Source organism: Stieleria sp. JC731, from assembly GCF_020966635.1.
Lineage (GTDB): Bacteria > Planctomycetota > Planctomycetia > Pirellulales > Pirellulaceae > Stieleria.
Map to the genome: position 1 here is coordinate 173014 of NZ_JAJKFQ010000005.1, position 57671 is coordinate 230684.

Here is a 57671-nt window from a genome sequence, read left to right on the forward strand (position 1 = left end):
CCAGGTATGGCTTCCGATCTGAATCGTTCCCAAGCCATTTTCGTGATCGCCAAACGACAACACGCTGCCTTCACCAATTGAAACCGCATCGCCTAGACGAAGTCCGTCGGGACGAAATTGATTGAGGATGATGTCGCTTGAGATGCGAGACCTCGGAGACACTGCAGCGATTTGGCTGACGAGCTGGAGATGTTGGTAGCGATTGCCTAAGTCCTTTATCAGCTCAGGATGGCGAAGCAATCGGAGTCCGCGAAGGATGTTCGAGATGGCGCCCATCATGTGGAAACCACTTGTGGTGACCTTTCCGGGCGAAGCCGAATTCGCGGCGCTCGACCGCAGAGGAACCATCGTTCGACTCCGAAATGAAACAGGCAGCCACCAACAATGCTAATGCCTGAAAATAAGACGATTCGAATCGGCCAACCCGCCCCAGTCGGAGGTAATTCGATCCGTGCAGTCAGCAAGTAGATCAGCGGGATATGGACGAGATAGACCGAATAGGACATTCGCCCAAGGGATGCGATCGGCTTAAAAATTTGATGGATTGAAGTTGGCTGCGACTCTCGCTGCAACATCCAGTTGACGGTGCAAAACAAGCCTAGTGCGACACACAGTTCACCCAGCAAGTGCAAAATACTTTGGTGGATAGGTTGGTGAACTAGTGGTAGCAAATTCGATTGATTGGAACGTTCGATTAATGACAACAGGTTGGCGTTTAGAAGCATGCCAACAGCCATTGTGATCGTTGCGATTTTGATGGATCGGGTCCATCCTGGCAGAGGCCGGATCCCGATGTGGTTCTCGAGGGCGAGAGCACCCAGCGTCCAATGCAACAGGAAAAACATCGGCCAGAAGTGCCAGTTGCAAAGTGAAAACGGTCCGAGGTCGATGGGCTGCAGATCCATGGTCAGAAGTCGCCAGGTGACTGAAATCGACAATACGGTTGCGATGATCGTTGTCGTTGACATCCGCTTGAGTAAAAACAACAGCGGGATATAGGCCAAATACAGTTGCTCTTCCATTCCCAGTGACCAAAACGCCCCATTGCCCATGGATGTGCCGAAGTTGGTCAGGTGATGCGTCAAGGTTAGATGGAGGGCTAAATCCCAGGAGAACGACTCGTTTGATAGCTCATAGTTTCGCCACGTTGAGGCGACAACGATGCTGAAGATGATCGCGATGATGTACGGTGGATACAGGCGCCAAAAACGCCGCTTCCAGAATTGTGTCCAAGTACGTTTGGAATCGCCCGAACGCTGAACGGAAACAGCAAAGCTGCGATGGATACAAAAGCCTGACAAAATGACGAACAAGTGGACGCCAAGGTATCCATAGTCACAGATCAGACTCGGGAAAAACCATGGGTTCTCACGAAAGCCGCCGGGCGCATCGTGTGGGCTGTGAATTGCCAACACGCCGAGGATGGCGATTCCTCGCAGGAAATCAATACTTTGAAGCCGTTCGTTCACCGAATCGGGTTTGCAAGTTGGTATAGCTCGTTCTTTTCAGCTTCCGTCAACAACCCGCTGTCGGTCGGCCATTCGCTGCCGGCACACCGATGTTTGATGGGCCGACGCAATGCATACCGAATTCCATATTCGATCGCAGGTGGTAGGCGAAGACTTGAAAGTCGTCCTGGAACGCGATCGAGGATTTCAGGAATACGTCCGGTGCGTTTGGGCATTTTTAGGGTCGCAGACAATGCAGAATTCCATAGCCCAATCGCGCCTTCGAAGGAATAGTCACCGTGTTGCGATTCAGCAGCATTGCGCGACAGACGCTGGAACAGAGCTGGATCGGTGCAGACGGTCTCCAGCGAATCAACTGCTCGATCAATGTGCCCTATTGGAAACGTCATTGAATTGAGTTGGTCAACAAACTGTCCTTCTTCAACCAAGCCATCGAAGCGTGAAATGATTGGGACAACGCCGTGAGCCATGGCTTCGCGAGGTGCGATCGTGACTCCTTCCCAAGCTGCAAAGTGGACAAAAACGTCTGCCGCCGGATAGAACTCTCGATAAAGTCTTTCTCGATCAACCCACCCGTGAAACGCTATTTTCCCCTTTTCGGTCAAAGACCGAAGTTCGCTGCGTAGTTCAGGCTCGTATTCGCCAGTACCGACGATGTCAAAGTGGAATGAGATGCCTCGCGAAACGAGACGATTGACGAACGGGACAATGTCGTGACAACGTTTTTGGTTGCGTTCAATTCGTCCGGCATAAAGCAATCGAATCGGCGTGGACGGCTGCACGCGAATTGCAGGCGATTGAATTGGTGGGCGGACACCACCTGCGATACTATGCACGCGAGACGGATCCATCCCGGCCCAATGCACACATGCTTTCGCAATCAATTTGCCGGATGTGATGCAGCAATCGATCGCTTCGCGATATCGTCGAACATCGCTCATGTATCCGGCCTCGAAGCTGCGCACGCCAAGTGCGAGGCGCGGCTGAGTTTTTGATTTCACGATGGCACGCATCGCGTCGAAGACACGCATGACCAATACGATATCTGGCTGTTCCTGGTCGATCGTTTCGACCAATGCGTTCACACGTGCACGTCGAATTCCCAATGACCCATCAACTGTGATGATCGGAAGGTCCTTGTGAACTTCTCGATAGAGCAACGGGTTGTTGTAGGTCTTCCCCTGTGTGAGCGCCAGCTGCACATCCCAATCAAAGCTCGGTAGGTGTCGACACAAATCGGCGATGATTTGGTCGGCGCCTCCGCGAGGATTACTGCATCTAGATACGATTAGCAATCTTGGCATTGCGATCGCTCATCGACCTGTTGGGTGCGGACATGAATTTTTGCAAGACGTTGTTGCGGGTGGTCACGACGAAACAGTGGCCATTCTTGGCCGACAGAAGCTTGAACTCTATGAAACTTGCGTCGAATTCGACGTAATTGATCGGACACCACGGTCGGAACTCCCATTCGATCAAGTCGTCCGTTATTGATCTGGCGTGGACGGCAGAGACTGACTGAAGGTCGAATCGCATCTGTTTGATGGATTTCTGAAATCAATGACATCCAGTCGTCCATACACGCAGGCCATCGGTACTTCTGAATTGCGTGTTGCTGTGCTCGCGAGGCGAGTTGATTTCGCTTGGCCGGTTCCTTTGCCAAATCGATGATGATTTTCGCGGCTTGATCCATGTCTCCGATTTCAAAAGAGCGACCATGGATGTTGTCGACGACGAGTCCTTCGCTGTGGTAGCCGACATATCTTGCCGTTACAGGCACGACCCGGTTTATCATCGCCTCTGCTAGAACGATGCCGAAACTTTCCGAAGATGAAAACAGCAGCAGCAAGTCAAGGTTGGGGAACACATCGCGATAGACTTGATCGGAAGTCATCGGCCCATGCATCGTGACGCTGTTTCCGAAGCGTTTGACTTGAGACCTGAGTTCCGCTTCGGCCGGTCCGCTACCAACGATGCTTAGGTGATATCGTGCGCCAAGATCTTGTAGTCGGTCGCATAGGACAGGGATGTCGAGAACACGCTTGTCGCCTTTTGTCAGCCGACCGATATAGCCTAGGCGTATTGGCGAATCGATCGATGTTGGCATCCAAGGCACGATCGGTTCACGGGAGCCGTTGGGAATATGTGAAACGCGCTGCGGCAAAAAATTACCATGTTCGATGAGGTAACGACGCGTCAATGCGCCGACGCATACAACATGGTCAATGGCATCACGTAGGTCTTCCAGGTCGGCTAGCATCGGGGGGAGATTTCCGTGTGCACAGCTGACCAAATGCAGCGCCCGTCGCCGTTTTTCGCGAACCGTCGCAGCGTTGGCATCCATCACACCCAGTGGCAATACCATCGTAGGGTTTGTTTTGCGAATGATGCGTTGGCATGCTCGGATTCGCGATTCTTCAGTCAAGCCACGACCGTCAACGATGATGCTGTTAAGGTTCGGATGATATTCGCGAAATTGATCCGGATCATGTTCAAAATCTCCTTTGACCAACGCGACCGTCATCGGGATTTGGCAAGTCTCGCAAGCGTCGGAAAAATGATCCAGCCAGGTCGAGACGCCTCCGACTGGGGAGGATGTCCCCATGAAGGCTAGGATTCGCATTGAAGCCATTATGAAGCTGCTTCTGAGCCCAGCATCCTGCGAACTGACTGTTTAAACGCTTGATGGGTCAACACGTTGTTTGCAATTCGTGAGCTCGCATGTGCTTGTGCACGGTAGTAGTCACGACTGATCGCCAGCTTCATCAGGCAGGAGATCAGATCATCGGGGGCCAGAGTTGCGCAGAAGGTTCCCAATGCGTGCTCTTTACAGAAGCGGTGGACCGAACCATAGGTAGGCGAATGCACCAGAATCGGGCGTCCTGTAGAGACGTAGGAGCTCAACTTTGTAGGAAACGATAGCCGGGTCAGGTTTGCATCGCTCGAAGCGAAAGACTGTGGTAAATAAAGGCAGTCGCAATTCGATAGTAGCCGCTGCAATTCAATAGGCTCCCGCCAACCGTAGAAAATTGTGTTTGCTTGGCTATTGGACTCTAAGTTCACACGAGAACCGGCAACGGCAAGCACAACTTGACGACCATCGATTCTCCACTCGACCGAGTCCAATGCTTGTTGAAGCGAGTTCCATGCATCGGTAGCGTAAACGGATCCAGCGAAGCCGATACGAAACTCATCCGTTCTTGCTGTATCGAGCTTGGGAAGCGTGGGTTCACAACATAACCCGTGGCGGACGATCTCGATGGAGGCGTCGGTGTGCATGCTGTAGGCTTGGGCCGCCTCCTCGCAGATGACACCCAACCGCTCCGAGCGTCGAAGCAATGCCGCAAATCGTTGCTGTGTTCGTTGTCGGTGGAAACGATCCAGTTTCCGTTGATTGCAGAGATGCACAACGTCATCCCAAACCTGGGTCACGATCGGGCCTGGGTACAGTTTAGAAATTTCGGTGGCGGCGTCGATCATCGCGATGCTGTTTAGGATGATCCACAACTGTTCCGGTTGTTCTGATTTCAGTAAAGCTTTCGCTTTTTCAACACAACGGTTGACTTGTTTCGCATAGGGCCAGCGGTGTCTCGCAAAGCGTTTTGGGAATGAGTATGGTGAATGTGGTTGGTCGGTGTACCATTCGTTCGGCGGCGAGATGGAGATGGCAGACTTGAATGTCTCAAGTTTGGCAGCGGAGAATCGACGTTCATTGACTACCGCGGCAAGGACGATTGAATCGAGACCTGCCGCACGGAGCATTTCGTCTAACAATATCGCATCGACGCCATCGCTTCCCGGGACGGATGCAGCGAAAAGACACGTGGTATTGGTTTTGGCGACGGCCGCAGGGATTTCTACGCAGTAGTTCATTTCAATCTTCTGCTTTTTGAAAACAGACCAGCATGTGATCGCATAGCGAAACCGCCATCGGTGGCCGATCACGATGAATAAGATGACGCTGTCTGGGGATCCTCTGGATAAGCCCCGCAATTCGGCGGCGATTTCCAGTGGCAATTCGCCCGTGCCAGTGAAGTGTTTCCAACACATGTCGAAGTCGTGTTCGACGGCTACGGTTTTGGTGTGGATGACGAGTCATCGACCGCAACACCAATCCAGTTTGGTTCGCTAGCCAACGAATGCTTTTCGGCGTCGCAAAACAGAGGTGCTGCGCAGTATGGAGGTACCAGTGGTGTCCACCTAGCAGTTTCCATGTCCAATGGGATGCGTCGCCTGTCGAGAGAATCAAAAATCCACCGGGACGAAGTAGCGAAACGATGTTTCGGACTGTTGTGGTCGGGTCGGCGAGGTGTTCAAAGACATCGAACATCGTAGCGACGTCGTACTGCAGGTGATGATCTGCCGACACGTTCTCGGCATAGTCTGCCAACCATTCAATTTGGCGATTTAAAAGTGATTGACGAACGTTGGCACAAGGTTCAATAGCCGCCTTCCGCCAGTGTTTTGGTAGCGTTTCAAGGAACCTTCCGTCAAAAGCCCCGATATCAACGATGCTGAATTGGCGATCGAAATCAAACTTTGATCGCAGTAGAGTCTTGGCGGAGTTCCACGAGCCGACTTGGTCAGCGTTGTAGTCCCATGAACTCGCGGGCACGCTCGCGTAGAATTCTTCCAACAATCTCGGGGCTATTTGCGAAACTCTGTACAGGAGTCCGCAGCAATCGCATTCAAAAAGGGAGTCGCTCGAGCTACCATCCGCGTCGATCGCAAGTTTTTGATGACCCTCTCGGTGCTCGATCGGCACCGTGCATGTTCCGACCAAGGAATTCAAATTCGAACCACATTGGTTGCATCGTACTGATGCGTCGATTGAGTTGGCAGTCGCAGTAAGATTTTGCGGAGCAATCATCATCGCGATCGTTTCGCCAGATTCAGGCAAGCGAAGCGAAATCCAAGAATCGTCTAGTAAAAATGGACGTCACGCTGATGGTGCGATCCATTTCGGGTTTGCAATTGTCAGTTCGGGAAGTCGAATAGAGCCCCAGCCAAGTTGCCAGCCTTGGGAATCTGACAGTGGAAGCTCAACGGTAAAGGGCAATGTATTCGACAAGGAATCATGAATTCTGCTTCGGTGCGTATCGAAATCCATAATCGAAATCGAACAATGGTATTGCCCTGGTGCCAGGCTTAACGGCATTGACCAGCGATAAGTTGCGGTTTCGTTCGCAGCCGCTGCAGGTGTTTTGGCTGAGAACGTGCTTCCGACGGCTGAGTCGTTCCGATCGTAGATGGTTAATCCAATGACAAACTGCTGCACTGACTTGTTCGAGCGAATGGTAGCTTCGAATTCCCAAGGAGCCCCCAACGCGATTGACTCTGAAGATTCGGTGGGATGTATCCTCAGTCGGACAAACTCCAAATCTTTGGTCAAGTTGGGATAGTCTCTTCTGGTCGTTTTCACGTCGTTCGATTCGACCAAGGAATCCTTGAAGTAAACTTCGACGGCGTCGCTTGTCTTGCCATCGAAAAGCACACTTCCTTCCGATAGGACAATACAACGTTTGGTCAACGATCGAATCGAGGCAAGGTTGTGGCTCACGAACAATACCGTTCGGCCAGAGTCGGCAACACGACGCATCTTCGAAAGACACTGCTTTTGGAAAGCGATATCACCGACCGCAAGGACTTCATCGACGATCAATATTTCGGGATCCAAATGTGCCGCGACCGCAAAGCCCAGACGAACTTTCATGCCGCTGCTGTATCGTTTGACCGGCGTGTCAAGAAATTTGGCTACACCAGCAAAGTCGACGATGTCGTCCAACTGCGTTTGGATCTCTCGCCGAGTCATGCCCAGAATGGTTCCGTTGAGAAAAATGTTCTCTCGGCCGGTCAATTCTGGGTGGAACCCTGTCCCGACTTCCAGCAAGCTCGCAACCCGTCCTGTCAGTTCAGCCTGTCCTGAAGTGGGATAGGTAATCCGACTGAGGATTTTCAGTAGTGTGCTTTTACCTGCTCCGTTCTTTCCGATCAGCCCGACGACTTCGCCCTGGTCAATGCGAAGATTGATGTTGCGCAAAGCCCAGAACTTTTTCGGATCTGTCTGTTGATGTTTCGTTCTTGAACGCCACCGGAGCATCCGTTCCAAGCTGGTGTTGGCTAGGTCACGCAGGCTGTTTGCGTGCGTTAGTCCTAGGTCGTACCGTTTGGACAAGTCGTCGATCTTGATCGAAATTGTCATGGTGATAACTTCGTCGCTAGATGACGTCGGCGAACGTGCATTCGACGCGGCGAAAGTAATACAGGCCTGAGACCAAGATAACCACGGTCGAGCAAAGCGACGTTGCAATCATCGTCCAGTCTGGTGTTCCCATTGCGAATAGACTCCAACGGAATCCCTCAACCACACCAACCATTGGGTTCAACGCGTAGAGCGTTCGGTAATCTTGTGGGACCGTCGAGATCGGATACACAATTGGGCAAAGGTACATCCAAACCTGCAAAAGAAATGGAACTGCCATCGACGCATCGCGAAAGCGTACGTTGATCGCGGCCAGCCAGATTCCAAAGGCCAATGCGGTCAACACGGTGATCGCGACAAATAATGGAACCGTGGTGATCGTCCATGCGGGCTGATGGTTGTAGATTGCCATCAGCGCAAGCAGGACGATGAATTGAATGCCGAATTCAACAAGTCCTACACCGACTTTTGCCAAGGGCAGAACCAGTCTGGGAAAGTAAACTTTGGTAATCAGTGACGATCCGCCGACAACGCTTTGCGTGATTCCCGACAGCGAAGTCGAAAAGTACAGCCAGGGCATCAGTCCGGCAAATGCGAATAGTGGGTAAGGAATGTCGGTGTTGATTTTGACGAAGACACTGAAAACGAGTGTGAAAATCGCTGCGGTCAGAGCGGGGCGCAAGATGGCCCATCCATATCCAATGACACTTTGGCGGAATCGGGTTGAGATGTCTCGCCGAATCAAAAGCCAAAGCAAGTCACGGTAACGCCAAAGTTCCTTAGAATCGAACGCTTGCCATCGGCTGGGCGGGCAAATCGTTACGGTTTCCAGTTGCCGTGACAAAACTGACACTTCAGACTGACGCGTCGCAGGGTTTCCGATACTCATCGAGACGTCTTAATCCAGTCGCTTTGCGTCTCTGCAAAGTCACCGATTTCGTCGAGAATTTGGTCGGCAGTGATTTCGGGTTGCCAATCCCATGTGGTGCTAGCCAAGCTGTGGTCGAGCACCATCCAGGGCAGATCGAACTGTCGTGGAACGGGATCAACTGCGACCAGGTGCACGCCCCAGCGGTCTTCACACCAGTGGCTTAATTGCCGTAGCGACCGAGCCGATTGCACGCCGCCGGAGACATTGATGATTCGCGGTTGTTTGTTCGGCAACGTTTTGATCTGTTTAAACAACAATCGAGATAAGTCGCGCGGGTGCAGGCAGTCGCGTACTTGGTGTCCACGGCCATCAAAGCCTATGTATCGAAGCGGCTGGTTCTCTTTCCAGCTGTGAAGCCAAAATGCAAAGATGCCTTGATCCGCCTTTCCAAATTGTCCCGCTCCCGCCATGACTCCACAGCGATTGATCCAAACAGGAAATCCAAAGGCATAGCCGTATTCCAACGCGAGCTGTTCCGATGCCAGTTTCGTTGCCCCGTACAGCGAGATCGGTGCAGCGGTTGAATATTGTTCTGAGATGCCGTTTTCGGTTACACCGGCCGGACAGCTATCGTTGGTCGGACGGAAAGCATCCGATTCGACTTCGACAGATAGATCGGCAAGCGCGGGAATCGAATAGACGCGGCTCGTGCTCAGGTGGATAAAGCCAGCCCGATGACGTTTGCAGTGTTCCAGCAGGTTGACGGTCCCTGTCAAATTCGATTCAAGGAGTTGGCGACTGCCGTGTTCGGTCCCGATACCAGCGACGACACTTGGGTTGGCTGCCGCGTCGATGATCCAATCCACTTGCCCAATCGCGGCGACATCACTTTGGCAGCGGATGTCCGCATGTTGGACGTCGATGTCTAGCTCGGCTAGGCGTTCGCAATTGAGCCAGCTCCCACGCCGCGAAAGGTTATCAACACCGCGAATGCTAAACTCGTTAGCGGAATAGTGCTGCCGGAACGCTGTCGCGATTTGGCTTCCGACGAAACCGCAGATCCCGGTGATAAGTATCGTTTTCGTCACTTTCTTTTACTAGCTCGCGAGTGACTCGATCTGCAACAGCGGCTGGACGCATCGATCCCAAGTCAGTTCCGATGCCCGAGTCCTAGCGGCCGTGCTGAGGTGGTTCCACAAGTGTCGATCGACCAGCAGTTGTTCGATCGCGTCGGCTGTCCAATTGGGGTTTTCAGCTGGGCCGAATTTGCCTGCAGATTCACAGATCTCTGAAATCGCACAACAATCAGTGCTGACAACCGGAGTCCCAAACACCATCGCTTCCGCTGCGGGGATACCGAACGATTCACATTGGCTCGGTAGTGCGAACACTTGCGATGTCGCATATTCGCGGTGCAGATCCTCGTCGCTGATTCGACCCAGGATTTTAACTGCGTCGTTCAGATGCAACCTTGCGATCTGGCTTCGGATTCGGTTTTCGTAGGCCGGATCCGGCCATGGCCCGACCAAGCGAAGCGTTGCCGGAATGTTGCGTCCACGTACGAGCGAAATCGCATCGACGAGTGTATGGATGCCTTTCCAGTTGGCCATCGCGGAAACCGCAAGAACCGAATACGGCTTTCGCTGAAGCGACTGGTACGTTGAAGCGATCTTGAAGGTGTCGCTGTCCAGACCCACGTAGGCGACTGCTTGGTTGCGTTCGTGGGCAGAACGGTTATCACTCTGGTAAAGGCTTCGCAGATGATTGGAGATATAGATCATTAGGTCTGCGTGTTTAAACGCTCGGCCATATCCAAGTCGCTGCAGTTTCGCCTTGATTCGATCCTGAATGCTTTGATGGGCATTGGGGCGGTAGCACCAAGGGTTTTGGCAGAGAACCGCTTGTGGGACAGGACATCGCGGCATTAGGTGTCCCGACACCGTGAGTGCGACATCGATACCAAGATCGCGAATCAGCTTTGGTATCCGAAGCGTCTCCCATGCCGTGCGTTTGGCCCAGTGCCTAAAACGCTCTGCGACAGGCACCAGCACCATTCCGGTCTGTCGCAGAGACTTTGGTGGCGGATCCGACTGGTAGTGCAACAAAACGAGTTCGTGTGATGGCAAAATCGATTCGCAGAATGGTTGAAGGAAACCATAGACCACGTGTCTGCCGCTCATCGAGCCGATCGATAGTGTGTTGACTAACAATCGCATTTGCGTATCAACGATTTAGCAAGCAATCCGCAATTCTTTCAGCAGCTTTGCCGTCCCAAAGTTTTGGGCAACGTGGCTGGGGCGGATTCGCTTGGATGTCGTTCCATGCCTCCAACAATGTTTCTTTGCCGGGTTGGACCAATCGATTGGTGCCTTCATCGATTGTGATCGGGCGTTCGGTGTTTGGCCGCACAGTCAGGCAGGTCACGCCAAGGTAGGTCGTTTCCTCTTGTACGCCGCCGCTGTCCGTCATGACAACCTTGGCTGATTTCATCAGTCCCATGAAGTCAAAGTATCCGAGCGGATCGACCATCCGGATCCCTTCAGCGACTTCGATGTTGTTGTCTTTTAGTCGCGCTCGCGTCCGCGGATGCACAGGGAAGATGACAGGCAGTGTTTCCGATACGATGTTCAATGCCGCGATCAGCTCAGCCAGCATCTTAGGTTCATCAACATTACTTGGGCGGTGGAGCGTTGCTAGGACGTATTCGCCCTTTGGCAAGTCCATCCGTGTGAGGATGTCACTTTGTTCGATCTTTGGCAGAGCGCGGACTAACGAATCGATCATTACGTTTCCGACACAAGCGATCTTCTCTGCCGGGACACCTTCGGAAAGCAGGTTTTCATCACCATCAGGAGAAGGCGTCAAAAGCAAGTCGGCGATCGCATCGGTAACCAATCGGTTGATCTCTTCAGGCATCCCGCGGTCGCGTGAACGCAAGCCGGCTTCAACGTGTGCAATCGGAATTCCGAGCTTGGACGCAACCAGGGCGCATGCGACAGTTGAATTCACGTCACCGACGACGACAAGCCAGTCCGGATTGTGTCGCAACAGCACCGGTTCAAACTCCATCATGATCTTTGCGGTTTGTGCCGCATGAGATCCTCCGGAGATTCCAAGATGTTCGTCCGGTTTGGGGAGTTCTAGTTCGCGGAAAAACACATCCGACATCTTCTCGTCGAAGTGCTGTCCGGTATGGACAAGGATCTGTTCAACGTCGGGGTTCTTGGCTGAAATCGCACGAATGATCGGAGCGATTTTCATGAAGTTGGGGCGGGCGCCGACGACGGAAAGTATTTTCACGACTATGAAATTTTGAGCGAGGGGGAGGATACGTTGGACCTAATTCAGGTCATGTTGATTCAAATATGTTTCAGCTGCCAGTTTGGCTCGCGAGTCTTCCGGGATGATTTGATCCAGGTGAATTCCTGCATAGCGTTTAGCTTTGCCGAAAACTAACGCAATCTTCTCCGGCGATAGTGCTGCGGCTCGACGAAAGGCTGCTGTTGCGCGATCGAAATCGGCGTGGTCAGCAAACGAAGTCCCCACCCTTAATTGAACGTCAGGAGAGCGGTGAAACAGCTGTGCCGACTGCCGCAAGGCAAGGACTGTGCGGTCCGAGTCTTGATGCGCGAATTCGAGTGCGACCAGATTGAATCGTGACTTAATCGATAGCGGTCGAACCGCTAGTGATTCATCAGTCAAACGCAATGACTTCGTATAGGACGATACTGAACAGCAGTCAGAGTGTCCGACTTGTAGCGGTTCCACGAACAAGCCACCACGAGTCACCACAGCATCGGAGCTGTTTCTACGCCACGCCAATCGCCGGACCAATTTTGATGTCTGAGCATAAAGGGCATCGCGATGTAGTTTCGGCAACCGCGAATCGCTATGGGTTTGAAGCTCTTGAAGCCTTGCGATTTCGTAATTCAGGTCGACAAATGCATCGATTAGGTCCGCAGTGGGGTGTTGGCTTTTTAAAGGAGCGTATCGTTGTTCCAGACTCAATAAATCTGCCAGTCCGGTCTGTTGATCGCACAGCCGGTTGCGGATCAGCCCGGTCGCATATTCCGCCCGTCCATCGAATCGGAGGTGACCAACGGCGATCCCAGCGATAGTCATCGAAAGCGTCGCTGGTATAACATGACGGACAAATAAAGGAGTGGTTCGCTGTATGTGGCCGAGTCTACGCCTGCACCGGTTTGCGAGCGTTATCGGTCGCAAAACGGCCGGAACCAATCGAGCAAGTGAACGCCCAACAGTACTTCGCGGTGTCTCCGCTTCTTGAGTCGCCGCAGGATTGGCGGCAAAAGTTAGTTGCGTCGCCCAAGACCAGAATGCCGCGAATAGTATCGCGGCGAAAAGCAAGTTGGAGGGGATCATCAATCCAAAATCGAAGCATTGGCTGATCGCAATGTTCCAGCCAATGAACATGCAGCCGAACTTTAGACCGCTATCGATGGGGCTTTTCGAACGACCTAGCTTGCATCTGCAATTCCGAAACATTGCAAAGATTGTGACGGCAACGACTAGTCCAACAACCGAGGTTTCGACCAGCAATTCCAGCCAGAGGTTGTCCGCATGCGTGAACCATCGCCATGGACTGGACTGTTGCCATGGCAGGTAGGCAAATGCATAGGATCCTAAGCCACTTCCGAAGGGAAAGAAATGCAGACTGGCCCGTAATGCGTCAGGCCAGTGTTGAAGGCGATAGTCGTCAGAAATCCGCGTTATCGTTTGTTGGACCAAGCCATTGTGTAGAAGACTTGGGTACCGGTAGACAATCAACGGGATGCTCACTGCGACCAAGATCAACAAGAATGTCGATGCAACGAGCAACCGTCGTCGTCCTATTCGATCAGCCGTTGCAGCGATCGAAATCACCATGGCAGCGAGCATTGCGAGGATGCCGCCACGTGAACCGTTCGCTATCAGACCCACGATACAAACGACAAGCATCAAAGTTGCGGTGACCAACATCGGATCGAACGCTATTGTCGCGAGTCGCCGAGCGTGCGATGTCCGTTTCCTCGCAACCTGCCGTCGCGTTTTCCAACGATACAGGATGATCGCCAACGATGTGCCGATCGCTAGGTTGATCGCGAACGCCGCGTTATTGCGATTGAGGAAGGTCCCGAATGGGGTGCCTTCACCGCCTTCTTTGAAACTCCAAAGTGACCATTGGGGGATCGTTTGTCGTGAAATCCCGACGATCGAAACGACACAACCGTAGATTCCTGCGGCAACCAGCAGCCAGAGCATTTGAGCTCTTGTTTGAAACACCAACGGAACGACTGCCATCGCTGCGGCGGAGAGGACGACCAGCCAGATGTGGTGCTTGGAATCGAGCGGTGAAATTGAAATTGGCGACGACTGTTGTCCAATCGTGTCCGATAATGGTGCCGCCCAATCGTAATACGCTTGATAACTTGCCGGACTGATCAAGCCAAGCATAGTCTTGGGAACCGGAATGGTTTGCAGGGTGCAAAAGGCTGCAAAAAGACAGATCGACAAAGCCGGGAGATAGGCATCGAGCCGGAACGGTTCTAAACGTGTCTTATCTCGTCGGACCGCCGTGCTGGCAAAAGCGGCTGCAATTGCAACCAGCACAGCGAGCGACGCAACATACTGTGTCCAGTGCAGCACACCGCCAAAGTCCAATGACATGACGATGGGCGTCACCGCTAGGATAAATGCTGCGAACCACCGCAGGCAGCTAGACACTGGTGCTTCGTTCCATATGAAAATACGGGTTCGGGTCATCAGGCGACGGGCGTTAACCCCGGTTATTGCACTGAAACCGTGGCTAACGCCATACTGCGAATCCTAGAATCGAGTTGGAACGAAGCACTAGTCCGTTCGCTCCAAGTCCGCTTGCACCATCAATTCGGCAAGCTTCGGAAGGGTCGTTTTCGCCTTCCATCCCAGCTCGCGTTCCGCTTTGCTGGCGTCGCCAACAAGTCGTGTCCCTTCCGAAGGCCGCATGTAACGCGGGTCTTGCGTCACATGGTCTTCCCAATTGAGGCCAACCGCGTTGAACGATGCCGCTAAGAAATCTTTAACGCTGTTGTCGGTTCCGGTAGCGATAACGAAATCGTCCGCGGTGTCATGCTGGAGCATCCGCCACATCGCTTCGACGTATTCGGCTGCGTAACCCCAGTCGCGTCGACCGTCGAGAGAACCGAGTGACACGGTTTCTTGCTGCTTGCGTGAAATCGCTGCCGCAGCACGTGTGATCTTTCGTGTAACAAACGACTCACCACGCAGTGGCGATTCATGGTTGTAGCAGATCGCGTTGCACGCAAACAAACCGAACGACTCACGATACAGCGTGACCATCTGCGTCGCGAATGCTTTCGCAATGCCGTACGGGGTGACCGGACGCATCGGTGTCAGTTCATTCTGTGGGGCTTCGTCAGGTCGACCAAAGATTTCGCTACTACTGATGTGCAGGAACTTTGGCTTGCGTTCGAGATCGCGAATGATCTCCAACAGTCGCAAGGTTCCCATCGCGGTGAATTCGCAGGTCGTTTCGGGGATCTCGAAACTCGCACCGACGTGGCTTTGGCCAGCTAAGTGGTAGACCTCATCGGGAACACACTTGAGCATGATTCGCCGAATGGTCGTCGTGTCAGCCAAGTCGGCGTAGTGCAAAAACAGCTGTTTGTTGTAAATGTCGTCGCGATGAAAGAGGTGATCCAGGCGGGCTCGCGCGGTCGTACTGCTGCGACGGACGATGCCGTGTACGGAATAGCCTTTGGAAATCAGTAATTCCGTCAAATACGATCCGTCTTGTCCAGTGATCCCGGTAAGCAGTGCTGTTTTCATTTCGTCGTGGGGAGCGTATTGGTGGTGGGGATCGCGGCGGTCGTTTTAAACTTCGATCCCAATGGGGCCGGAACTGTAGTGCTTGGGGAATGGACTTCGTCGCTCGTCTTGTCGATCAGGATGTTTCCGAGCAGTTGAGCAAAGCGTTCAATGATCACGGGCCGATCGAATTCTGTCCGAGCGATCTTGCGAAGTCGACTTTGTTGTTCAAGCGAAATCGAAATTTGTTCAACGCTGCCATTGGCTTGGGCTTCCGCCATCGCGACGGCTTGTGCGAGCAACTTCGGCGATCCTGGTTGGACGCACCAGCCCAAATCTCGTTCGATCACCGTTTGGCACAGGTCGGTTTCGCTGTCGGCCACTGCGATAATAGGTCGGCCGACGGACATGATCCCGTAAAGTTTGCTTGGGCAAAGGCAGCCCGCAACTTTTTCATGCATCGAAACAATGTGCACATCCGCCGCAGAAAGACTTTCGCGCAACTTTTCGCGGGGCTGATAGGCGGCAAACCGAATCCGATACCCACCCGGATCCACCTGTTTGGCACGTTCCAGCAGGCGGTCACGCGAGGCGCCATTTCCAACCAACAATAGTTTTGCGTGGGAGGGCCATGACGGGTCCTGTGTCGCCTCGATCAGAACATCCAGTCGTTGTGTCAGTCCCATATTCCCGGAGTGCATCACAATAAAGTCATCGGCCAGATTGTGCCGTCGACGAAATGGGTTGTTAATATGCTCGACCGGTTGCAGGCTGGTGCAATCCGCCCAGTTGGAAAGCAGTTCAATTTTCTCGGTCGGAACGTTCCAAGTCGGACCAATCAGGCGCCGACGCATACATCGTCCGAGCACGATGATTTTTGACGCTTGGACGTACGACTGCCTTAATCGATTGCGAATCAGTTCTGCCGAGTACGGTAATCGCAACTTTCCAATCGCGACCGCCACATCGGGATAGATGTCCTGAAGGTAGACACAATGTTGTGCGCCGATCCGTTGTGCATGGCGAGCACCGGCGAGTGGCAACATGAACGGGTCGGTTTCGCTGATGACGATGTCCGCAGCCAAACGACTTTGTTTCAGGTATCGATCGACCGCACGATAGAATGAAATCATGCTGGCGATACGTGAAAACGGGTTCTTCTTATTCGCTTGGCGATGATTCAACCGGTGTAAAGTGACACCCGAACGGACCTCCACGCCAGAACGCATGAATCGGCTGTTTGGCTCCGGGAAGTTCGGTTGACCACAAACAACGTGCACGTCGTATTGGCTGGCGAGTCCTTTGCAAAGGTCTGTCAACAGTTGGCCGGTGGCTTCGATATCCGGCCAGTATGACCTGTTGAGAAAGACGATGCGGCGGCGATGCTGAGTAGGTTTTTCCACGACGGTCTTGCTATCGAAGCAATACCATGGTTGATGCAGTGACAAAGACTGCGGCGCACCAAGTCAGCTAATTATTCGGTTCGCTTCTGTTGAAGCAAAACACGAAGCAGCTGGCCTAGCGTTAAGGAAGCGGGATTTGTTGCGACCAGGGACGGTTTTCTAAGTACCACTGGACCGATGCATCTAGGCCTTCTTCCAAGCTAACTTTTGGAGTCCAACCCAGCAGGTCGCCTGCTTTCGTGATGTCGGCACTGGTGGTCATCATGTCGGCTTGATGGAATGGCTTGTAGTTCACTTTGGCCTTCTTGCCCAAGCGGTCTTCAAGCATTGCGATGATTTGGTTGATCGAAACCGGGGTGCCGCCGCCACCGAGGTTGATGATTTCGTACCCCACGGGCTTCGATGCGAGGATCGTTCCACGTGCGATATCATCAACAAATGTGAAATCGCGTGATTGTTCACCGTCACCGAAAAGTTCGATCTCTTTTCCTTCGTCGATCCAGCGAATGAATCGGAACACCGACATGTCTGGGCGTCCCGCCGGTCCGTACACAGTGAAGTAGCGGCAGACCGAGACATCGATTTTGTATAAGTGGTGATAGCTGAATGACATCACCTCAGCAGCTTTCTTGCTAGCCGCGTAAGGTGAAATGGGCGTGTTGACGGGCAATGATTCCTTAAACGGCATGGGCTGCCCGGCGTACAACGATGATGTTGAAGCCAGAACCAATTTGGGAACACCGGTACGGTGCATCTGATCAATCAGATTCAAGTTCCCGAATGAATTCGTTTTCAGGTAGATGTGCGGGTTTTCCATGCTGTATCGCACGCCCGCACGCGCTGCCAAGTTAAACACCGCATCGAATTGGTGTTGGGCAAAAACGTCCGCAACTTGCGAAGTGTTCTCGATATCAATCTGGTGAAACGTAAAGCCATCGGATTCGAGCGTTTCAAGGCGATGTCGTTTTAAACCCGGGTCATAGTAGTCATTCAGATTATCGATCCCGACAACTTGGTTGCCGGCGTCGAGCAGAAGACGGCAAACGCGCGAGGCAATGAAACCGGCGCTGCCGGTGACCAGGTACGTCGAACCTTGATTTGACTTGTCGCTCATCTTGAAGTTGGTTTCTGTGGGGCGTTTTCGATTCGGCGATTTGGGCGGCGGGGCACGCGTCTGATTGGGCGTCCACTCGCGAAGTACCGGTGCGTGGATTCTAACGATGTAGGGCTATCGGTGTAGAGCCATCAGGGTAAGGTCGATTCGGCGTGCTTTACCCGGCAAGCAATGTTGCTTCCTGTGCGTTACTTCCTACGCCCGCCTCGTTTAACGCAGGCCTCGTTAACCTACTAATTTTCTATTGTCGCCCTTCGCTCCGTGAAGGTAGCGTTCTTTTCCCGTCGTCGGTGGCGCGGACTTCGTCCACTTGGGTGACACATGGGCGTTGCATGCCGTCACCGGTGGAGCCTGCCAGAATCGATCAATTGAATTAGGAAACTTTTTTTCATAGCCATTGGGGATGCCAGGTGTGGGGCCGAAGTGCGGCTGGCACGTTGTGTCGTGGATATCGCCAAAGCACGCAGTCAACGGCCAAGTTGATCACTCGGATGTTCGATCAAAGCGGATAAAAGGTAGCGGTTGTAGCGAAGTTGCGCACTGAAACTTTGCCTACACTATCAGGCTCGAAGTTCGCCTTCGTGGCTCGACATCGCGTGCTGAAAATCAAGTCAAATTGGGGAAACGGACATCGCAGCGAAGGCGTTCGGTGGAGCCGCTATGTGCATGCGATGTGCTAGATATTGACGGAAGCTGAGACTGTGCTGTCGATCCAGTGGAGCTGAAACGTAGTCGGTCGGACGCAGACTAATGCCTCGTTCCAAATCGATTTTGGATTAGCCGTATGGCGTTAGCCACGGTTTGAGTGCAATAACCGAGGCCAACACCCCTCGGCTGATGACCCGAACCCGCCCGTAATTTCATATGGAACGAAGCTCTAGACGTACGGCGAATAAATCGAGCTATGTTAAAAGATCTTGCCAGCGCGTTTGAAGGGACGGATTCAGATGAGGTGATTTGGGGAATTGGTCTCTGCATCGTATCTGAGCCGGAATTTGTCCGCGCCGGACACTTGCTTCTGTCAGTTGTCCCCGGAAGATTGGCCAAAGGCTACAGTATTGGGGAGGCTGCCCCCCAATGATTTATCGAAACCCTTCGCGACTGGATGTTGCCCCATGAGCGACCTGGAAGACCTAACTCGACTGCCAGACGATTTTGACGGGGATGTGCGTCTATTCCCTTTACCGTCTCTCGTGTTGTTTCCCCACGCGGTCCAGCCTCTGCACATTTTTGAACCCCGCTACTGCGAAATGCTTTCCGAGGCTTTGGCGACGGATGGGCTGATTGCAATGGCGACACTTATCGATGGCGTTCCGGATTCAGTGGGGCAGCCGCCGATCGCATCGACCGTTTGCATTGGACGAATCGTTTCGCATGTGCCGTGCGAAGACGAGCGACACAACATTCTGCTCGTCGGGATCAAGCGTGCGGAAATTGCAGCCGAAGTAGACGCGAAGCGTTGTTTTCGTATCGCAAGATCAAATGTGCTCGACGACCTTTATCCTCCGACAGGCAAGCAAGGTCGATCCCAACTGCGGTCAGATTTGCTGGACGCGTTCGGTCAAGTTATCCCGGCCACCAAATCAGCAAAACGCGAGATAAGTGAGTTGCTGACTGGTTCGATGGGGTTGGGACCGATCACCGATATCATCTCACACACGTTGCCGCTTTCTGTCGCAATGAAGTTGGAGCTGTTGGGCGAGTACAATGTCGACCGTCGCGCTGAAAAGTTGATGGGTTTCTTGAAATCCGGTGCCGTGGAATTGCCTCCGCAGGTCGAATCTTCTGAAGAGACCAAGTCCGATTCCGAGGAGACTCGCGCGATCAAGTTCCCTCCACCTTTCAGCGTCAACTAGCCAGCGAATTTGCCTGTGTGGGTTCGCGGCCTTGTGCCCGTCTGTTCACAAGGCCGGTGTTCTTTTCACCAATAAGCTCGGCTTTTAACGGGATGAAACTGCGTCCGACCAATTCGGGCGACTGTGCCCGGCGTCCTTGATCGATTCAAGTTTCTCGAGAAGCTCCTTCAGTTTTTCGGGATGCGACTCTGCCAAGTTGTCCTTTTCCGATGGGTCATTCGCCAAGTTGTATAGCTCGTATTTGCCGGGACCCTTTTCGTATGTCAGGTGCTTCTTGGCTTGAGCAGTCGCGTAGGACAGGACCTTCCAGTCGCCCACGCGAAGTGCCAAAGTTGGGCCCTTGTTAGGCTGTTGTAAAAGGTGGTCGCGGCCTTCGGCGTTTGGTTTGCCTAGCAATGCGTCGATCACGTTGAAGCTGTCGGGGCAAGCGTTTGCTGGCAACGGTTGGTCAACAAGTGCGGCAAGGCTGGCCGGCAGGTCGACCGTGCACACGATCTTGTCCGATTCGCCGGGTTTGATTGTGCCCGGCCAGTAGGTGATCAGCGGAGTTCTGGTTCCGCCCTCATAGATGCTGTACTTGCCACCACGATAGATCCCGGACGGTTGGTGTTCGTGTAGCTGTTCGATCGCGCCGTCTTGGTATCCGTCGTCAAGCACGGGACCATTGTCACTGCAAAAGACGATCATCGTGTTCTGATCGATGCCAAGTTTTTCGAGTGTTTTGGTCAGTTCCCCGACGCACCAATCGAGCTGGACAATCGAGTCGCCTCGGAAACCAAGCTTGGTCTTGCCTTGGAACCTTTCGTGCGGCATTCGAGGGACGTGCAGGTCATGCGATGCAAAGAATAGGAAGAACGGTTCCGCTTGGTGCTTTTCAATAAAGGCGACCGACTTTTCGACCCAAGCATCCGCCAAGTCTTCGTCTCTCCATCGGGCCTGGTGACCTCCTGTGTAGAAACCGATGCGGCCGATGCCGTTGTGGACAGTTTGGTTGTGCCCGTGGCTCCAATCCATTTTCAGCGTTTTTCGGACTTCGGGATCACTGCCGAGCGGGTGGTCGTCGCTGGGACTTTTATTGCCAACCCAAAGTGGGTCGGCCGGATCCAGGTTTACGACATGGTGATTTTCCACATAGACGCTGGGGACACGGTCGTTTGTCGTTGGCAGCAGGTAGCAGTAGTCAAAGCCGATTTCCAAGGGGCCCGGTTTTAGTGCTCCGTTCCAATCGGGCGCGTCACCTTCACCGAGCCCGAGGTGCCATTTTCCGACGACACCCGTTTTGTAGCCGGCGTTCTTTAGCAGCGAGGCGACCGTGTCGGTGCCGGGTTGGATCAGGCTAGTCGCATTCGGTGGCGCGATCCCAGCGCCAGGCTGACGGAAAGCGTACTTGCCAGTCAGGAAGGAAAATCGAGTCGGGGTGCAGGTCGACGCATTGCAATACCCTTGAGTGAATCGCATTCCTCCATTGGCGAGTTTGTCGATATTGGGTGTTTCCAGTTCTGTCGCGCCGTAGCAGCTGACGTCGCCATATCCCAGGTCGTCCGCCATGATCACGATGATATTCGGGTCTCGCTCTTGGGCGTGCAGTATCCGAGCGTCGTTAAAGCAGGTCAGGACGGCTAGGATTGCCAGTGCGGGCAGACTGGCTGACCGATGAAAGCCCGATGGAAGAAAACGCAGCGACATGGAACCTATCATTGGGGCTGGTTGAGAAGACGGAACGCGGATGGTGCCTCTGGGGCGGAGTGGAGCACCAGTTATACCAGGGCCGTGATCACAGTTCTCAATTTCGCTAGCGAATATTGCGGAGCCACCGATCAACTAGCTGTGCTGCTCCGTCTGGATGCGCTGGTCTTTTAAGGGGGCGGTTGTCCGCTGTGACTGGGGGTGCCGCGGATGCGCGGAGATGGCACAGAGGGCGAAAGTTGCCGATAAATTCCCGAAAATTTGTCGTCGCGGGCATGCCGCCGGCGAGTGGGAATGGCCTAGAAGGCTTGGGATTGCCGTTAAGTTCTTTATCAGAAGTGGTTTAAGACGCCGGATCTGCGTACAGCACAATTCGGGCCAGTTTTTTTCGTTGGGGTTTTCCAAGGCACCGGAGTTTGATATTCTCCCTATTGAGCCGAGGTTCCAGCCGTACCGATTTGCCGCGACGATCCCGAGAATCTTCATCGCCCATGATAACCGGGCAACACTTGCAGGTGTGAAGATCGCTCGGACATGACCGGCGAAGAGGACATGTATTTGGTCACGTTAGTTTTGACGATTACGTCTTTCACATCCTTGTGTGCACATTCCCGCGACGGATTCAATGGTCGCGTTGTGAATGCTGCTGCCGTTGCAAGTCGCCGAGCTATGCTGCGCGCGCTGTCTGGCACCTCGCTGATCAAATCAATCGACAAGATTGCTTTCCGCACATGGAGTCTCTTGAAACAAGGTAGGTCATGTCAATTGGAAAGTTGTCGAGTCTTTGCCTCCGTTGCATCCGCCCGAATCCACGATTGGGTTGAATCTGATCTGTCGGCGAGTCGTTGCCGTCGTTCAGCAGTCCTTTCCTAATAGCCGTCCGAGATCACGCATCTCAAGTCCAGCAGGAGCTTTCTCTACCGATGGCAGTTACGTCCAAGCGTCGTCTAATTCCAACTAGCATCCGTTACTTTGGAAGCGATCAAGGTGAATTTGAACTTCCCGATTTGACCGCTTTGCAAACGGCTTCCTACAAAGAATTTTTGCAGGAAGGCGTCGGCCAAGGAGAGCGTGTCGACAAGGGTTTGGAGAGCGTGCTGCGCGAGATCTTCCCGATCTCAAGCTATGACGGAAACATTACGCTCGATTACCTTCGGTACGAGCTCGGTAAGCCACGTTACACCAGCCAAGAATGCCGTCAGTTGCGTCTGACCTACGGCATGCCACTGCGTATCTGGCTGCGTTTGAATCGTGAAGAGCCACACGAGGAAGAAGTCTATCTCGGCGACATGCCGATCATGATGGGCGGTGGTGAATTCATCATCAACGGTGCCGAGCGTGTTGTCGTTAGCCAGCTTCACCGTTCGCCCGGTGTCGACTTTGTTTGGGACACTGACACCACAACCGACCGAAAGCTCCCCTCGTGCCGGGTGATTCCCGAGCGTGGTAGCTGGGTCGAGTTTAACGTGACCAAGAAGGACTCGTTGACCGTCCGGATTGACCAGAGTGGTAAGTTTGCAGCAACGACTCTGCTGCGTGCGATGGACCCCAAGTATTCCACCGATGCGGATATCTTGCAGGCGTTCTACCCAACCCGAACCGAAACGCTCAGCGGTATCGAAAGCGCCGTCGCCCTTGAGGGTAAGATCGCCGTCGATGACGTCGTTTACCCATCCGAAAGCGAGCGAGCTGGCGAAATCATCATCGAAGCGGCTCACCGGATTTCCAAAGAAGTCGCGGAGACGATTTGCACCGCAGGTGTGACCAGTGCCGAAATCATGGATGCGCCAAAGGTGCCCGTGATCTTCAATACCCTGATGGAAGACAACACTGCCAGCCACGAAGAAGCGTTGCTGCGTATCTACCAGCGTTTGCGTCCGGGTAACCCGCCGCAATTGGAAAAAGCGCGTGTGTTGTTCGAAGAAAAGTTCTACGACGACAACCGCTACCGTTTGGGTAAGGTCGGTCGTTTCCGCTTGAACCGTAAACTGGATTTGGGCGTCAGCGAAGAAGTCATGACGCTGCGTCCGGAAGACATCATCGAATCGATCCGCTACCTGATTGACCTGTTCGATCCAGACAGCAACGCCGAGATCGACGACATCGACCACTTGGGTAACCGACGTCTACGCACGATCGACGAACTTGCTTGTGAAGAACTACGCAAAGGTTTCTTGAAGCTGCGTCGTACCGTTCAAGAACGGATGAGCGTCAAAGATGCTCAAGACATGACCCCTCGTTCGCTGATCAATCCAAAGAGCGTTTCGGCGGCGATCGATTTCTTCTTCGGTCGTGGCGAACTTTCACAGGTTGTCGACCAGACAAACCCGCTTAGCCAGTTGACCCACGAACGTCGACTTTCGGCTCTCGGTCCTGGTGGTCTGAACCGTAAACGTGCGGGCTTCGAAGTTCGTGACGTTCACATTTCTCACTACGGCCGTATTTGCCCGATTGAGACTCCTGAAGGTACGAACATTGGTCTGATCAGTTCGTTGGCGATCTACGCCGGCGTCGATGATTACGGCTTCTTGATCACGCCATACCGCTGCGTGAAAGAAGGTATCGTGACCGACGAAGTCGTTTGGTTACGTGCCGACGAAGAAAACGAAGCGTACATCGCACCGGCCGATACCGAGCTGAGTGACCGGGCGCTCGTTTCTGGTCCGAACATGATCGCTCGTTTCCGCAGTGACTTCCAGATCGTTCTGCCGACTCAGGTGAACTACATGGACGTCGCGCCGAGCCAGATGGTCGGCGTCTCCGCGGGCTTGATCCCCTTCTTGGAGCACGACGATGCGAACCGTGCGTTGATGGGGTCGAACATGCAGCGGCAAGCCGTGCCGCTATTGGTTGCCGAGCCTCCAATCGTCGGAACCGGGATGGAACGCGAAGTTGCGCGAAACAGCGCGATGGTCGTTCGAGCACGTCGTGCCGGCAAAGTCACCTATGTTGACTCCTGCCGAATCGAAATCGGTAGCGACCACTACGAGCTGAAAAAGTACCAGGGACTTAACGAGCGTACTTGCCAAAACCAAAAGCCACTGGTCCGACTTGGCGAAGAAGTTCAAGAAGGTCAGATCATCGCTGACGGTGCGGCAACACGCGATGGTGAATTGGCACTGGGCCGAAACGTCTTGGTCGGATTCATGTCATTCGACGGATTTAACTACGAAGACGCGATCATCATCAGCGAAGAGTTGGTGCGGAACGACACCTATACCTCGATTCACATCGAGGACTTTGATGTCGAAATCCGTGAAACCAAGCTCGGCCGCGAAGAGTTCACTCGTGACATTCCGAACGTTAGCGAAAAAGCACTTCGCAACTTGGATGAAAGCGGGATCGTCCGAGTCGGTACTTACGTCAAGCCAGGCGACATCTTGGTCGGTAAGGTCAGCCCCAAGAGCAAGACCGAACTGACACCAGAAGAAAAACTGTTGCACGCGATCTTCGGTCGTGCCGGTGAAGACGTCAAAAACGATTCGCTAGAAGTCCCATCGGGCATCGAAGGCATCGTCATCGATACCCACAAATTCTCTCGTCGTATGAGCTTGAGCGAAGACGAGCGAAAGGAATTCGAACGCGAACTGAAAGAGGTCGAAGCGGTTGGCAATGGCGAAATCGCTAGCACCTTCGAATCTTTGGTCCGTGACTTGGAAGAAGCTGCCGGCACAAAACTGAAGGATTCGACCGGAACGCCTTTGGCGGACGGGCAAGATCCGAAGTTCGTCGCCGAACGCGCGATCGCTTTCCGATTGGATCACGTCCTCGGTCAAGTGAAGGGTGAAGACAACATCGCGGCTGTCGAGAAGGTCTTTAAGGCCCAATGGCGAAACGTTGAATCGGCGATCGATCAGCGCGATCGTAAGCTCAATAGCATGAAACGCGGTGATGAGCTTCGCAGTGGCGTTCTGCAAATGGCCAAGGTCTACATCGCGACGAAGCGAGTCATCAGTGTCGGTGACAAGATGGCTGGCCGTCACGGTAACAAGGGTGTGATCTCCAAGATCCTCCCGATTGCGGATATGCCTTTCCTTCCCGACGGAACGCCTCTGCAAATCCTGTTGAACCCGCTAGGGGTACCTAGCCGGATGAACGTGGGGCAGATTTTGGAAACTCACCTCGGTTGGGCCGGTGCGAAGCTTGGCTTCCAGTCGATCACGCCTGTCTTCAACGGTGCAAACGAAGAAGACATCAATGAAGCACTCGACGAAGCGGGACTGCCACGCCACGGTAAGGTTCGTCTGATCGATGGACGAACCGGTGAACCGATGGAGCAGGAAACGACCGTCGGATACATCTACATGCTGAAACTACACCACTTGGTTGACGACAAGGTACACGCCCGAAGCACCGGGCCGTACTCGTTGATCACGCAGCAACCGCTTGGCGGAAAGGCTCGATTCGGTGGTCAGCGTTTCGGGGAAATGGAAGTTTGGGCTCTGGAGGCCTACGGTGCCGCGTACATCTTGCAAGAGCTTTTGACCGTCAAGAGCGACGACGTCGAAGGCCGTACCAAGATCTACGAATCGATGGTCAAGGGAGAAAACACCCTCGAGGCAGGCACGCCAGCCAGCTTCGACGTTTTGACCAACGAGATCCGAGGACTCGCGTTGAACATGCAACTGGAGAAGCGGCCGATCTAGTCGCACCACGTCGATGATCGCCGCCGGTAATCGGCCATAGGCGATCAAAAAATAGCGGTCGCAATCGATCACGATTGCGACCCGGGACCCCAGAACGGTTCCACGACAAACCCGATGCCCGCAAGCCGATTACGGAACTGACTTGCGAGCTTCATTTCAACCGAAAACCAATAGCTAAACCGCTTACTGCTAAAGGCTCACATATCATGTCGATTGGCGAAACCAGCAACTACGATCGCATCAACGACTACGCTTCGGTACGGATTTCGTTGGCGCGGCCGCAGGACATCAAGAGTTGGTCGTTCGGCGAAGTCAAGAAGCCCGAAACCATTAACTACCGGACCTACCGTCCTGAAAAAGACGGTCTGTTCTGTGAACGTATCTTTGGCCCAGAAAAAGACTGGGAATGTGCCTGCGGTAAATATCGCGGCATGAAATACAAAGGCATGATCTGTGACCGCTGTGGTGTGAAAGTCACTCACAGCCGCGTTCGTCGTAAACGCATGGGGCACATCGATCTGGCCGCACCGGTCGTTCACATCTGGTTCTTCAAGGCCATGCCATCACGGCTTGGTAACCTGCTGAACATGAAGACCAGTTCGCTAGAAAAGGTCATCTACTTCCAAGACTACGTCGTGATCGATCCAGGTCAGACGGATCTGGAACACCAGCAACTGCTGACCGAAGAAGAATTCCGCGCCGCACGTGCGCAGTACGGTGTTGGCTCCTTTGAAGCCGACATGGGTGCTGAAGCCGTTCGCAAGCTGCTCAACCAATTGGACCTGGTCCAGTTGTCTGAACAGTTGCGTGTCGAACTGGATGAAACCGGTAGCAAGCAGAAAAAGAAAGACCTGACGAACCGTCTGAAAATCGTCGAGTCGATCCGTGACAGCGACAATCGTCCCGAGTGGATGGTTCTTGACGTCATCCCTGTCATTCCTCCCGACTTGCGTCCTCTGGTTCTGCTCGACAGCGGAAACTTCGCGACCAGCGATCTGAATGACCTTTATCGCCGGATCATCAACCGGAACAACCGACTGCGTAAGCTAGTCGACTTGAACGCTCCCGAAGTCATCATCCGAAACGAAAAGCGGATGTTGCAACAGTCGGTCGACGCTCTGTTTGACAACAACCGTTGTAAACGTCCTGTCCTTGGATCCTCCAACCGTCCGCTGAAATCGCTGACGGACATGATCAAAGGTAAGCAGGGTCGATTCCGTGAAAACCTACTCGGTAAACGCGTCGATTACTCGGCACGTTCGGTCATCGTTGTCGGTCCACGTTTGAAGCTGCACCAATGTGGTCTGCCAAAGAAGATCGCTTTGGAACTGTATCAGCCCTTCATCATTCGTCGGCTCAAAGAGCTCGGCCACGCTGACACGATCAAGTCGGCCAAGAAGATGCTGGAGCGAAAGGACGAGGAAGTCTGGGATATCCTGGAACAGGTTATCACCAATCACCCAGTTCTGTTGAACCGTGCTCCGACGTTGCACCGGATGGGGATTCAAGCTTTCGAACCGACCTTGGTCGAAGGCAACGCGATCAACCTGCACCCGCTGGTTTGTAAAGGTTTCAACGCTGACTTCGACGGCGACCAGATGGCGGTTCACTTGCCGCTTTCGATCGAAGCTCAGGTCGAAGCTCACACGTTGATGATGAGTACCAACAACGTCTTCGCGCCGTCCAATGGTAAGCCGATTATGAGTCCTTCGCAGGACATCGTGATGGGTTGCTACTATATGACGTGCGATTTACCTGGCCGAAAGGGTGAAGGCATGACCTTCAGTGGATACGACGAAGTCGAGTTCGCGTATGCACAAGGCACCGTCGATTTGCACGCACGCATCAAGATGCGTTTGCCACGTCACCAGCGTCTCAAGACGGAAAACGGCGACGGCAAATACGGCGAAGTCATCGAAACAACGCCCGGTCGCGTTCGCTTCAACGAAATGCTTCCCGACGGGATGGATTTCTACAACCGAGCGATGCGAAGTGGTGACTTGGCAAGTGTGATTAGTGACTGCTACCAGCGATTGGGACGCCGTCAAACGATTCACTTGCTTGACGACATGATGCAGATGGGCTTCCGCGAATCGACTCGCAGTGGTCTGTCGTTCGGTACCGATGACTTGGTGACGCCGGACTCGAAAACCGGCTTCATCAAGGATGCCGAAAAAGAAGTCATGCGTCTGAAGAAAGACTATGACCGTGGTCTGATGGGTAACGACGAACGTTACCAAATGGTTCTTGACGAATGGACCAAGGCTCGTGAATTGATCACGACCGACATGATGGCCGCGATGGAAAGCGATACCCGTAAAGGCGACTGGTATATCAACCCCGTCTTCTTGATGAGTCACTCTGGTGCTCGGGGTGGTATCGCTCAGATTCGTCAGTTGGCCGGGATGCGTGGTCTGATGGCGAAGCCAACCGGTGAAATCATTGAGACCCCGATTAAGGCGAACTTCCGAGAAGGCCTCTCGGTACTGGAATACTTCAGTTCGACGCACGGTGCTCGTAAGGGTCTGGCCGATACCGCATTGAAGACGGCGGACAGTGGCTACCTAACACGTAAGCTTGCCGACGTTGCGCAGAACGTTGTGATCACGATGGACGACTGTAACACCACGCAGGGCATCACCAAGGGTGTTGTTTATCGCGGTGAAAAGGTCGAAGTCCGCTTGGCCGATTCGATCAATGGTCGTGTCAGTCGTAAGTCGATCGTTAACCCGGTCACCGACGAAGTCATCGTCAGCGAAAACGAGATGATCACTCCAGAGATCGCTCGTAAGATTGAACAAATGGGCTTGGAAAAACTGCAAGTCCGTTCGCCGATGACCTGCGACGCTCCGCTTGGTGTTTGCCGACGTTGCTACGGGATGGACATGTCGACCGGTGCAATGGTCGAAGAAGGCATGGCTGTCGGTATCATCGCGGCACAGTCGATCGGTGAACCCGGTACTCAGCTAACCATGCGTACCTTCCACATCGGTGGTTCGGTAAGTAAGGAAATGCAGCAGTCCGACATCAAGAGTAAGAAGTCGGGTGAGGTTCGTCTGACGCGGATCCGTGCGGTTGAGAATAAAGACGGACGCTTGGTCGTTCTTACCCGTAACGGCGAAATTGCGTTGGTCGATGATCGCGGCCGTGAATTCGAAAGCTATCCAATTCCGACCGGTTCGATCCTATTGGTCTCCGACGGCCAAAAGGTGAATCCAGGCGAAACCCTTTGCGAGTGGAACCCCTACTCGGTGCCGATCCTTTCGGAAGTTTCCGGTAAGGTGCGCTTCGAAGACATCGTCGAAGGCGAAACCGTTCGAAGTGAGCGTGAAGCGTCCGGTAAAAACCGCTTGGTCGTTGTCGATCACAAGGGTGATTTGCACCCACAGATCGTTGTCGAAGACAACACCGGAAAGGCTCTGAACGTCCAGTTCCTACCAGAGCGTGCGACCATTTCGGTTACCGACGGCCAAGAGATTGTTCCTGGTACCGTCCTCGCTGAAATCCCACGTGACAGCGGTGGTGTTTCGGATATCACCGGTGGTCTGCCTCGGGTGACCGAGATCTTTGAAGCTCGTAAGCCAAAGGATCCTGCGATCATCGCGGAGATCGACGGTGAAGTCGAAATCCTGCCTGAGAAGAAACGTGGTAAGACCACCTTGTTGGTCCGCAGCGAATCGGGCATCGAGCGTGAGCACATGATTCCAACCGGTAAGCACTTCTTGGTGCACACCGGCGACATCGTCCGTGCAGGTCAGTCGTTGGTTGACGGACCGCTGGTTCCTCACGATATCTTGCGTGTTTCGGGTGAAGAAGCCGTACAGCAGTACCTCTTGCACGAAATCCAGCAGGTCTATCAAGCTCAGAAGGTAGAGATCAACGATAAGCACTGCGAAATCATCATCGCCCGCATGTTGCGTAAGGTGAAAGTTGAATCGCCCGGCGATACCAACTTGCTTCCAGGCTTGGTGATCGACCGGTTCCAGTTCCGTCATGCCAACCAGGAATTGACCAAGTGCATGAAGGTGGCTGATGCTGGTGACAGTGATTACACCGAAGGCGTCATCATTCCGAAGGAATTGTTCGAAGAGACGAATGCCAAGATCGAAGCCCAAGGCGGCTCACCGATGAAGGGCAAACGTCCGAAGAAGGCAACCGCAAGTACTCAGTTGCTGGGTATTACCAAGGCGGCCGTTCAGTCGAACTCGTTCATCTCGGCCGCGTCGTTCCAAGAAACCACCAAGGTTCTTACCGAGGCTGCATTGGCCGGAAAGGTCGACAAGTTGGTCGGTCTGAAAGAGAACGTGATCCTTGGTCACTTGATTCCTGCGGGTACCGGTTTCCGTGTCTTCCAGGAGTCGGAAGTCAACTATCGCCCTGACGTCATTCCCGAGGACTTCGGTGCCGGAGCAACCAACTTGGTTGAGGACTTCCCGCTGCTGAACGACGGTGACGCGGCACTGGGAGCGAGCCCAATGGATAGTCCAAGTCAAATGGATCAGGACGCGACACGCTTGATGGGTGGAGCGAATCCGACCTTGGCCGACACCGGTGAGCAACCGCCAACGATCGGCGGAAGCGATTTCCCACCAATCGGCGAATAGTTCTTCTGAACTAGTCTTGCCGATCAACATACAATCCCGTTCGTGTCATCGATGCGAGCGGGATTTTTTTTGGGCGGTACTGTTGGGCAGTTCGGGTGTGAAAATCAGTTCCCCTACCGCGTCTGGGCGACGCATGCTTGGCCCAACCGAAAGCAAGTCAATTCGCGAACCAGCCTACCGTAGGGCGGTTCTTGATTATTGATGCCAGGCGGTACAATGTGCGTCACAAACCACCCCTTCTTTAGGACACCTCCGTGAATTTGTCATCTCTGCCGACCGCGACAAAGGATCCCAACGAGCACGCGAAGCATGCGTTGGCTGATTACAAATCCATGACCAGTGACGAGCTGGTCGCGCGGATCACGGCGGTACGGGAATCGTATGGCGATTCTTTATTGATTCTTGGCCATCACTACCAGCAAGACGAAGTCGTTGAGCACACGGACTTACGTGGTGACAGCTATCAACTGTCGCAGATGGCTGCCGAAAGTGATGCGTGTCGCACGATCGTTTTCTGCGGCGTTCACTTCATGGCCGAGACCGCAGATATCCTGGCGAATCGTCCCGAGAAACTGACCGAGCGAGGCGAGCGAGTCCGAGTGATCCTGCCGGACATGGCAGCGGGATGTTCGATGGCGGATATGGCAGCGATCAACCAAGTCGAAGCGGCTTGGCAAGACATGTCCGAGATCATTGATACAGAACGTGTCATCCCCGTCACATACATCAACAGTGCCGCAAGCTTGAAGGCGTTCTGTGGACGCAATGGCGGAATCGTTTGTACCAGCAGCAATGCACAGGCCGTTTTGGAATGGGCATTTGAGCGTGGCGATCGAGTGTTCTTCTTTCCCGATCAGCATTTGGGACGGAACACATCCTTGAAGATGGGTATCACCGAAGATCAAATGCCCGTTTGGGATCCATACGAACTAGAACTTGGCGGGAACGACGAGGCGGCGATTGAGAACAGCCGTGTGATCCTCTGGAAAGGACACTGCAGCGTTCACCAGATGTTCCGCCCCGAGCACGTCGAGATGTTCCGAAAGCAACATCCCGGAATCAAGATCTTGGTGCACCCCGAATGTCCTCGCAACGTCAATGACATTGCGGACCTGTCAGGAAGCACTGGCTACATCATCAAGGCTGTCCGTGAAGCAGCACCCGGAACCAAGTGGGCAATCGGTACCGAATTGCACTTGGTCAATCGATTGAAAGCGGAACATCCCGAGCAGGAAATCCACTTCTTGAGTCCCGTCGTTTGTATGTGTGCGACGATGTATCGAATCGACTTGCCACACCTGTGCTGGTCCTTAGAAAACCTTCGCGATGGAACTCCGGTCAACACGATCGAAGTTGACGAAGAGGTTTCCAAATGGAGCTTGGTTGCGCTCGAACGTATGCTGGCGGTCAAATAGACGGGCAAAGCTATCGAAGATTGGCTGAACAGCAAGGTCAGAAGCAGTCTGACCGCGTCCGATAGGCTCGATGAAACTCGCAAGCTCGATTTCGACTCTCCAACGCCTAGGAGAGCAATGTAAATGCAATCTCAAACACGTCCGAAAACAAAACGCAAATCGACAAAAGCTGATTCGAGTATCTCGCTTCGTGGCTGCCGAGTTCACAACCTAAAAGATATCGATCTAGATCTACCGCGAGGAAAGCTGATTGCCTTTTGTGGTTTATCGGGAAGCGGCAAGACATCTTTGGCCCTCGATACTTTGTACGCCGAAGGGCAACGTTGCTACATCGAAAGCTTTTCGGCCTACACGCGTCAGTTCTTACAGCGGCTTGATAAACCCGACTGCGATTTAATCAGCGGTATACCACCGGCGGTAGCTGTCACGCGGGCGAGCGGATCAAAAAACAATCGAAGTACCGTCGCAACGGCCACTGAAATTGCTGACCATCTACGGCTGTTATTTGCCAAATGTGCAACCCTGCATTGCGTTGGCTGTGGCAAGCCGGTTACCGCGGACGATCCCACCAGCACGGCCGAATCGCTTCATACCAGTGGCAAGCGAGCGATGATCGGATTTCCGATTTGGTTGCCGGATCGCCAGTCAGGCGGTGAAATCCTGTTGGGTTTACAACAGGACGGTTTCGTGCGGATCATTGTCGGCGGTGAGTCGTTCCATCTCTCCGACTCCGATCGGGCTCAGCTCGCCAAGAAGATTCCCAAAAAAGGCATCGAGATCATCGTGGTCGTCGATCGCGTTTCCGCTGATAGCGATCTCAGTCGCCTGACTGAATCTGTTGAAACGGCGATGAATGAAGGCCATGGCAAGGCCGTGATCTTGACTGAGCTCGAAATCGACGGCGATGTCGTGCGTGAGAATCCAGTCGCCGCCGGCAAGTTCGTAAGTGTCGACGCACGTTCTTTTGAAAAGTCAATCGTCAGCGATAGTCGTCGTTGCGATGACTGCGACTTGGACTATCCCGATCCTGTACCACGATTGTTCAACTTCAACAATCCGCTGGGCGCTTGTGAAAAGTGCGAAGGCTTTGGCGAGTTGGTTGACTTCGATATGGATTTGGTCGTTCCGGACAAGTCCGTTTCAATTGCTGATGGTGCGATAGCCCCGTGGAATACACCGGCTTACGAACACGAACTTCACGAGTTGCTTGCACTCGCTGGCGACTACGATTTGCCAACGGATGTGCCGTTTTCGCTGTTAACGAAGAAGCAGTTGCGGTTGATCACCGAAGGAGTGCCTGAACGCAAGTTTGGTGGATTGAATGGCTTCTTCGCGTGGCTTGAACGGAAGAAGTACAAGATGCACGTGCGAGTGTTTGCATCACGCTATCGAAGTTATCGCACATGCGATCAGTGTGATGGGAAACGCTTTAAGCCAGCGGCTTTGGCATATCGGATCGGCGATAAATCGGTCGCGGATATGTTGGCGATGTGTGCGTCTGATGTGGCGGCCTATTTCCACGAAACTCCTTTGCCGAAGAAGCAACAGGAGATTGCTAAGGAACCGATGCGGCAAATCGATGATCGCATCGGCTATCTTCGTTCGGTCGGATTGGGATACTTGGAATTGGACCGACCGCTGCGAACACTTTCTGGTGGGGAAACACAACGAATCGCGTTGACGAGTGCTCTCGGTGGCGACCTCGTCAACATGTTGTATGTATTGGATGAGCCAACAGCAGGGCTGCATCCGGTCGATGTGCAAGCTTTGGTGAACTGTGTGCGGCAGCTCTGTGACCGAGGCAACACAGTGATCGTTGTTGAGCACAACGAGATCATGATTCAGAAAGCGGACCACGTGGTCGAGATTGGGCCCGGCGCCGGTGCACAAGGCGGGAACGTGGTATTTCAGGGTTCGGCAAAGCAGCTTTTAAAGAGCAAAGACAGTCTGACTGGACTGTACTTGCGTGGTGAACGCGGAGCGACGCTTCGGTCTCACAAGCCTCGAGAACCGAAGGGTACGATCGCTCTTCGCGGTGCATCGGGGCACAACTTGCAAGACGTCACTGTCGAATTCCCGTTGGGAATTCTGTGTGTAGTCACCGGCGTCTCTGGAAGCGGCAAAAGTTCATTGGTTCAGGACACATTGCTCGCCGCGATCCAGCAACGCAAGCTGGGGCAAGCGGCAAAGCCTTTGCCACTGGGGTCGATCACCGGAATGGGCCAGATCCAGGACTGCGTTGCGGTTGATCAATCACCGATCAGCCGATCGCCACGAAGCTGTCCGGTGACGTTCTTAAAAGCGTTCGATCCGATCCGGAAGGTTTTCGCCGACTGTCCCGAAGCCAAGGCACGTGGTTTGACGGCCAGTCACTTCACATTCAACAGCAGCAAAGGGCAATGCCCAACATGTGAAGGAGCCGGTGTCCAGCAAATTGACATGCAGTTCCTTGCTGACGTTGCAATGCAGTGTCAAGAATGCCGTGGGACTCGGTTCCGCGACGATATATTGAAAGTCCGGTACCGCGATCGCACGATTGCAGACGTATTGGCGATGACCGCACAGGAGGCCTACGAGTTCTTCCGCGGTGCCGCAAAAGTGCAGGCAAAGCTGAAACGGATGATCGATGTCGGGATCGGCTACCTGCCGCTGGGACAATCCGCGACGACTTTATCCAGTGGCGAAGGCCAGCGGTTAAAGCTGGCCGCGTTCTTGGCCTCCGCAAGTCGCAAGCGAACGCTGTTCATCATGGATGAACCGACCACCGGATTGCACTTTGACGACCTTGTGCGTCTGGTGGATTGTTTCGACGCGTTGATCGCCGATGGTCACTCGCTGTTGGTTGTCGAGCATAACCCGTTGCTGATGTTGTCGGCTGACTACATCATCGATATGGGGCCCGGGGCGGGACGGGACGGTGGTCAAATCGTCGCCCAGGGAACACCGGACCAGCTAAAGCAAAATCCAGACAGTCGCACTGGAAAGGTGCTCGCTGACTTTTGCGAAGCTTGACTGTTGCCAAGCTTCTGCCAACGCGGATAGCGAAAACGCTGTTTTATCGAAGCTTCGATTCGGCAGCTTGCAGTGCCGCGATGGTGTTATCCATTCGCTTGGACCGGTAGACGATCACCGTTTCATTCTCGTTGGTCGCGATCGGCTCTGAGATAGGAGTCCAGTTGCGATCCAAAATCGCTTGACGAAGTTTGACTTGATGCCGGTTGATGACGTTGTGAGCAAAAGTCTCTGCAATGTATCCCGCTGTTTTGTCATCCGGCAGGATAAGGTAGTCGATATCTTCGTCGCCTTTGGCCAACAGGTTTCCTAGTTTCTCATCGTCCGTTTCACCTTCGACCTCGCTCCAGGTTGCTTCGGCAGCGATATCGAACGTATTGCTAGACTCGAATCGGATACCATCACAAACGAGGTAGTCCAGAGTACTTTGCACATTGTCTCGGTCAAACATTGCCGTGGAATACACGCAGCCGGTACACATGGACGTCAGCTGAGCGACGCCATATCGCATTTCCTTGACACCGTGATTGCGACTGTCGGTCAACATGACATCAACAATTCGCTGAAGCGATGTCATTTCGTTGAAGCCCGATGGCTGATGGTTTTCCCAGCCCTGTTTCGACATCCACCCCAGTGCGACGACCAGACAGATCGACGCATAGGCGATCGATTGCCGACTTTTGACCGAATCCAAAAGATGGGCCAGCGGAAGCATCAGTGCCAAAACCAATCCGACAACAGCTGGCAAGCTGACGAACGGGTTCAAGCCGGCACCTCGGAGCACCAACATAAGCACTGGGCTAACTCCAATCCAAATTAGAACTGGCACAACGCCTCGGAGGCTAGTGATCGTTGCCAATGCCTTGCGGAAGGCTTGTTCTCGAAACGCAAAGTATAGCCATCCGATCGCCCAGGCGGCTGCGAGATAACCGATTGTGACACCAATCCCGCGACCAGCAAATTCAAAGTGCTTCGCCGATTCCATCAGTGTCAGGCTGGCGTTGGCGTCGGTATTCCAAACGAAATAGTAGTAGTACAACGTGTCAAACTGAAGCACGAAGAACCAGCCAGCGAGAACACTCGCAGCGACAACTGCGATGGCTTGACCTTTAAGGTGTTCAAATCGATTGGGTTTCGTTAGCAGCGCAAGTCCAGCAATCGGCGACAAGGCAAACACTAGATAAACAGGCGCGGTTGCCCGTGACAGACAGGCAATCGCGGCGGCGATTCCCACCAACGCATAATTTTTGACTGAAGGCTGCTCGTATGCGCCGAGCATTAGCACCGAGGTGCAACCGAATGAGAGGCACAACAAAAGGTCAACGCGGAAGTCTGACACTCCTCCGTTGGACGCGTATAAGCAAGCTGCCGTCAGAAAGCTTAAGCATGCGGTCAGCGAAACGCCGTCGGAGATTTTTCGGATTCGCGATAGATACCAAAAGACACAGCTCAGAAATCCAAAAAGATAGATCGCTTGGATCCAAACTCCGATCATCCGTGATGGCTCAGCAAATAACCCGATGACAATCCCGAAGACATAAGGCATCAGTACCGTCGCGCCGCTGTTCCATACTTTGGAGAATCCCGCCGTGATTCCGTCCTGCTGAGTTGCAATGACAGCATCATGCATCTGCTGGTTGTAACTGAGCGAGTCGTAGAAAGGGTTCGTGTGCTTGTAGAGCTCCAGATTTAATTGGCAACAATAGATTGCCAAGATGGAACAAGCGATCGCTATCGGTAAGAGACACATCCACAAAGGGCGCGGGCGTGAATCATCGTTGCTGGAGGGGGTGGTTGTGTTCATCTTGTTCTGGTTTGTTGTTGACTACGCAGAAGCCTTTCGCGCCATTGTGAGTGCCGAGCTAGGCTCCAATGGACTTTGATTGCTTTGCCTTGGGAATGATCGCAAGACTGCGTCAGATTGGTTGTCGCTCGATAGGTCCATGGCCAAGACATAAGCAGGTCGTTTGCGACACTCGTCGTAGATCCGACCGATGTATTCACCCAAGACGCCAGCGGCGACGAGCTGAAACCCACCCAGTCCTAAGATGGAGCACAACAGAGTCGTGAAGCCGAGTTCTGCAGTTTCAAGTCCGGCAACTCGTTTGACGACGAACCACCCGGCCGCCGCGATCGACAGCATGCAGAGCGTCACACCCGTTGCTGTCAACAGACGCAGTGGCTTCAGAGAGTTTCCGAAGATTGCGTCAAGTGCATAGCGGAGCAGGCGTGTAAATGTCTGCTTGGGTTCACCACCGGCACGTTCTTGCCTTTCGAATCGCACGATCGCCATCTTGAAGCCGACCCAGGCTCGTAGAGCTGGGAAGAATCGATGGGCTTCATCAAGCTGGCAAACCGCTTCCACGGCGTGGCGATTCATCAAGCAGAACGTCCCAGTGTTTTCGGGGACATTCGACTCCGATAGAATCTGAAACAATCGGTGAAACGCCGCGAAACAGAAGCCTCGAAACGCTGTTTCTTTTCGGGACGAACGCTGGGCGATAACGATGCCCGCGCCATCGTTGTATTTTTCGATCAGCTGTGGAATCAGCTCGGGCGGGTCTTGTAGATCGCCGTCCATTAAGACGACACATTCGGCGTCGGTCGCCTGCAATCCGGCTGTGATTGCGGCGGGTTGTCCAAAGTTCCGCGACAGAGACAAAAGGCGAACGGCGCCCAAAGAGGCTTCGTCATTGGAGTGGATCGCGTTTTCGACAATCCAATCCGCTGTACCATCACGGCTGCCGTCGTCCACGTAGATGATCTGGTAGGTCAGTCCTGTCGACTGACAAGCCGCGTCCACACGAGTGTGTAGCAGCTCAATAATCTCGATTTCGTTGTAGACCGGAATGACAATTTCCAATTGTCGTGTTGCCATTGTTTCGTCCGTGAAAGGCAGCTGATTCGCGAGCAAGAACAGTGATCGCGTACTTCATCCGGGGGAAGTTAGAAAAGATAGTCCCGGTGTGTCAACATCGCACCGCCGGTGACATCCGCCGACTTGGATCATCTGGTCGCGTTTTTCATGTTGCTAAATCTATCGCTGGCGAGCAGATAAGGAAACGACGCGGTAAAAACCACGTGCGGGTTTTCATTCACCAGATCAACCACACCCTCAAGCGGGAATAGGAGGTCTTGGCGAGGTAGGTGGTTTGTCAAAAGTCGCCTCTGACAGGCTAAGTTCGGCAGCGGTCGCCGGACGAACAATCTGCTGGACAAATACTTCGTGCGGTTTTAGGGCGATGCTGGTCACCGCGGGAGGATGATAGTGGCTTCGTGGATGACAGAGGTTTGCAGTCGATTCATAGGACGTTAGTTTTCTCGAACAATCAACATTCAACCACAGGCTTCGACGATGAACCCGCGGCTTCTCGACTATTTACAACGCATCCTTAACGCTCGGGTCTATGACATCGCGATTGAATCAGCTCTCGATCGCGCCACGAAGTTATCTGCCCGCCTGGGCAATCATGTTTGGCTAAAACGAGAGGACACTCAGCCGGTTCACAGTTTCAAATTGCGTGGTGCCTATAACAAGATGGCACATCTCACTCCGCAGCAGCTCGCCAATGGGGTGATCTGTTCGTCCGCCGGGAACCACGCCCAAGGGGTCGCGATGAGTGCCCAGCGGCTTGGGTGTGAGGCCCACATTGTGATGCCGGTGACGACACCGAAGCTGAAGTCAGATGCCGTCCGCGACCTCGGTGGGCAAGTCGTTTTGTTTGGCGATAGCTACAGCGAGGCATTCGCCCATGCCATCGAGCTACAAAAAGAGCATGGCTATTTGTTTGTCCACCCGTTCGATGATCCTGATGTTATCGCGGGGCAAGGGACCATCGGGATGGAGATCCTTCGCCAGCACCAGCACCCGATTCACGCGGTGTTCGTTGCAATTGGTGGTGGCGGTCTGATATCCGGAGTCGCCGCCTACATCAAAGCCGTGCGGCCCGAAATTAAAGTCATTGGGGTGCAGATGTCAGACTCCGATGCGATGGTTCAATCTGTCAAAGCGGGCCAAAAAGTCGTGCTAACCGATGTCGGATTGTTTTCCGATGGGACGGCGGTCAAAGCGGTCGGTGAAGAGACTTTGCAAATGGCTTCCGAGCTGGTCGATGACTATGTCGTGGTCGATACCGATGCCGTTTGCGCGGCGATCAAAGACGCATTCGAGGACACACGCAGCATTTTAGAGCCTGCCGGCGCGATGGGGATCGCAGGATTGAAGCAGTACGCCGCACGGCATGAACTACACGACGAAACGCTGATCGCGATCACCTGTGGCGCGAACATGAATTTCGATCGTCTACGCTTCGTGGCCGACCGCGCCGAAGCGGGGGAAGAACGCGAAGCATTGTTCGCCGTCACCATTCCCGAGCAACGCGGTAGCCTGAAACGGCTTTGCAAGACGATCAGCGAAAGGAATGTGACGGAGTTTAGCTATCGTATCTCCGATGAATCCGAAGCTCATGTGCTGGTCGGATTGTCGATCAAGAATCGTGCTGAAGTCGATACGATCTGTCAGGCTCTCGCCGAGCAAGATTTCGCCACGCTCAGCCTCGCAGATGATGACCTATCGAAAGAGCACTTGCGCTACATGGTCGGCGGGCGAAGCCACCGGGGTGGGGCCGAACGGTTGTATCGATTCGAATTTCCCGAACGTCCCGGTGCTCTGATGTTGTTTCTATCGCGCATGCATTCGGATTGGAACATCAGCCTGTTTCACTACCGAAATCATGGCGCCGACTATGGCCGTATTTTGGTTGGCATCCAGATCCCCGACGATGACCTGAAACCGTTTCAAGAGTTCTTGGATCAGTTGGGTTATCGATACACGGATGAAACGGCAAATCCGGTTTATCATTTGTTCCTGCGATAGATCCACCGCATGATGAAAGTCCGCATTTCACGTAAGGCAGACGTTTTTGATCTGTGTGTTTTCAGGTTTCTGATCATTCCTTTTTAGAACCGTTGGATAACAAACGATGACGCTACGCTCAACAACCATCGTCCATCCATGGCACGGCGTTTCACCGGGCGACGAAGCTCCTGAAATTGTCAACGTGATTGTTGAAATTCCGCTGGGCGGAAACATCAAATATGAATTGGACAAAGCATCGGGTTTGCTGAAAGTTGACCGAGTGTTGTTTTCGGCAGTTCATTATCCGGCGAACTACGGATTCATCCCAGGAACTTTTGCTGACGATGATGATCCGCTTGATGTGATGGTGCTGTGCCAGGAACCCGTGGTTCCGCTGGCTTTGATGCAAGTGCGGCCGATCGGGCTGATGACGATGATCGATGAAGGTAGGCGTGACCACAAGGTGATCGCGGTTGCGACAAAGGACGCGGAGTATTGCGACTTTCGCGAACTTGATGACCTCCCGCATCATCGGTTGGATATGGTCCGCCGTTTTTTTATGGACTACAAGACGCTTGAAAACAAAGATGTCGAAGTCGAAGGTTTCTCACCAGCCAGCGTTGCCCATCAAGTGATCAACGAGTCGATTCAAGGCTATCGCGACAAGTTCTTGAACAAATAAACTGTTTCCTGAGACAACGGTTTCTCGGACACAGGCAATCGCAGTACAGACATCAAATTAGTTTTGCGTCGATCGGCGTTTGGCGTCGTGGTCGGATACAATGGGGCGATCGAATTCTGAGGCGTTGCATTGGACGCCTCGTGCAATCAGCCAAATTGCAAAGCGATCTATTCTCCTCCCAATTTTACGCCACTGATGTCTGCAACGCGATTCTTGCTTTGTACGTTTACGCTCTATCTGTCCCTGGGGTCCTATTTGCCTGCGGCGGATCCGTTCGAGGTTGATGTCCTCGTCGATGCCGGAGAGTCCACAGGACAATTGAAGCCGATCTGGCGGTTTTTTGGTGCTGACGAACCGAACTATGCGACAATGAAAGACGGTCAAAAGCTGCTTTCAGACATCGGTTTGCTTCGTCCCCAAGAAGTATTCTTTCGTGCTCATAACTTGTTGACATCAGGTGACGGGACCCCAGCTTTGAAATGGGGATCGACGGATGTGTACAGCGAAACCGAAGACGGGCAGCCGCAATACAACTGGAAAATCGTCGACGGCATTTTTGACTCGTATCTGCAGCGTGGTGTTCGTCCCTATGCGCAGATTGGCTTTATGCCACGAGAGCTTTCTTCGAAACCAGAACCCTATCGACACGAATGGCGTCCAGGGATGCCATACGAACAGGTTTTTACCGGGTGGAGTTACCCGCCGAAAGACTATGACAAATGGAGCGAGCTAGTTTACCAGTGGGTGAAACACTGCGTCGAACGCTATGGTCGCGAAGAAGTCGAATCATGGTATTGGCAGACTTGGAACGAAGCCAACATTGGGGCTCCGAATCGGCCAGGGTATTTCACCGGCAGTAACGAAGAGTTCCACAAACTGCACGACTATGCGATCGCGGGAGTACGACGCGCTCTTCCAACCGCGCGCGTGGGAGGTCCGGATTCTGCTGGAAGCGGTGGGCGATGGACTCGAGAATTCTTTGAGCACTGTTTGAGCGGCACCAACTACGCGAGCGGTGAAGTCGGGACGCCACTCGATTTCGTCTCGTTTCACGCCAAGGGGGCGCCCCAGTTTGTCGACGGTCACATTCGTATGGGGATTTCGAATCAATTGAGGACGATTGACGATGGTTTTCAGATCGTCGCATCATTCCCACAATTGCGTTCGACGCCGATTGTGATTGGTGAGTCCGACCCGGAAGGCTGCGCCGCATGCCAAGGACCGATGTTTTCCTATCGCAATGGAACGGTCTATTCCAGCTATACCGCCGCCAGTTTTGCGCGGAAGCATGACCTAGCGGATCGGCACGGTGTCAATTTGGAAGGCGCCCTGTCGTGGTCTTTCACCTTTGAAGACCAGCCATATTTTGCAGGCTTTCGCCAGATGGCTAGCAACGGATTGGCATTGCCGGTTTTCAATGTCATGCGAATGTTTAGCCAGATGGGAGAGCAGCGGGTGAAGGCGACCAGCAACCATCAGTTATCGCTGGACGAGATCATGTCATCAGGCGTCCGTGGAAAGGCGGATGTTGGAACCATCGCCAGTCTCGACCAGCAGCGGCAACAACTATCGATCATGGTATGGCATTACCACGACGATGACATTGACGGTGCAGACGCGGCTGTAACCCTCCAAGTTTCTGGACTTCCGATGTCGATCGAGAACGCGGCGCTTTCACATTACCGCGTCGATGAAGATCACAGCAATTCCTATGCGGAGTGGAGGAAGATGGGATCGCCCGTTGCACCCAATAGCCGTCAGTACAACCAACTGCAGACTGCTTCAATGCTAACTCGCCTTCAGGGATCACCTGCCGATGTTGACGTCCAGCAAGGCAATGCAAGTCTCTCCTTTGTTTTACCAAGACAAGGCGTCTCGCTGGTTGTCTTGAAATGGTAGTGTGACCGGCTACGGTCTGGGTGTTAGCTTTTCAAGTTCTTCGAGTCGTTTTAGCACGAAGGGTGTGTCACCGGCGATGATTTTTGTAACCAGCTCATCCAGAGCTGGCTGCAAAGAATCACGCGAAGTGGAACGTCTTAGCTCGTACAGACGTAGCGGGATTCGCAGCAGTTCCAATTCATCCGGAGGCGAACTGTTCGGACTTGGAACACAGACTGATCGGATAAAGTTCAAGTCCCGGTAACCAAATTCGACACTCGGCTCGATCTGCGTTCCTTCTCCCCAATCATTCCATGTCGCGATTTGAACGATTGCAGCTTTGGAACCAATCGCCTTCGTGAAGGTCGATTTGAAAGTCTGACCTTTGTTATCGGGTAAGACAGGATATCCCTCGTTGATTCCAGCCTTTTTATAGATGTCATTGAATCGCGGAAAGGCCACCGGGATCGATCGCTCCCACGACTTCGATTCAGAAATGAAACGGTCAACCTGAGATAGGCCGACTTTTGGTGCAGGCCAACCGAACGCACCCGCGGCACCATCTCGACGATAGTCTTGGCTGAAGTAAAGGACAGGACTTTTTAGCCGATCCAGGCACGCTTTCCATTGGTCATCTGTCAATCCAGAATGGCCGAATGATAGGAGGACCGGCTTACCGTCTAACTTGACGTAGGCTCCCGATTTGAACCAATACTGTGAAAGCCAATTGATTTCTTCACTGGCATGATCAACGGCTCCGTCGGGAGGAATCTTTTTCGCATCGACCAAGGCTGGGATCGTTTGATCTTCATAGCAGATCACGAACTTCATCTTCAGACGTTCACATTGCTGAAGAAGTCGTGTCGTATTTCGGTGTAGGATTGCATAGTCTCGATAGTTGCTTAGGCCATACCAATCGACGATGACTCCGTCGATGCCGGCTAGCTTCATTGTCAACAAATGGAATTCCAGCACATCCTCATCGCCCGAATCATAGGGCCCGATCAATGGATAATGATTCGCAGCAATTTGACGCCGCTCTTGAACAGTAACGTTCGGGTCAAAGTGGTTCATCGTCCAGTGCCATCCCCACCGGCCGTCCTCTGGTTCCGCTTTGAACCACGGCATGTAGTGGACCAGCACTGACGTCGAGGGGCTTTTTCGCAGCTGATGATCAGACTGCGCACAACTGACATTTGGGGCGATGAACAGCCAACAAAAAACGACGATGGTCAGTCGTCGAAGGAATGTGCGTAAAGCACCAGTTGGGAAAGGCATGATCCTGCTCGTGAGAACTCAGATACTTCTTGAGCTCGATTGTAGTCTCCGTCTTGTGCGAAGTCTGTAAAGGTTTCGATCAAGCCCTCGGGGACCTCGCAAACCGTATTTTCTGTTCGGATGGATCTTTGGAAACGCACAATGGAATGTGGTGCCTGCGCCGAGTCTTGATTCGACGTCGATGTGACCGGAATGCTGAGAAATGATTCTTTGGCAAGTCGCCAGACCAAGTCCTGTTCCCTCGAACTCTGATTGCGAATGAAGCCGGTGAAAGGGCCTAAAGATAGTGTCGACGTCTTCCTCTGCGATTCCGATTCCATTGTCGACGACTGAGACACGCCAACAGGTGCCGCGATCGCTGGCGACAATGTTGACGACTGGCTGGCGGTTGCGACAGAATTTCAGTGCATTGGCGACTAGGTTTTGAAAAAGCTGACGTATCGCGATCGGATCACCAAGGACGGTGGGCAACGGCGATCGTTCGATCAATGCTTGTTTTTCTTTGATTGTCGAGTCAAGGCTGTCAATTACCTCGTCAACAATATCGCCAAGGTTGACTTGTTTGAAAGCAGTCTTTGTCCGGCCAGTTTGTGCGTAGGCCAACAGCGAATCCAGTAGCTCACTCATCTGCATCGTGTTCGAATTCACTTTGTGCAGTAGCGAACGGGCTTCTTCGTCGACTTGTCCGATGACGCCATCAGCCAAGATTTCGATCCAGGTTTGAATTGTTGTTAGCGGTCCTTTTAAATCATGCGCTGCGACTTGCGCAAATTCTTCTAGCTCTCGATTTCGAGCTTCCTTTTTTTGTTCCCTTTTGACCGCGGCGATGGCCGATTCGATTGCAGTCCGCAATTGTTGACTCGATGTTTTTCCGAGCACCAAGTAGTCATGGGCGCCTCTTTTGATTGACTGCGCCACTTCGCGTTCGCAACCTCGATCGGACATCGCAATGACTGGCAGGTCAACGACGCGGCTTCTTACCTGATCCAGTAGACGCCAGCCACTGCCATCTGAAATCTTTGGATCAAGGATGACGCAATCGATCTTTTGTGTCCGTAGCTGGTCGACAGCAATCGAATCGCCCCCGTCACAGAAGAGATGAACATTTCGAGGAAACGACTCCGGCAATAGGTCGCGTATTGATTCTGCATCCGAAGTACAACGCTGAACAATAAGTATGGTTGGCCGCTTGGTAGCCATCGCGTTCTCCTTATCGATCGCGAAAAACGTCGGAAAGATCTTTGTGGGACCCTTGGGGGTTTGGCTTGTGGGTGAAATTCCCACAAACCTACTGTGCTTCATCGCCAGTTCCGATGAGGCTTTCATTCATTGAGGGATGACCATCGCGGTGAATCGCAAATTGGATTCTTGTTCCACATCGCGTATTCAGGAACCAAGTTTTGTCGAACGGTTGACCCAGCATCCGTGCAGGTCTTTCTGTCGCGGTGGGGCAGTTCGGCTTTGTCATCGCAGCGTTTGTGCCTCGTTCCATATGAAAATACGGGTTCGGGGCATTAGCCGACGGGCGTTGGCAGCCCCGGTGATTGCACTGAAACCGTGGCAAACGCCATACGGCAAATCCTAATATCGAGTTTGGAACGAAGCACTAGCTTGGGGCGATGTGGAATCGCGATGGGTTGAATCCGAGACCAGATATTCGATTCGCTGTAAACGAGCAAAACCGCATGTTCAACCCATTCGCACCAGACGAGTCAATGCAGGCGGTTGGACGTCGGTTGTCGTTCCACGACTGAGAAGTGCACAGAATCAGAAAAGTTATCCCATGTGCCCGTCGATGGAGTTTGCATGAAAACTCATACCCTCAACTGTCGTGGGCTGAATTGCCCAATGCCGATCGTGGAACTGACCAAGGCCGCGCGCGCGGCCGAGTCGGGAGACAAAATCGAAGTGACCGCGACGGATCTAGCTTTCAAGCCCGATGTCGAAGCATGGGCCAGGCGGATGGGACATACCATCGAGAGCTTTGAACAGAATGATGATGAGCAACTGGCCGTAATCATCTTGGCGTAATCAACCACCTTCAGGCAAGGATCTGCAATTCCTAAACGATCCGATGTTGCCTTACTGAAAGCAGATGCCGTATGTCAAAAACGAATGAACGGGTCGTCATTGTTCTGACTTCAGGAAAGTCAGACAACGGAAAGAATGCCACGATGGCATTTTCTTGCGGGCTGGCTTCGATCGCCATCGGTCGGCCGACAACAGTTTTTTTAACCAGCGACGGTGCCGTCTGGGGCTACCAAGGCAGTTCGTCGGGGATCGCCGTTCAAGGATTCCCGCCGCTTTCTGAGCTGATCGAGCAATACGTCGATGCCGGTGGTGAGATCATGCTTTGTTCGGTCTGCCATACCACTTGCAGCGTCGGACCACCGGGGGGCAAACTCGAGATCGAAAAGCTTCCAGGCATCGAGATCGGAGGATTCACTGCGGTGCTCGATCTTGCGATCGGCGGAACCACGATGTCGTTCTAGAGCATCGCGATTCATTTTTACATCACCAATCGAAACAACGCACCGGTGTCGCGGCGTTATCTTCGGCTTTCATTGGAGTGTACTTACTACGCCATATCTCAAATTCTTGGGCCGGCATCGGTCGTCCGAAGTAGTATCCCTGCAACTCGTCGCAACGAAGTTTCGCTAGGTACTCCACCTGTTCGATGACTTCGACCCCTTCGGCAACGACCGTCAATCCCAAACCTCGTCCGAGCGAGATGATGGACTGAACGATAGAACGCGAAAATCGGTCGTGGATGACGTCGCGTATGAAGGACAAATCGATCTTTAGCGTGTGAACATTAAATGTCTTCAGATAGCTAAGCGAGGAATGTCCGGTGCCGAAATCATCGATCGCTATCCGAAAGCCAGCTTCGGAGAGCTTCTCGATCACCATCGTCGAATACTCGACATTGCTCATGATCGCATTCTCGGTAATTTCCAATTCCAGCCATTCAGCCTTCGCACCGGTTCGTTCTAAGATTCGCACCAGTGATTGGGCGTAGTCGGCGCTACGGAGTTGAATTGGTGAAACATTTACCGCAATCCTTAGCGGGTTTCCTTGATCATGCCAAATGCGAGCTTGCTTTGCGGCAGTTTCGAAGACGTATTCGCCCAGTGCGTTGATCAACCCAGAGTTTTCGGCGATTGGGATGAATGTATTTGGTGGGACGAACTGCCCTTCACTATCTCGCCATCGGATCAAAGCCTCGCAAGATACCAGTTCTCTGGTCGAAGCCCTGACCTTCGGCTGAAAATACAATTCAACGTCACCGTTATTGATCGCTCCACGCAGTTTCGTTTGAACCTGCTGCCGCATGTCGACTTGGTACTGCATCGACGGTTCAAAAAACGCGACCGCGTTCTTGCCTGATTGTTTGGCCGCGTACATCGCGGTGTCCGCATAGCTCATCAGCGTTTCGGTATCGCTAGAATCTTTTGGGAACCGAGTCACGCCGATGCTTAATCCGACATGAGCTTCGGATTCGGTCAAGGCAAATGGGCGATTGAATTCATCGATCAATGCGGACAGCAAGTTTTGCTGAGTTGCCAAATCATAGTGGGCATCACGAAAGAGGATCGCGAATTCATCACCGCCAAAACGAGCGACAAATGCGTCGCCTCCAACCACTTCGATGATTCGGTCGGCGACGAATTGCAAAAGCTGATCGCCACCGGCATGACCGACGGAATCATTTACATGCTTGAAGTCATCCAAGTCCAAGAAGCAAATCGAAAAGGCATTCGACTGTGACGCATTGGATGCCTTGCGATTGACCAGATTGACGATCATTTCGCGAAAGAAAGCTCGGTTTGGACATCCCGTCAAGCTGTCGTGCATCGCCCGGTGATGCAACTGGGCCTGGCTGTTTTCAAGCTCCGTGATATCGGACGTCAACGCGATGATCTGTCGATCGACATTTCCATCGCTGGGACTAAGTGAGACCCAGAAGGTTCGTTGCATGTGCTCGGAAACTTCTGATTCACTCGCCAAGCGGATTTTTCCTGACCACGATTGACCATTGGCGGCTTCGGCAACATGTCGCAGCACACTGTCCGCCTCGACATGGATCAAATCCGCGAATCGTTGTCCGATCACGGCGTTTCCTGTGCCGATGTTGGTCATCCTTGCGAATGCGGGATTGGCTTCGAGAATTTTCCCGGCGGTGTCCAAAATCGCGACGCCTTCGGCAGACTCCTCAAACACGCTGGCAAGGAGACGCAGGCGGTGTTCACGCTGACGGTCGTCGGTGATGTCACGCGATGTCGCGATAACAAAACGATCCGATGTCGATTCGTCTGTGAAGGCCGAATAACGTTTGGCGGAATAGTGTTGATTGCCTTCATCATCAACCCAGCTATCCACGCACGTCGATTGTGGAACGTCACCTGCAAAACAAGCATCGATTTGTGGATCAAATTCACGAAGGCATGGGACGTCAATCTGATCGGGAAGCTTGCCAACGATGTCTTCTTCGGTGACGCCATGGGCGTTTAAGAACGCTCGGTTAGCCACAACGATTCGGTGATCGGACGCGCGGACGCTTAGTTGATCCGGAACCGCACTGACGATTCGATTTAGGAAATCTCGATGTCGGCGTAGTTCGGCTTCAAATTGTTTTCTCGCTGTGATGTCACGAACGATCGCCAGGACTTGGTCGCCGCCTGAGATTACAAAAGGGCTAAACGTGAACTCGGCCCAAAACGAAGTTCCGTCGTGCCGGGTGACCTGAGCTTCGAAACGTTGGGAATTAACCTGGTCCGTTTGCCTGATGCTGGACTTCAACGTCGAACTGGCGTCGGATCCATCTTCCAGTTTTAACGTTCTGAAAAAGTCACAGCCCGACCGCAGCATCGCCGAACGTTTAATGCCGAACATTTCGGTGGCATTGTCGTTGCAAGCCGAACAGCCCTGGCGATCAAAGACCAAGACGGAATCGCTTGTACGTTCGAAAATCGTATCGGCGAGCCGCTTCGTATCGTTGGCAGACTGCTCAGCTGCAGAACGCGCATCGGACAGTTGCTTTTTAGTTTGTTCCAGCTCGTCGATGATTTCAGCCGAGCGAACGATCGCTTCGGCTTGTGCCGCAGCAAGCGAATCTGACTGACGCGTCAAACGGTCCAGTTCGGCGTCTTTTTGCGATAGTAGTTCGCGGAGTTGACCAAGTGAGTTCAGCAGTTCTGCCGGTGTACTATCGATCGTTTCGCAGTTTTGGTCTGCTGGCTTATCTGCGACTTCGTCCAACCAACGGTCGATTTGTTCAAGCAGCTCTGTCGGTTCGCTTACCGAGGCGGTGGGTTGATTGTTGACTTTGGCGTTGACCATCATGGCTACACGTTTCCGACGCTTTTGGAGATAGCCTAGATGAATAGAGTTGTGTTGGCTTGGGAAGCTTGACCGACGAAAGTCGCCACACCGCAGTAATCCAAGTTCGGGTACTCGATGATTTCTGATCGATCGATTCCCATTAGACGCATGGACATTTCACAGACTTGGATATGAACGCCCAGGTCGGCAGCCGTGCTGATAAGTGTGTCGAGGTCCGCAACGTTTTTACGCTGCATTTCTCGGTGCATCATGGCTCGGCCGACGCCGCAGAAATCCATTTGCGAAAGCTTGGTCTGTTTGGGCGAACCGGGCAGCATCCATCCAAATGCTTTTTCTACCAGCGACTTTTTACCAGCGGTGACCCCGCCACGACGCAAGGCTGGAGTTGCCCAGAAAGTGAAAAACATTCGCACGTCCATGCCGCACGCCGCTGCGCCCGTTGCGATCACAAAGGCTGCCAACAAGCGATCTTTGTAGCCTTCGAATACGACCAAATTCAACTGGTTGGTGTCGGCTTTTGATTCGTTGAGTTGCTCGAGCTGTTGTTGCAGGGATTCGATTTGGCTTTCAATGTTTTGCAGCCTTTCGGTACCTTCCAGGGCTTCGCTTACCGGTTCAGATGTGGTTCCTTGCATTCTTAAACTCAGCGGTCATGTTCTCGAGACAATTCAATTCAAAGCGTTTGAACAGCTGTCAAACGCCATAGAAATTTGTGATGCCATTGGAAACCGATTACACGCACGGGCGACCGAATGGTCGAAATGCAGGAGGATACCTGTCGAATAAAGCGACGTTCGGTTTTCTACTGGTTATGCGGTCACAGCAGCGGATGAGGGAACAACGTCAATTTTGTGGGGCAACGCGAGGCGTTCCGAGGGAAAGAAATCTATTTCAATCGCCGTTGAAATTGCATTTGTCCAGGGGATTCGGTTGCGTGGAGTTGTTCGGCGGACCGGTCAACATTGCATCTCGTCGACCGATCGATCGTCGATCGCCTACAATCGAGGTTTGTCCGAACGAATACTTGTACTGTGCCCCGAGAGCCTTCAATGGTCAGAACAAAACCCGATGATGATGACGACCGCGTTTTGCTTCGCAACATCGAAAGCCACGGTTGGCACCTCGTCGGAATCAGCGAGGATGAGTCGGGGCCGGCTTATGTCTTCACCGTCGGGCTATTTCATACTTTCGGACATCCGGAGATCTGCATCCTCGGTTTGAATGACACTGATTTAATGGGCCAGATCGTCAATACGGTTGCCGAACTGATAAATGATGGGCATCAGTTTGACGATTGGCGATCAAGCGATGAGGTGCTCGACGAATACGTTTGCGTCTTTCGAAAGGTCGGAGACGAGCACTACCGAGAATATTTCGGGTACGGCAGGTGGTTCTACGAAGGCGACGACTTCCCGATGCTGCAATGCGTTTGGCCGGACCGCAACGGATACTTTCCATGGGAAGATGGCTTTGAGTCTCAGTTACTCCAATCACAGCCAGTCTTGGCAACGCAATCATCGTGGCCATTTCTAGAAGCCAAGAATGCGGCCGTTTACACGACTCGCCAAGTCATCGAGGAAGACCATCCGGTACTGTATGTCAGTCATGACGAAGATGGCGATTGGCAGTTCCTTTGCGGAACCACCGATGATCCGAAAGACTGCCGAATCGTCGGTTTAGAACAAATCGTCGAAGACCACCCATCCGTCGCCAAACTCGCTGACCTCCGCATTGGCGCAAACGCCGAACGAAAAGACGAATCGAGCCCGTGGGAAAGAGACGAAACGTAGGTTTAAAAACGAAAGTCGGTTTGTTTTCGCATTGAAAACATCGTACTCGTACTCAGCCTCGCGGAACTCGTACTCAAATCGCGGCATCAACAATTGAACCAATCTGTAACCACAATCGTCACGCCGAGTTGAACTGGATACTGCATCGGATCGTTTCGGTGTTGACCCGTTTGATTGCGAGCCGTGACGTCGTTGCCGAGTCACCAACAGCACTGGGCTACGGCTCAGTACGAGTACGTTCGAGCCGAGCCAGAACAATGCGTTGGACCGAGGACGCCGAGCTGACGGCCGGCTAGTAAAAATCCTTCGCGGCGTCTCAGTCAACACCAACGCTATGCGTCTTTAGGAAATTGAAACGCATGTTTCGACGATCTGCACGGATTCACCGCAAGCGTGATGGGTGGCGTATCAATTCACCGGAGTAAGTTCCTCGACCAGCAATTTCACGCAATAGTCTGAAACGCTGGAGCGAGCGTTGTCTCGGAAGCCGCGAATCAAGATTGTCGTTCCTTCCTCGAGCGGTGGTCCATGTTGAGAGTGAAAATCACCGACTTACTGTATCGAATCGTACGGGGTGTCTGGGGCGGCGGCTTGGTAATAAATCGGTGCCATCCCATTGTCGATCGCCAATTCGCCCCTGTAGTGTGAGAACCGAAGCCGTACGTCTGTGGCAATTTCTTTGAATGCCGACTGCGTGCCGATTTCTTCTCGGGTGCAAACGCGTTGGCAAGCCCGGATCGTAGTGGATCTTGTCAAAGATCCCGTCGGAAACCGCCTAGCACTCAAGGATCTCTAACGAAATCCACTACCTCAGCTTGTAGCTTCGCCCGCAAAAACTCAGTCGCGTTTCTATACTCGGGGTTGGTGCCCGGATAGTTGAGATAGGACTCGACGCCCAGTTCATCGCATCGTTCTTTGAGAGCGAGGCCATGATTGACATGATGGATCATCCATCCGTTTCGCAGTCGCGGTTCCTTGGGGGCGGGATCTGCAGGATCCATCGCGTAGGTCATATAGACAGGCGGATCATCTGAGCTGATCAGCGAGAGGGCAGCGATTTCTTGATTGATCCGTTGGACTTCAGAATCACTGGATGTTCCAAAATATCTGGCGGTCTCCCCTTTCTTACTTGAGCGGTCTTTATAGCCGGGAACGTTCGCGTCCCACCACTTCATCGCCATCGTGACTTGGCCAGCATTCGATGCGACGCAAGTGAGGCGAGTGGATTGTCGCTCGATCGGATCATCGCTGCTGGGATCGGCAAAGTCGTCGTGGAATGCGAGGTACATCACCAGTTGTGCTCCGGCAGAACCACCGACCGCACCCACTCGGTTTTTGTCGATCTTCCATTGATCAGCTTTACTGCGAAGAAACTGAATCGCCTTTGCGGCATCATCGTGAGCCGCAGGTAGCGGTGAATGAGCTAAGAAGCGGTAGTTGATGGTCGCGACAGAGATTCCGGAATCGAGTAGTGATTTCAGAACTTTCTGGCTTAGCTTGGTTTTGTCGCCGCCCACGAATCCGCCGCCATGGATATGGATAACAAGCGGCGACGGGGAAGATTCGCTCGCTTGCCAGAAATCGAGCACCTGACGTTCATGCGAACCATAAGACACATTCGCAGCCGTCGGTGTGATTTGATACCGAGCAACCTGCTGAGCAGAAGTATGTCCACTCAATAGGGCAAGACCCAAGGCAATAATCAGCAAACGCATGAGGTATCTCGATATTCGAAACAACGAATCGTAGTGGATCTTGTCAAAGATCCCGTGAGCAAAACCTAGCCATCAAGGATCTTTAACAAGATCCACTACAGTAATCTGCAACGGATCGGAAATTCCTTCTCCTACTTCGCTTTGTATCCGAACCAAACCCATTCGATCGCGTGAGGCAGAAATTGTTCTTTGGCGTTGCGAACACCGTGTCCAGAATTCTGGCAGAACAGGTATTGGTATTCGTAACCCTTGGTCTTTAGAACTTTTGCCATACGGTGATTGGCCTCGACCCAGTCATGCATTCCGTCACGCATCACGTTCGGGTTGAGGTTGTCCCGATCTCCAACGGCCAGAAAGATTCGAAGTGGCTTCTCGGGACTGTTGGGGATGATCGTTTCATGAAAGTCCCATGCGCCTCCCGGTGTCGCGGGATTGAATGGCCACTGTTGATTGACGAACGTTCCCGATGTGGTCAGGACTCGGTGGTAGAGGTCGGTCCGATACCATGCCATCGCCAATGCTGCGGAGCCTCCTGAACTACTACCCATGGCAGCTCGCCCGTCGGGATCAGGCGTCAATCGGACACCATAATTTTCTTGTATGCGTGGTAGGACTTCCGTTTCGATGTACTCGGCATAGGCCCCTGACATCGTGTCGTATTCTTTTCCCCGCTCGTGTCCTTGCGCATCACCGCCGCCATTGGCCACAAAGATCGCGATCATCGCAGGAACACGCTTTTGGTGAATCAGATTGTCGAGAATCCGTGGGATCATCATATTCGGTTTCCCTTTTGGACCGTCGTGAATCACCATGAAAGGAGCTTCTGTGCCCGGTTCATATTGCGAAGGGATATAAACCGTGATCTTCCGTTCGTAGTCGATCGGGTGAGTGTCCACGATTAACGTGCGTGGGTTGTTAGGATCAACCGTTCCGAACTCGTTTCGTGCGATTCCCGGATTGAACAGTTTCGTTTGCCTGGAGTCGATCGTGAATTGTTCAACCTTGCCTTGAGGAACCCCTTCAACGGGATCGAGTTCGGACGCCGGCTGATAGTCGGGACCGATCACAAAGTTTCCGGAAACATCGAGCGGTGGATTGGGCCCGGATTTGTCGTCGAGTCGACTAAACGAGGGTGCACCGGGAGCATCGAACAACCGCGTCGGAGGAGTTTGCTTTTTTTGTTGCGCCAGGACAGTACCTGACGTCAGCGCAATCACAACAGCAAGAAGCGATAGCAAGTTGTCTAGAAAACGAGACATGGTCCTGGACCTATGAAGTGAATCGAGAGGCAGTTTCTCAGCACCGATCGAGGAGTTCGCGACGATCGGATTGACTGCCGCCAGTGTATTCGATCCGGACACCGATAAGGTAGCTCGATACACGATTGCGATGGAGCTTCAGAAGACCAAGCGAGTGACATCGATCTACTCGCTGGTCGAAATAGGCTCCACTTTTATTTCAAGGCAGCTTGCTGCTTCCTCACGAATGGCCGAGAAGGATGGATCGAATGGCACGACTTTCTTTCGCCACTTTTCGGCCGATTCGAATGCTTCTGTTGCTTCCTCTTTTCGACCTGCCGCTTGAAGCGCCATCGGCAATACGAAACGCTCTTTGCCAGCCGCCTCGCCGCGAAGTTCGATGCTCTCTTGCAGCAGTGCAATCGATTCTTCGATTTCACCAAGGCGATAGTGGATAGCCCCCCTGACAGACTGCGATCGAAGCGTCTCAAACCGGGGAAGCGCTGAAAGATTCTCGGTGATCCAGTTTTCAGTTTTTTTCAGCAACGTATCGGGCGTTTTCTGCAGATAGGCAAGATGCCAATAAAGTGGATTTGGGAGATTCGGCATGCGGAACTTCTGCTCTCGGTTTCCGACAAATAATTTGTCAAATGTATCTGTCGTGATCCGCCACTTAATGAGTGTGTCGCGAGGGAAATTTTCGTTCGGACTCAGCTCATATCCCTTGGTAATATCTTCTTCCGCACGGACTCTGTTTCCAAGCCATGTGAAAATCTTTCCGCGCGCAGCGAGCAGGACGCCATCGTTTGGGTGCTGTTCAATGGCTTTGCTGAGCTCAATGATTGCGGTCTCCGGATTTCCCAGCCTGGCGGTCATCTCCGCGGCCAAAGCAATAAAGGTCGTATTGTTGGGTGCGAACTCAAGTGCTTTTTTGTAGTATTGCCGTGCTAGACCCAATTCATGAATCCAAGCATACTCGCGTGAAATCGTTGAAAGTTTAAAGATATTTCCGGGTTCCAACGCATCCGAAGCAATGAATGCATTGGCCGCTGCTCTTTGCTCACCATGCTCGGACAATACACGTGCAAGAGTATTTTGTGCAAACGGACGGTTCGGATCGATGTGAACTGATTTTTTGGCAAAGCCAAGTGCTTCACCAGCTTTGTTTTGTCGCCTAAGCACCTCAGCCAAAGAGGTAAGTCCTTCTGTAAAATTCGGATCTAGTTCAAGGGCTTGGCGAAAATAAACTTCAGCTTCAGCAAAACGGTTCCGGCGTACGCCTTCCAACATTCCAATGTTGTAAAAAATATATGGTTGCGGATCCAACTCGGCAGACCGCTGGTAGAACTTGTCGGCCAGATCAGGAAACTGCGACTCCAATCGCATCGCCATCCAGTTGAGCAGCCTTGCATCGTCTTTGAACGCTTCAAAAGTCAGGTTTTCATGTTCAGCAAACTGCTCCGGTGATTTTTCAGCCAATTTCAGTAGGCGTTGTCTTCGTCTTTCGATCGAAGACTTCGTAAGCGGGCTATTCGGAAAATGGATGGCGAATCTATCGATCAATCTCGAGACAGAGATGAGCTCACCAAGTTCAGCCTGTTCGATTTCTGCGAGTGCTGTTTCAAGTGCCATCACTTGACTACCGAGACGGGTCGGCCTGAGGGCGACTGCGGCGGCAGAATGGATTCGACATTCGTCGAGATCTGGTTGGTCCAAGCTAAACAGCGTAGATAACAATGACATGCGAGCCCAATAACTATCAGGCTGGAGCTCAACAGCTTTCCTGAGAAGATTCGCCGCAACAATTAATAGTCGTTCGCTGTTTGGCTTTTGAGATCCCGTTTGGATACGCAGGCGTCCAAAGTTATTGCCCTGACCCATTCCAGTGGAAATTCGAACGACCAGACGCAAATTACGTTCGTCGCTTAGTTCGACGACTTCTTCCAGGGCAAAATAGATATTCAACTCATTTTGATGTGTCCAAAGATGGGCAAATGTTTCTCCTTTGCCATCGGAGATCTGATCATTCAAACCCCATTCGCCAAACAGGTTGTTGGCGATAGGTCGAATTTTCAGTGGCGTGGAATTGCCGTCTGCGTCTATCAATTCACAAGCCACATCGTGTAAACCGACATCGCCAATCGCTTCCTTTCCCGATCGAGACCAGGTTTGCCATTTTCCATCCACTTTTGTCTCGACATCGTGGGGAATGGCTTGTAGTCGCAACGCCCCCATGTCCTTGTCGAGACTTGCTTCGATTTCGATGACTTCGTCATTCGGGTTGGGACCACTTGCAAGAATGGAGCCATCCGGCAATCGCTGCAGCTTTGTCCCATTTTTTGCGGTCAGCTTTGGATCAGCTAGATTTTGCCATGCGACCGAATCAGCCAAATACTTGGTCCGAGTTTGATCGTCGATTGTGGCGATCCAATCTGCCAGTTGGACAAGTGAAGCAATTGGTGTGGCTTCTGTAACACCCTTGGAGCCCAACTCGATGACATGATCGATGTTTGTTTCGTTGACTCCCAAGCGAATTTGCTTTCGCCAAGGGTCTTTGTCGAAATGATCGACAATCTTCCATAAACGCTTCGCTGCCGAGATGCGTTCTGTTGCCAATGGATCATGTGTGCATGACCAACGGAATCTTCCGAGTGATTCGTCAGAAAATTGGAAATCTCGATTGCGATCTCTATTGGAGATCCAAACTCGAAATCCGCTGTCGCTGGCTATTGGCGTGTCGAGCACAAAGACGGCTGCGTGCGGACGGCCTCCGCTATAACCTAAGTGCCAGGTATCTTTGCGAATCGGATCTTTCGGCCATGAGTAATCCGAAACGGCGTAAGAGACACTCGCCTTCTGTCTGTTTTCAAAATTGCCGATTGGAGCAATCTCGATGTTAAGTCCTTCCAGTGTCCCTACTCCGGAGCCCTCTTGTCGTCCCGGTCCGTGGTTTGGAAGTGAATCGTGTAGCAGAGCTTCGATTCGAAATGCAGATATCTGTGTCGTATCCGATTCAAAGATCAGGTCATAGCCGGCCCAAGCGTTTTCACCGCTGACCAGAATTGAACCATCGCCAAGTGGGGTAAGTTTATCGCCACCTCGTGATTGAAGAACGATCGGCTGCAGGTTCGACCACTCACATTGTTGCCAACGATAAAATGGAATCTTCTCTTCAAGTAAGACTCGCCAACGATCGAGGCAGGCAACTACAAAATTTCGGTGTTTGTTGTGGAGGCTTTCCAGAAGTTTCAGCGTCTCAGAGACGTCGCTTTCCGGTGAGAGTTCCCATCTTTTAAATGCGCTAGAAAATCGTTCTACAGGATCAACAAATGGTTCGACACGAAGCATCGGCTCGGGAGGTTCTTCACTTGATCCATCTTCGGAACGGCTCGTCGACCAATCGAAGTCAGATGACTGGTTCGCCTGTTGTTGTTGACGTCGTTGAGAGGCTCGAAATTCCATCTCTCGCTCATAGGCTGACTGAAGATCTTGCACTAAGTGCAGCTCCTGAAGTCGACCATCGACGAGACTTTTAATGTTATTCGCGCGTCGAAGTAAATCAGAATCCAATGCAGGTGAAAGCGATGTTTTTTCGACGCGTGAAAGTGCTGACCTCGCAGCTTCCAGATCAGATTCATCCGGGAATTCATCAGCCTGCAGACTGGCATAGGCTGCCGCAAGGGTCAAGTCTTCTTGGATTTGTTGCATCGTTTGCTCCTTTTGCAGGGCTTGAGATGCGTCGTAGGCAGCCTGTTTGTGTTCTGCCCACCAAATTCCAACTGCTAATGACGCTAGGGCAAAAAT

37 protein-coding genes (2 of these 37 only partly in view) are annotated in these 57671 nt (G+C 52.9%); 11 read left to right on the forward strand and 26 right to left on the reverse strand.

Annotated features, from left to right (window positions below):
• The 15 genes from LOC67_RS11820 to LOC67_RS11890 all read right to left on the reverse strand — a co-directional run.
• Window positions 1-279 carry the start of an acyltransferase gene (locus LOC67_RS11820; protein ID WP_230262811.1) on the reverse strand. It extends 324 nt beyond the left edge of the window, so 279 of the gene's 603 nt are visible here — the first part of the coding sequence; it begins with the start codon at window positions 277-279; the stop codon falls past the left edge of the window.
• A complete protein-coding gene (locus tag LOC67_RS11825; protein WP_230262812.1) occupies window positions 276-1469 on the reverse strand; it encodes an acyltransferase family protein in 1194 nt (397 codons plus the stop codon). Before LOC67_RS11825 ends, LOC67_RS11820 begins: the two co-directional genes overlap by 4 nt.
• Window positions 1466-2773, reverse strand: a complete 1308-nt coding sequence (locus LOC67_RS11830) for a glycosyltransferase family 4 protein (protein ID WP_230262813.1) — start codon at window positions 2771-2773, stop codon at window positions 1466-1468. Before LOC67_RS11830 ends, LOC67_RS11825 begins: the two co-directional genes overlap by 4 nt.
• Window positions 2758-4092, reverse strand: a complete 1335-nt coding sequence (locus LOC67_RS11835) for a glycosyltransferase family 4 protein (RefSeq protein ID WP_230262814.1) — start codon at window positions 4090-4092, stop codon at window positions 2758-2760. Before LOC67_RS11835 ends, LOC67_RS11830 begins: the two co-directional genes overlap by 16 nt.
• An 8-nt stretch (window positions 4093-4100) precedes the next feature.
• A complete protein-coding gene (locus LOC67_RS11840; RefSeq protein ID WP_230262815.1) occupies window positions 4101-5342 on the reverse strand; it encodes a hypothetical protein in 1242 nt (413 codons plus the stop codon).
• A 1-nt stretch (window position 5343) separates the two neighbouring features.
• Window positions 5344-6084 carry a class I SAM-dependent methyltransferase gene (locus LOC67_RS11845; protein WP_230262816.1) on the reverse strand — a complete coding sequence of 247 codons (741 nt, stop codon included), beginning with the start codon at window positions 6082-6084 and terminating at the stop codon, window positions 5344-5346.
• A gap of 324 nt (window positions 6085-6408) precedes the next feature.
• Window positions 6409-7671 carry an ABC transporter ATP-binding protein gene (locus LOC67_RS11850; protein ID WP_230262817.1) on the reverse strand — a complete coding sequence of 421 codons (1263 nt, stop codon included), beginning with the start codon at window positions 7669-7671 and terminating at the stop codon, window positions 6409-6411.
• 16 nt (window positions 7672-7687) lie between these two features.
• A complete protein-coding gene (locus LOC67_RS11855; RefSeq protein WP_230262818.1) occupies window positions 7688-8560 on the reverse strand; it encodes an ABC transporter permease in 873 nt (290 codons plus the stop codon).
• Window positions 8557-9630 (reverse strand): NAD-dependent epimerase/dehydratase family protein, encoded by a 1074-nt coding sequence (locus tag LOC67_RS11860; RefSeq protein WP_230262819.1) that lies wholly within the window; start codon window positions 9628-9630, stop codon window positions 8557-8559. The genes LOC67_RS11855 and LOC67_RS11860 overlap by 4 nt, the downstream gene beginning before the upstream one ends.
• Window positions 9631-9639: 9 nt before the next feature.
• A complete protein-coding gene (locus LOC67_RS11865; protein ID WP_230262820.1) occupies window positions 9640-10722 on the reverse strand; it encodes a glycosyltransferase family 4 protein in 1083 nt (360 codons plus the stop codon).
• A 43-nt stretch (window positions 10723-10765) separates the two neighbouring features.
• A complete protein-coding gene (gene wecB, locus LOC67_RS11870) occupies window positions 10766-11842 on the reverse strand; it encodes a non-hydrolyzing UDP-N-acetylglucosamine 2-epimerase (protein WP_230262821.1) in 1077 nt (358 codons plus the stop codon).
• A gap of 39 nt (window positions 11843-11881) precedes the next feature.
• Complete coding sequence (locus tag LOC67_RS11875; protein WP_230262822.1) at window positions 11882-14266, reverse strand: O-antigen ligase family protein; 2385 nt, start codon at window positions 14264-14266, stop codon at window positions 11882-11884.
• A 126-nt stretch (window positions 14267-14392) separates the two neighbouring features.
• Window positions 14393-15370 (reverse strand): GDP-mannose 4,6-dehydratase, encoded by a 978-nt coding sequence (locus LOC67_RS11880; RefSeq protein WP_230262823.1) that lies wholly within the window; start codon window positions 15368-15370, stop codon window positions 14393-14395.
• Window positions 15367-16752, reverse strand: coding sequence for a glycosyltransferase family 4 protein (locus LOC67_RS11885; protein WP_230262824.1), 1386 nt, complete (start codon window positions 16750-16752; stop codon window positions 15367-15369). Before LOC67_RS11885 ends, LOC67_RS11880 begins: the two co-directional genes overlap by 4 nt.
• Window positions 16753-16873: 121 nt before the next feature.
• Window positions 16874-17866, reverse strand: coding sequence for an NAD-dependent epimerase/dehydratase family protein (locus LOC67_RS11890; RefSeq protein WP_230262825.1), 993 nt, complete (start codon window positions 17864-17866; stop codon window positions 16874-16876).
• A 1115-nt stretch (window positions 17867-18981) separates the two neighbouring features.
• Between LOC67_RS11890 and LOC67_RS11895 the strand changes: the two genes are divergently transcribed.
• Complete coding sequence (locus LOC67_RS11895) at window positions 18982-19722, forward strand: LON peptidase substrate-binding domain-containing protein (RefSeq protein ID WP_230262826.1); 741 nt, start codon at window positions 18982-18984, stop codon at window positions 19720-19722.
• 84 nt (window positions 19723-19806) lie between these two features.
• On the opposite strand, the gene LOC67_RS11900 is transcribed toward LOC67_RS11895, so the two are convergent.
• Window positions 19807-21408: a sulfatase family protein gene (locus LOC67_RS11900; protein WP_230262827.1), complete on the reverse strand. Its 1602-nt coding sequence runs from the start codon at window positions 21406-21408 to the stop codon at window positions 19807-19809.
• Window positions 21409-22331: 923 nt separating this feature from the next.
• On the opposite strand from LOC67_RS11900, the gene rpoB reads away from it, so the two are divergent.
• The 4 genes from rpoB (at window position 22332) to uvrA (ending at window position 35085) form a co-directional block, all read left to right on the forward strand.
• The gene (gene rpoB / locus LOC67_RS11905; protein WP_230262828.1) at window positions 22332-26054 is read left to right on the forward strand and encodes a DNA-directed RNA polymerase subunit beta; all 3723 of its coding nucleotides are present in this window, start codon (window positions 22332-22334) and stop codon (window positions 26052-26054) included.
• Window positions 26055-26260: 206 nt separating this feature from the next.
• Window positions 26261-30658, forward strand: a complete 4398-nt coding sequence (rpoC, locus tag LOC67_RS11910; RefSeq protein ID WP_230262829.1) for a DNA-directed RNA polymerase subunit beta' — start codon at window positions 26261-26263, stop codon at window positions 30656-30658.
• Window positions 30659-30972: 314 nt separating this feature from the next.
• Window positions 30973-32073, forward strand: a complete 1101-nt coding sequence (nadA, locus tag LOC67_RS11915) for a quinolinate synthase NadA (protein WP_410001143.1) — start codon at window positions 30973-30975, stop codon at window positions 32071-32073.
• A 123-nt stretch (window positions 32074-32196) separates the two neighbouring features.
• Window positions 32197-35085 (forward strand): excinuclease ABC subunit UvrA, encoded by a 2889-nt coding sequence (uvrA, locus tag LOC67_RS11920; RefSeq protein ID WP_230262830.1) that lies wholly within the window; start codon window positions 32197-32199, stop codon window positions 35083-35085.
• Window positions 35086-35128: 43 nt separating this feature from the next.
• Here uvrA and LOC67_RS11925 read toward each other — a convergent pair whose 3' ends face one another.
• Together LOC67_RS11925 and LOC67_RS11930 are read right to left on the reverse strand one after the other, a co-directional pair.
• The gene (locus LOC67_RS11925) at window positions 35129-36889 is read right to left on the reverse strand and encodes a hypothetical protein (protein WP_230262831.1); all 1761 of its coding nucleotides are present in this window, start codon (window positions 36887-36889) and stop codon (window positions 35129-35131) included.
• A gap of 21 nt (window positions 36890-36910) precedes the next feature.
• Window positions 36911-37963 (reverse strand): glycosyltransferase family 2 protein, encoded by a 1053-nt coding sequence (locus LOC67_RS11930; RefSeq protein ID WP_230262832.1) that lies wholly within the window; start codon window positions 37961-37963, stop codon window positions 36911-36913.
• A gap of 477 nt (window positions 37964-38440) precedes the next feature.
• Between LOC67_RS11930 and ilvA the strand changes: the two genes are divergently transcribed.
• From ilvA to LOC67_RS11945, 3 genes are all read left to right on the forward strand, one after another.
• Window positions 38441-39961, forward strand: coding sequence for a threonine ammonia-lyase, biosynthetic (gene ilvA, locus LOC67_RS11935; protein WP_230262833.1), 1521 nt, complete (start codon window positions 38441-38443; stop codon window positions 39959-39961).
• 106 nt (window positions 39962-40067) lie between these two features.
• On the forward strand, window positions 40068-40625 hold the full coding sequence (locus LOC67_RS11940; protein WP_230262834.1) for an inorganic diphosphatase: 558 nt from the start codon (window positions 40068-40070) through the stop codon (window positions 40623-40625).
• A gap of 195 nt (window positions 40626-40820) precedes the next feature.
• Complete coding sequence (locus LOC67_RS11945) at window positions 40821-42524, forward strand: GH39 family glycosyl hydrolase (RefSeq protein ID WP_230262835.1); 1704 nt, start codon at window positions 40821-40823, stop codon at window positions 42522-42524.
• A 9-nt stretch (window positions 42525-42533) separates the two neighbouring features.
• Here LOC67_RS11945 and LOC67_RS11950 read toward each other — a convergent pair whose 3' ends face one another.
• Window positions 42534-43781: a glycoside hydrolase family 71/99-like protein gene (locus LOC67_RS11950; protein WP_230262836.1), complete on the reverse strand. Its 1248-nt coding sequence runs from the start codon at window positions 43779-43781 to the stop codon at window positions 42534-42536.
• Window positions 43782-43799: 18 nt separating this feature from the next.
• Window positions 43800-44981, reverse strand: coding sequence for a hybrid sensor histidine kinase/response regulator (locus LOC67_RS11955; RefSeq protein ID WP_230262837.1), 1182 nt, complete (start codon window positions 44979-44981; stop codon window positions 43800-43802).
• Between the two features lie 606 nt (window positions 44982-45587).
• Between LOC67_RS11955 and LOC67_RS11960 the strand changes: the two genes are divergently transcribed.
• The gene (locus LOC67_RS11960) at window positions 45588-45812 is read left to right on the forward strand and encodes a sulfurtransferase TusA family protein (RefSeq protein ID WP_230262838.1); all 225 of its coding nucleotides are present in this window, start codon (window positions 45588-45590) and stop codon (window positions 45810-45812) included.
• A gap of 71 nt (window positions 45813-45883) precedes the next feature.
• On the forward strand, window positions 45884-46273 hold the full coding sequence (locus LOC67_RS11965; RefSeq protein ID WP_230262839.1) for a DsrE family protein: 390 nt from the start codon (window positions 45884-45886) through the stop codon (window positions 46271-46273).
• 22 nt (window positions 46274-46295) lie between these two features.
• Here the strand turns inward: LOC67_RS11965 and LOC67_RS11970 are convergent, their stop codons facing one another.
• Both LOC67_RS11970 and LOC67_RS11975 read right to left on the reverse strand, forming a co-directional pair.
• Window positions 46296-49124 (reverse strand): EAL domain-containing protein, encoded by a 2829-nt coding sequence (locus tag LOC67_RS11970; protein WP_230262840.1) that lies wholly within the window; start codon window positions 49122-49124, stop codon window positions 46296-46298.
• Window positions 49125-49156: 32 nt separating this feature from the next.
• Window positions 49157-49759, reverse strand: coding sequence for a DsrE/DsrF/DrsH-like family protein (locus LOC67_RS11975; RefSeq protein ID WP_230262841.1), 603 nt, complete (start codon window positions 49757-49759; stop codon window positions 49157-49159).
• Window positions 49760-50173: 414 nt separating this feature from the next.
• Between LOC67_RS11975 and LOC67_RS11980 the strand changes: the two genes are divergently transcribed.
• Window positions 50174-50914: a DUF4262 domain-containing protein gene (locus LOC67_RS11980; RefSeq protein ID WP_230262842.1), complete on the forward strand. Its 741-nt coding sequence runs from the start codon at window positions 50174-50176 to the stop codon at window positions 50912-50914.
• Between the two features lie 552 nt (window positions 50915-51466).
• On the opposite strand, the gene LOC67_RS11985 is transcribed toward LOC67_RS11980, so the two are convergent.
• The 4 genes from LOC67_RS11985 to LOC67_RS12000 all read right to left on the reverse strand — a co-directional run.
• A complete protein-coding gene (locus tag LOC67_RS11985) occupies window positions 51467-51670 on the reverse strand; it encodes a hypothetical protein (protein WP_230262843.1) in 204 nt (67 codons plus the stop codon).
• A 26-nt stretch (window positions 51671-51696) separates the two neighbouring features.
• Window positions 51697-52629, reverse strand: coding sequence for an alpha/beta hydrolase (locus LOC67_RS11990; RefSeq protein WP_230262844.1), 933 nt, complete (start codon window positions 52627-52629; stop codon window positions 51697-51699).
• A 131-nt stretch (window positions 52630-52760) separates the two neighbouring features.
• Window positions 52761-53888, reverse strand: a complete 1128-nt coding sequence (locus tag LOC67_RS11995; protein WP_230262845.1) for an alpha/beta hydrolase — start codon at window positions 53886-53888, stop codon at window positions 52761-52763.
• Window positions 53889-54053: 165 nt separating this feature from the next.
• Window positions 54054-57671, reverse strand: the 3' portion of a protein-coding gene (locus tag LOC67_RS12000; RefSeq protein ID WP_230262846.1) for a serine/threonine-protein kinase. The gene runs 1404 nt beyond the window's last position; 3618 of the gene's 5022 nt are visible here — the last part of the coding sequence; the start codon falls outside the window, past its right edge — the gene reads right to left on this strand; it ends in the stop codon at window positions 54054-54056.

Excerpts from the sequence above, each read along its gene's own strand:
- LOC67_RS11830 (WP_230262813.1), bottom strand. The coding sequence starts at position 2,773 with ATGCCAAGATTGCTAATCGTATCTAGATGCAGTAATCCTCGCGGAGGC.
- LOC67_RS11835 (WP_230262814.1), bottom strand. The coding sequence starts at position 4,092 with ATGCGAATCCTAGCCTTCATGGGGACATCCTCCCCAGTCGGAGGCGTC.
- LOC67_RS11840 (WP_230262815.1), bottom strand. The coding sequence starts at position 5,342 with ATGAACTACTGCGTAGAAATCCCTGCGGCCGTCGCCAAAACCAATACC.
- LOC67_RS11850 (WP_230262817.1), bottom strand. The coding sequence starts at position 7,671 with ATGACAATTTCGATCAAGATCGACGACTTGTCCAAACGGTACGACCTA.
- LOC67_RS11855 (WP_230262818.1), bottom strand. The coding sequence starts at position 8,560 with ATGAGTATCGGAAACCCTGCGACGCGTCAGTCTGAAGTGTCAGTTTTG.
- LOC67_RS11865 (WP_230262820.1), bottom strand. The coding sequence starts at position 10,722 with ATGAGCGGCAGACACGTGGTCTATGGTTTCCTTCAACCATTCTGCGAA.
- LOC67_RS11880 (WP_230262823.1), bottom strand. The coding sequence starts at position 15,370 with ATGAAAACAGCACTGCTTACCGGGATCACTGGACAAGACGGATCGTAT.
- LOC67_RS11890 (WP_230262825.1), bottom strand. The coding sequence starts at position 17,866 with ATGAGCGACAAGTCAAATCAAGGTTCGACGTACCTGGTCACCGGCAGC.
- LOC67_RS11895 (WP_230262826.1), top strand. The coding sequence starts at position 18,982 with ATGAGCGACCTGGAAGACCTAACTCGACTGCCAGACGATTTTGACGGG.
- LOC67_RS11900 (WP_230262827.1), bottom strand. The coding sequence starts at position 21,408 with ATGTCGCTGCGTTTTCTTCCATCGGGCTTTCATCGGTCAGCCAGTCTG.
- rpoB (WP_230262828.1), top strand. The coding sequence starts at position 22,332 with ATGGCAGTTACGTCCAAGCGTCGTCTAATTCCAACTAGCATCCGTTAC.
- rpoC (WP_230262829.1), top strand. The coding sequence starts at position 26,261 with ATGTCGATTGGCGAAACCAGCAACTACGATCGCATCAACGACTACGCT.
- uvrA (WP_230262830.1), top strand. The coding sequence starts at position 32,197 with ATGCAATCTCAAACACGTCCGAAAACAAAACGCAAATCGACAAAAGCT.
- LOC67_RS11925 (WP_230262831.1), bottom strand. The coding sequence starts at position 36,889 with ATGAACACAACCACCCCCTCCAGCAACGATGATTCACGCCCGCGCCCT.
- LOC67_RS11930 (WP_230262832.1), bottom strand. The coding sequence starts at position 37,963 with ATGGCAACACGACAATTGGAAATTGTCATTCCGGTCTACAACGAAATC.
- ilvA (WP_230262833.1), top strand. The coding sequence starts at position 38,441 with ATGAACCCGCGGCTTCTCGACTATTTACAACGCATCCTTAACGCTCGG.
- LOC67_RS11940 (WP_230262834.1), top strand. The coding sequence starts at position 40,068 with ATGACGCTACGCTCAACAACCATCGTCCATCCATGGCACGGCGTTTCA.
- LOC67_RS11945 (WP_230262835.1), top strand. The coding sequence starts at position 40,821 with ATGTCTGCAACGCGATTCTTGCTTTGTACGTTTACGCTCTATCTGTCC.
- LOC67_RS11950 (WP_230262836.1), bottom strand. The coding sequence starts at position 43,781 with ATGCCTTTCCCAACTGGTGCTTTACGCACATTCCTTCGACGACTGACC.
- LOC67_RS11955 (WP_230262837.1), bottom strand. The coding sequence starts at position 44,981 with ATGGCTACCAAGCGGCCAACCATACTTATTGTTCAGCGTTGTACTTCG.
- LOC67_RS11960 (WP_230262838.1), top strand. The coding sequence starts at position 45,588 with ATGAAAACTCATACCCTCAACTGTCGTGGGCTGAATTGCCCAATGCCG.
- LOC67_RS11965 (WP_230262839.1), top strand. The coding sequence starts at position 45,884 with ATGTCAAAAACGAATGAACGGGTCGTCATTGTTCTGACTTCAGGAAAG.
- LOC67_RS11970 (WP_230262840.1), bottom strand. The coding sequence starts at position 49,124 with ATGATGGTCAACGCCAAAGTCAACAATCAACCCACCGCCTCGGTAAGC.
- LOC67_RS11975 (WP_230262841.1), bottom strand. The coding sequence starts at position 49,759 with ATGCAAGGAACCACATCTGAACCGGTAAGCGAAGCCCTGGAAGGTACC.
- LOC67_RS11980 (WP_230262842.1), top strand. The coding sequence starts at position 50,174 with ATGGTCAGAACAAAACCCGATGATGATGACGACCGCGTTTTGCTTCGC.
- LOC67_RS11990 (WP_230262844.1), bottom strand. The coding sequence starts at position 52,629 with ATGCGTTTGCTGATTATTGCCTTGGGTCTTGCCCTATTGAGTGGACAT.
- LOC67_RS11995 (WP_230262845.1), bottom strand. The coding sequence starts at position 53,888 with ATGTCTCGTTTTCTAGACAACTTGCTATCGCTTCTTGCTGTTGTGATT.